Source organism: Variovorax beijingensis (assembly GCF_003951285.1).
Taxonomy (GTDB): Bacteria; Pseudomonadota; Gammaproteobacteria; order Burkholderiales; family Burkholderiaceae_C; genus Variovorax; species Variovorax beijingensis.
The window spans coordinates 54465-110176 of the sequence record NZ_RXFQ01000017.1 but is presented as its reverse complement, the minus strand read 5'-3'; the positions used below and the strand labels follow the sequence as shown (position 1 = coordinate 110176).

The 55712-nt window shown below is 66.9% G+C and carries 54 protein-coding genes and 1 tRNA gene (2 of these 55 cut by a window edge); 23 read left to right on the top strand and 32 right to left on the bottom strand.

From position 1 onward, the window contains the following. On the bottom strand, positions 1-1922 hold the 5' portion of the coding sequence (secA, locus tag EJO66_RS24955; RefSeq protein WP_125966416.1) for a preprotein translocase subunit SecA. Its footprint begins 871 nt before the window's first position; the window shows 1922 of its 2793 coding nt (coding positions 1-1922); its start codon is at positions 1920-1922; the stop codon falls past the left edge of the window. Between the two features lie 195 nt (positions 1923-2117). Here secA and EJO66_RS24950 point away from each other — a divergent pair, with 195 nt between their 5' ends. Beyond that, positions 2118-2426: a hypothetical protein gene (locus tag EJO66_RS24950; protein WP_124960738.1), complete on the top strand. Its 309-nt coding sequence runs from the start codon at positions 2118-2120 to the stop codon at positions 2424-2426. A gap of 31 nt (positions 2427-2457) precedes the next feature. Here the strand turns inward: EJO66_RS24950 and EJO66_RS24945 are convergent, their stop codons facing one another. The 3 genes from EJO66_RS24945 to EJO66_RS24935 all read right to left on the bottom strand — a co-directional run bounded on the left by EJO66_RS24945 (position 2458) and on the right by EJO66_RS24935 (position 7942). Next, positions 2458-3111 (bottom strand): hypothetical protein, encoded by a 654-nt coding sequence (locus EJO66_RS24945; RefSeq protein WP_164547894.1) that lies wholly within the window; start codon positions 3109-3111, stop codon positions 2458-2460. 139 nt (positions 3112-3250) lie between these two features. Further along, on the bottom strand, positions 3251-4294 hold the full coding sequence (locus tag EJO66_RS24940; RefSeq protein WP_125966415.1) for a response regulator transcription factor: 1044 nt from the start codon (positions 4292-4294) through the stop codon (positions 3251-3253). A 12-nt stretch (positions 4295-4306) separates the two neighbouring features. Next, positions 4307-7942, bottom strand: coding sequence for a hybrid sensor histidine kinase/response regulator (locus tag EJO66_RS24935; protein ID WP_125966414.1), 3636 nt, complete (start codon positions 7940-7942; stop codon positions 4307-4309). A 105-nt stretch (positions 7943-8047) separates the two neighbouring features. On the opposite strand from EJO66_RS24935, the gene EJO66_RS24930 reads away from it, so the two are divergent. Genes EJO66_RS24930 through ureC form a run of 4 tightly spaced genes read left to right on the top strand, consistent with a single transcriptional unit; the run spans position 8048 to position 11027 of the window. Continuing rightward, on the top strand, positions 8048-8350 hold the full coding sequence (locus tag EJO66_RS24930) for an urease subunit gamma (RefSeq protein ID WP_015867014.1): 303 nt from the start codon (positions 8048-8050) through the stop codon (positions 8348-8350). A 28-nt stretch (positions 8351-8378) separates the two neighbouring features. After that, positions 8379-8981 carry a HupE/UreJ family protein gene (locus EJO66_RS24925; RefSeq protein ID WP_124960735.1) on the top strand — a complete coding sequence of 201 codons (603 nt, stop codon included), beginning with the start codon at positions 8379-8381 and terminating at the stop codon, positions 8979-8981. 14 nt (positions 8982-8995) lie between these two features. Beyond that, positions 8996-9304 (top strand): urease subunit beta, encoded by a 309-nt coding sequence (locus EJO66_RS24920; RefSeq protein ID WP_124960734.1) that lies wholly within the window; start codon positions 8996-8998, stop codon positions 9302-9304. Between the two features lie 4 nt (positions 9305-9308). Beyond that, on the top strand, positions 9309-11027 hold the full coding sequence (ureC, locus tag EJO66_RS24915) for an urease subunit alpha (protein WP_125966413.1): 1719 nt from the start codon (positions 9309-9311) through the stop codon (positions 11025-11027). 3 nt (positions 11028-11030) lie between these two features. Here the strand turns inward: ureC and EJO66_RS24910 are convergent, their stop codons facing one another. Both EJO66_RS24910 and EJO66_RS24905 read right to left on the bottom strand, forming a co-directional pair. Then, a complete protein-coding gene (locus EJO66_RS24910; RefSeq protein WP_125966412.1) occupies positions 11031-11435 on the bottom strand; it encodes a type II toxin-antitoxin system death-on-curing family toxin in 405 nt (134 codons plus the stop codon). Further along, positions 11432-11659 carry an AbrB/MazE/SpoVT family DNA-binding domain-containing protein gene (locus EJO66_RS24905; RefSeq protein ID WP_125966411.1) on the bottom strand — a complete coding sequence of 76 codons (228 nt, stop codon included), beginning with the start codon at positions 11657-11659 and terminating at the stop codon, positions 11432-11434. Before EJO66_RS24905 ends, EJO66_RS24910 begins: the two co-directional genes overlap by 4 nt. A 71-nt stretch (positions 11660-11730) precedes the next feature. On the opposite strand from EJO66_RS24905, the gene ureE reads away from it, so the two are divergent. The 3 genes from ureE to ureG all read left to right on the top strand — a co-directional run bounded on the left by ureE (position 11731) and on the right by ureG (position 13739). Further along, positions 11731-12333: an urease accessory protein UreE gene (gene ureE / locus EJO66_RS24900; RefSeq protein WP_124960731.1), complete on the top strand. Its 603-nt coding sequence runs from the start codon at positions 11731-11733 to the stop codon at positions 12331-12333. A 65-nt stretch (positions 12334-12398) separates the two neighbouring features. Beyond that, positions 12399-13070 carry an urease accessory protein UreF gene (locus EJO66_RS24895; RefSeq protein ID WP_125966410.1) on the top strand — a complete coding sequence of 224 codons (672 nt, stop codon included), beginning with the start codon at positions 12399-12401 and terminating at the stop codon, positions 13068-13070. Between the two features lie 18 nt (positions 13071-13088). Then, positions 13089-13739 (top strand): urease accessory protein UreG, encoded by a 651-nt coding sequence (gene ureG, locus EJO66_RS24890; protein ID WP_021008924.1) that lies wholly within the window; start codon positions 13089-13091, stop codon positions 13737-13739. 11 nt (positions 13740-13750) lie between these two features. Here the strand turns inward: ureG and EJO66_RS24885 are convergent, their stop codons facing one another. The 3 genes from EJO66_RS24885 to EJO66_RS24870 all read right to left on the bottom strand — a co-directional run bounded on the left by EJO66_RS24885 (position 13751) and on the right by EJO66_RS24870 (position 16581). Beyond that, positions 13751-14263 (bottom strand): hypothetical protein, encoded by a 513-nt coding sequence (locus EJO66_RS24885; RefSeq protein ID WP_223262399.1) that lies wholly within the window; start codon positions 14261-14263, stop codon positions 13751-13753. Between the two features lie 155 nt (positions 14264-14418). Next, positions 14419-15042 carry an ATP-binding protein gene (locus tag EJO66_RS24880; protein ID WP_125966409.1) on the bottom strand — a complete coding sequence of 208 codons (624 nt, stop codon included), beginning with the start codon at positions 15040-15042 and terminating at the stop codon, positions 14419-14421. 381 nt (positions 15043-15423) lie between these two features. Beyond that, a complete protein-coding gene (locus EJO66_RS24870) occupies positions 15424-16581 on the bottom strand; it encodes a porin (protein WP_125966407.1) in 1158 nt (385 codons plus the stop codon). 201 nt (positions 16582-16782) lie between these two features. Between EJO66_RS24870 and EJO66_RS24865 the strand changes: the two genes are divergently transcribed. The 3 genes from EJO66_RS24865 to EJO66_RS24855 all read left to right on the top strand — a co-directional run bounded on the left by EJO66_RS24865 (position 16783) and on the right by EJO66_RS24855 (position 20625). After that, positions 16783-17451: a nuclease-related domain-containing protein gene (locus EJO66_RS24865; RefSeq protein ID WP_125966406.1), complete on the top strand. Its 669-nt coding sequence runs from the start codon at positions 16783-16785 to the stop codon at positions 17449-17451. Positions 17452-17525: 74 nt separating this feature from the next. Then, entirely contained in the window at positions 17526-19928 is a 2403-nt protein-coding gene (gene bamA / locus EJO66_RS24860) for an outer membrane protein assembly factor BamA (protein ID WP_125966405.1), read from the top strand. Positions 19929-19944: 16 nt separating this feature from the next. After that, complete coding sequence (locus EJO66_RS24855; protein WP_125966404.1) at positions 19945-20625, top strand: response regulator; 681 nt, start codon at positions 19945-19947, stop codon at positions 20623-20625. Here EJO66_RS24855 and EJO66_RS24850 read toward each other — a convergent pair. Together EJO66_RS24850 and EJO66_RS24845 are read right to left on the bottom strand one after the other, a co-directional pair. Then, on the bottom strand, positions 20586-20873 hold the full coding sequence (locus tag EJO66_RS24850; RefSeq protein ID WP_240648739.1) for a hypothetical protein: 288 nt from the start codon (positions 20871-20873) through the stop codon (positions 20586-20588). The two genes, EJO66_RS24855 and EJO66_RS24850, sit on opposite strands and share 40 nt — an antisense overlap. 85 nt (positions 20874-20958) lie before the next feature. Continuing rightward, positions 20959-21243, bottom strand: coding sequence for a hypothetical protein (locus EJO66_RS24845; protein ID WP_240648737.1), 285 nt, complete (start codon positions 21241-21243; stop codon positions 20959-20961). Between the two features lie 143 nt (positions 21244-21386). On the opposite strand from EJO66_RS24845, the gene EJO66_RS24840 reads away from it, so the two are divergent. Continuing rightward, positions 21387-22979, top strand: coding sequence for an ATP-binding protein (locus tag EJO66_RS24840; RefSeq protein ID WP_125966401.1), 1593 nt, complete (start codon positions 21387-21389; stop codon positions 22977-22979). Further along, positions 22976-23668 (top strand): response regulator, encoded by a 693-nt coding sequence (locus EJO66_RS24835; RefSeq protein ID WP_125966400.1) that lies wholly within the window; start codon positions 22976-22978, stop codon positions 23666-23668. Before EJO66_RS24840 ends, EJO66_RS24835 begins: the two co-directional genes overlap by 4 nt. On the opposite strand, the gene EJO66_RS24830 is transcribed toward EJO66_RS24835, so the two are convergent. Continuing rightward, positions 23626-24564 (bottom strand): LysR family transcriptional regulator, encoded by a 939-nt coding sequence (locus tag EJO66_RS24830; RefSeq protein ID WP_125966399.1) that lies wholly within the window; start codon positions 24562-24564, stop codon positions 23626-23628. The two genes, EJO66_RS24835 and EJO66_RS24830, sit on opposite strands and share 43 nt — an antisense overlap. Positions 24565-24638: 74 nt before the next feature. Between EJO66_RS24830 and EJO66_RS24825 the strand changes: the two genes are divergently transcribed. The 3 genes from EJO66_RS24825 (at position 24639) to EJO66_RS24815 (ending at position 28377) form a co-directional block, all read left to right on the top strand. After that, the gene (locus EJO66_RS24825) at positions 24639-25511 is read left to right on the top strand and encodes a type 1 glutamine amidotransferase domain-containing protein (protein WP_124960717.1); all 873 of its coding nucleotides are present in this window, start codon (positions 24639-24641) and stop codon (positions 25509-25511) included. A 216-nt stretch (positions 25512-25727) separates the two neighbouring features. Further along, the gene (locus EJO66_RS24820) at positions 25728-26174 is read left to right on the top strand and encodes a universal stress protein (protein WP_124960716.1); all 447 of its coding nucleotides are present in this window, start codon (positions 25728-25730) and stop codon (positions 26172-26174) included. 190 nt (positions 26175-26364) lie between these two features. Further along, entirely contained in the window at positions 26365-28377 is a 2013-nt protein-coding gene (locus tag EJO66_RS24815) for an AsmA family protein (protein ID WP_125966398.1), read from the top strand. A 34-nt stretch (positions 28378-28411) separates the two neighbouring features. On the opposite strand, the gene EJO66_RS24810 is transcribed toward EJO66_RS24815, so the two are convergent. The 4 genes from EJO66_RS24810 to EJO66_RS32650 form a co-directional block, all read right to left on the bottom strand. Next, positions 28412-28669 (bottom strand): general secretion pathway protein GspL, encoded by a 258-nt coding sequence (locus tag EJO66_RS24810; protein WP_124960715.1) that lies wholly within the window; start codon positions 28667-28669, stop codon positions 28412-28414. Between the two features lie 39 nt (positions 28670-28708). Further along, positions 28709-28954 (bottom strand): hypothetical protein, encoded by a 246-nt coding sequence (locus EJO66_RS24805; protein ID WP_124960714.1) that lies wholly within the window; start codon positions 28952-28954, stop codon positions 28709-28711. Beyond that, positions 28947-29354, bottom strand: a complete 408-nt coding sequence (locus EJO66_RS24800; RefSeq protein ID WP_124960713.1) for a hypothetical protein — start codon at positions 29352-29354, stop codon at positions 28947-28949. Before EJO66_RS24800 ends, EJO66_RS24805 begins: the two co-directional genes overlap by 8 nt. A gap of 99 nt (positions 29355-29453) precedes the next feature. Beyond that, positions 29454-29600, bottom strand: a complete 147-nt coding sequence (locus tag EJO66_RS32650; RefSeq protein WP_164547893.1) for a hypothetical protein — start codon at positions 29598-29600, stop codon at positions 29454-29456. A gap of 317 nt (positions 29601-29917) precedes the next feature. Between EJO66_RS32650 and EJO66_RS24795 the strand changes: the two genes are divergently transcribed. Next, positions 29918-30199 (top strand): HU family DNA-binding protein, encoded by a 282-nt coding sequence (locus EJO66_RS24795; RefSeq protein ID WP_015867040.1) that lies wholly within the window; start codon positions 29918-29920, stop codon positions 30197-30199. A 17-nt stretch (positions 30200-30216) separates the two neighbouring features. On the opposite strand, the gene EJO66_RS24790 is transcribed toward EJO66_RS24795, so the two are convergent. The 8 genes from EJO66_RS24790 to EJO66_RS24750 form a co-directional block, all read right to left on the bottom strand. Further along, the gene (locus tag EJO66_RS24790; RefSeq protein WP_125966397.1) at positions 30217-33624 is read right to left on the bottom strand and encodes an efflux transporter outer membrane subunit; all 3408 of its coding nucleotides are present in this window, start codon (positions 33622-33624) and stop codon (positions 30217-30219) included. Continuing rightward, a complete protein-coding gene (locus EJO66_RS24785) occupies positions 33612-34946 on the bottom strand; it encodes a hypothetical protein (RefSeq protein WP_125966396.1) in 1335 nt (444 codons plus the stop codon). The genes EJO66_RS24790 and EJO66_RS24785 overlap by 13 nt, the downstream gene beginning before the upstream one ends. 43 nt (positions 34947-34989) lie before the next feature. Beyond that, complete coding sequence (locus EJO66_RS24780; protein WP_240648728.1) at positions 34990-36228, bottom strand: HlyD family secretion protein; 1239 nt, start codon at positions 36226-36228, stop codon at positions 34990-34992. A gap of 732 nt (positions 36229-36960) precedes the next feature. Beyond that, the gene (locus EJO66_RS24770) at positions 36961-37872 is read right to left on the bottom strand and encodes a class I SAM-dependent methyltransferase (RefSeq protein WP_125966426.1); all 912 of its coding nucleotides are present in this window, start codon (positions 37870-37872) and stop codon (positions 36961-36963) included. A gap of 168 nt (positions 37873-38040) precedes the next feature. Beyond that, on the bottom strand, positions 38041-38799 hold the full coding sequence (locus tag EJO66_RS24765) for an enoyl-CoA hydratase (protein ID WP_125966394.1): 759 nt from the start codon (positions 38797-38799) through the stop codon (positions 38041-38043). Next, positions 38796-39977: a CaiB/BaiF CoA transferase family protein gene (locus EJO66_RS24760; RefSeq protein ID WP_124960706.1), complete on the bottom strand. Its 1182-nt coding sequence runs from the start codon at positions 39975-39977 to the stop codon at positions 38796-38798. The genes EJO66_RS24765 and EJO66_RS24760 overlap by 4 nt, the downstream gene beginning before the upstream one ends. Before the next feature lie 2 nt (positions 39978-39979). Further along, on the bottom strand, positions 39980-40954 hold the full coding sequence (locus EJO66_RS24755; protein ID WP_125966393.1) for a Bug family tripartite tricarboxylate transporter substrate binding protein: 975 nt from the start codon (positions 40952-40954) through the stop codon (positions 39980-39982). Positions 40955-41088: 134 nt separating this feature from the next. Further along, positions 41089-41982, bottom strand: a complete 894-nt coding sequence (locus tag EJO66_RS24750) for a LysR family transcriptional regulator (RefSeq protein ID WP_124960704.1) — start codon at positions 41980-41982, stop codon at positions 41089-41091. 5 nt (positions 41983-41987) lie between these two features. Here EJO66_RS24750 and EJO66_RS24745 point away from each other — a divergent pair, with 5 nt between their 5' ends. Then, entirely contained in the window at positions 41988-42377 is a 390-nt protein-coding gene (locus tag EJO66_RS24745; RefSeq protein WP_125966392.1) for a hypothetical protein, read from the top strand. 737 nt (positions 42378-43114) lie between these two features. Here EJO66_RS24745 and EJO66_RS24740 read toward each other — a convergent pair. After that, on the bottom strand, positions 43115-44035 hold the full coding sequence (locus EJO66_RS24740) for a LysR family transcriptional regulator (protein WP_125966391.1): 921 nt from the start codon (positions 44033-44035) through the stop codon (positions 43115-43117). A gap of 91 nt (positions 44036-44126) precedes the next feature. Here EJO66_RS24740 and EJO66_RS24735 point away from each other — a divergent pair, with 91 nt between their 5' ends. Together EJO66_RS24735 and EJO66_RS24730 are read left to right on the top strand one after the other, a co-directional pair. Continuing rightward, entirely contained in the window at positions 44127-45458 is a 1332-nt protein-coding gene (locus EJO66_RS24735; protein ID WP_124960701.1) for an arylsulfatase, read from the top strand. A gap of 40 nt (positions 45459-45498) precedes the next feature. Next, positions 45499-46464: a tripartite tricarboxylate transporter substrate-binding protein gene (locus EJO66_RS24730; RefSeq protein WP_223262392.1), complete on the top strand. Its 966-nt coding sequence runs from the start codon at positions 45499-45501 to the stop codon at positions 46462-46464. Between the two features lie 186 nt (positions 46465-46650). Here EJO66_RS24730 and EJO66_RS24725 read toward each other — a convergent pair whose 3' ends face one another. Genes EJO66_RS24725 through EJO66_RS24705 form a run of 5 tightly spaced genes read right to left on the bottom strand, consistent with a single transcriptional unit; the run spans position 46651 to position 50742 of the window. After that, positions 46651-47028, bottom strand: coding sequence for a nuclear transport factor 2 family protein (locus tag EJO66_RS24725; protein ID WP_125966390.1), 378 nt, complete (start codon positions 47026-47028; stop codon positions 46651-46653). 4 nt (positions 47029-47032) lie between these two features. After that, positions 47033-47881, bottom strand: coding sequence for a fumarylacetoacetate hydrolase family protein (locus EJO66_RS24720; protein WP_125966389.1), 849 nt, complete (start codon positions 47879-47881; stop codon positions 47033-47035). Between the two features lie 37 nt (positions 47882-47918). Further along, the gene (locus EJO66_RS24715; RefSeq protein ID WP_124960698.1) at positions 47919-48656 is read right to left on the bottom strand and encodes an IclR family transcriptional regulator; all 738 of its coding nucleotides are present in this window, start codon (positions 48654-48656) and stop codon (positions 47919-47921) included. Between the two features lie 33 nt (positions 48657-48689). After that, positions 48690-50195, bottom strand: a complete 1506-nt coding sequence (gene mhpA, locus EJO66_RS24710; protein WP_125966388.1) for a bifunctional 3-(3-hydroxy-phenyl)propionate/3-hydroxycinnamic acid hydroxylase MhpA — start codon at positions 50193-50195, stop codon at positions 48690-48692. Beyond that, positions 50188-50742, bottom strand: coding sequence for a VOC family protein (locus EJO66_RS24705; protein ID WP_125966387.1), 555 nt, complete (start codon positions 50740-50742; stop codon positions 50188-50190). The genes mhpA and EJO66_RS24705 overlap by 8 nt, the downstream gene beginning before the upstream one ends. Before the next feature lie 152 nt (positions 50743-50894). On the opposite strand from EJO66_RS24705, the gene EJO66_RS24700 reads away from it, so the two are divergent. The 3 genes from EJO66_RS24700 to EJO66_RS24685 all read left to right on the top strand — a co-directional run bounded on the left by EJO66_RS24700 (position 50895) and on the right by EJO66_RS24685 (position 54182). After that, positions 50895-51875: a Bug family tripartite tricarboxylate transporter substrate binding protein gene (locus EJO66_RS24700; protein WP_125966386.1), complete on the top strand. Its 981-nt coding sequence runs from the start codon at positions 50895-50897 to the stop codon at positions 51873-51875. A gap of 409 nt (positions 51876-52284) precedes the next feature. After that, positions 52285-53193: a LysR family transcriptional regulator gene (locus EJO66_RS24690; protein WP_124960694.1), complete on the top strand. Its 909-nt coding sequence runs from the start codon at positions 52285-52287 to the stop codon at positions 53191-53193. A 125-nt stretch (positions 53194-53318) separates the two neighbouring features. Continuing rightward, positions 53319-54182, top strand: a complete 864-nt coding sequence (locus EJO66_RS24685; protein ID WP_125966385.1) for an NmrA family NAD(P)-binding protein — start codon at positions 53319-53321, stop codon at positions 54180-54182. A 576-nt stretch (positions 54183-54758) separates the two neighbouring features. On the opposite strand, the gene EJO66_RS24680 is transcribed toward EJO66_RS24685, so the two are convergent. Beyond that, positions 54759-54843 (bottom strand) — tRNA-Ser (locus EJO66_RS24680). Between the two features lie 32 nt (positions 54844-54875). Continuing rightward, positions 54876-55712 carry the 3' portion of a radical SAM family heme chaperone HemW gene (gene hemW / locus EJO66_RS24675; protein ID WP_125966384.1) on the bottom strand. It continues 423 nt past the right edge of the window, so only the last 837 of its 1260 coding nucleotides appear in the window; the start codon falls outside the window, past its right edge — the gene reads right to left on this strand; the stop codon is at positions 54876-54878.

Sequence of the window (55712 nt, the reverse complement as noted above, 5' to 3'; positions counted from 1 at the left end):
GCGCTCTCGATGCTGCGCGTGACGATGCCCGCTTCGATGGCTTCGCCGTCGGGCATCTTGAGGCGGTCCATGATCGCCTTGACGCGGTCGCCCGCGAAGATGCGCATCAGCGGATCGTCCAGGCTCAGGTAGAAGCGCGAGGAGCCCGGGTCGCCCTGGCGGCCCGAACGCCCGCGCAGCTGGTTGTCGATGCGGCGCGACTCATGGCGCTCGGTCGCGATGATGCGCAGGCCGCCCAGCGACTTGACGAATTCGTGGTCCTTGGTCCATTCGGCGCGCACGTGTGCGATGTCGGCCTCTTTGGTGGCTTCGTCGCGGCCTTCGTCGTTCTCGATGGCCTCGATCATCTTCTCGATGTTGCCGCCCAGCACGATGTCGGTACCGCGGCCGGCCATGTTGGTCGCGATGGTGATCATCTTCGTGCGGCCGGCCTGCGCCACGATGTCGGCTTCGCGCGCATGCTGCTTGGCGTTGAGCACCTGGTGCGGCAGGCCCGCCTGCGTGAGCAGGCCGTCGATGATTTCGGAGTTCTCGATCGACGAGGTGCCCACCAGCACCGGCTGGCCGCGCTCGTAGCATTCGCGGATGTCCTGGATGGCCGCCTCGTATTTTTCGCGCGTGGTCTTGTAGACGCGGTCGAGCTGGTCGTCGCGCTTGCTGATGCGGTTCGGCGGAATGATGACCGTCTCGAGGCCGTAGATTTCCTGGAACTCGTAGGCCTCGGTGTCGGCCGTGCCGGTCATGCCGGCCAGCTTGCCGTACAGGCGGAAGTAGTTCTGGAAGGTGATGGAGGCCAGCGTCTGGTTCTCGGCCTGGATCTGCACGCCTTCCTTGGCTTCCACGGCCTGGTGCAGGCCGTCGCTCCAGCGGCGGCCCGTCATCAGGCGGCCGGTGAATTCGTCGACGATGACCACTTCGCCCTGCTGCACCACGTAGTGCTGGTCGCGGTGGTACAGGTGCCGTGCACGCAGCGCGGCGTTCAGGTGGTGCATCAGCGTGATGTTGGCCGGGTCGTAGAGCGACGCGCCTTCGGGCAGCAGCTTGAATTCGCCCAGCAGCTGCTCGGCCTTCTCGTGGCCGTCTTCGGTCAGGAACACCTGGTGGGTCTTCTCGTCGACCGTGAAATCGCCCGGCACCGTGACGCCTTCGCCCGTGCGCGGATCGGCTTCGCCTTCCTGCTTGGTCAAGAGCGGCACCACCTTGTTGATGGCCAGGTAGAGGTCGGTGTGGTCTTCGGCCTGGCCGCTGATGATCAGCGGCGTGCGGGCCTCGTCGATCAGGATGGAGTCCACCTCGTCGACGATGGCGTAGTTCAGCACGCGCTGCACCCGGTCGCCGGGCTCGTACACCATGTTGTCGCGCAGGTAGTCGAAGCCGTACTCGTTGTTGGTGCCGTACGTGATGTCGCTGCCGTAGGCCTGCTGCTTTTCCTCGCGCGGCATCTGCGGCAGGTTGATGCCCACCGTGAGGCCCAGGAAGTTGTACAGGCGGCCCATCCACTGGGCGTCGCGGTTGGCCAGGTAGTCGTTCACCGTGACCACGTGCACGCCCTTGCCCGACAGCGCGTTCAGGTACACCGGCAGCGTGGCGGTGAGGGTCTTGCCCTCGCCGGTGCGCATTTCCGCGATCTTGCCGTTGTGCAGGGCCATGCCGCCGAGCAGCTGCACGTCGAAGTGGCGCATCTTCATGACGCGCTTGGAGCCTTCGCGCACGGTGGCGAATGCTTCGGGCAGCAGGGCGTCGAGGGTTTCGCCCTTGGCGATGCGGTCCTTGAACTCCTGGGTCTTGGCGCGCAGCCCATCGTCGCTGAGCTTCTCGAATTCGGGTTCGAGCGCATTGATGCGCTCCACCGTCTTGCGATACTGCTTGAGGAGCCGGTCGTTGCGACTGCCGAAAATCTGGGTCAGGAAGTTGGTTGCCATTGGCGTGGAGATGGACGGGCACCTGACCAGGCAGGCACTGCGACCGGATTCCCTAAGATATGGTGAAAGCAGTTGGGCGCAACTTCTTCGAATGCAAGCTCCGAAGAAGGCAAGCGGCTCCAGACCGGATCTGCCGGCGCAAGCGTCGGCAAACCGGGCATTTTAGCTGCCCTTGTTCCACCTTCCGGATTACCCATGAATCGCCGCTCCGTCCCCCCCTTCACGCTGCAGCAGGCCGCCGAAGGTTCGCCCACCCTGGCGAGCCTGATCGCTCGTGCGCGCGATGCCGGCGAGCGGCTGCGGGCGGTCGAGGGGCTGATCCCGCCGGCCATGCGCCCCGCCGTGCAGGCCGGCCCAGCCGAAGGCGATGTGTGGTGCCTGCTGGTCAACGGCAGCGCGGCGGCCGCCAAGCTGCGCCAGCTGTCGCCGATGCTGGTCAGCCGGCTGCGCAGCAAGGGGTGGGACGTGAATACCATCCGGATCAAGGTGCAGTCCGGGCGCTGACGGAAGCCAGGGGGCCGGCGCTTGCCACCAGCTACTTCCACCCGAATTCGTGGTTCAGCCCCACGACGAAGCCGCGCACGCCACGGGGCCCCGTCCTGGAGGTGCTCACATCCACGCTGACCAGCGGCGTGAGGCTGAAGCGCCCGCCGACGCGCGAAGTCCACACACCCGATGCGCGGCTGCGCTCCGCAATCAGCGAGACCTTGTCATCGAGCGCCCACTCCGCTGCCAGCCCGCCGCGCGGCGTGCGGGCGCCCGTGCCGGTGGCCCAGTCGGCACCGAGATTGGCATGGACCTGCAGGCTGTCCGCCGGGCGCCATGTGACCGGCAGCACCAGCTGCCCGCCGGCACGGCCGCCACGCCTGAGGTCGAACACGGCGCCAAGCGACAGCGCCGCGCGGAGCGGCGCATCGGCAGCGGGTCCGTAGAAATTCCACTTGAGCTGCGGACCCGCGGTGACCGAGTGCGCGCCCTGCGCCGACAGCCGGTCGGCGTTGAGCCCGAGCTCGACGGGCCCGACGCGGCAGGACGGGCCGATGTGCTGCCCGTTCACCGGCTCGGTGCCGGTGCGGCCCCACCAGGCTTCGTACTGGCACTGGCCCGCATCGAGCGTGCCGGCATCGTCGACGTCGAAATGGCCTGCCGCCCGCGCACCCGCCGCGCTTGCCAGAAGGCAGGCCGCCACCGGCAGCCAGGCGGGTAGCGGCCGTCGAGTCGTTGTTGTTTTGCGTCTGTTCTTTTTCATCGCCCGGCACCCCGAAGTCCCGGCATTCTAGGGAGGGCAAAAGTCACCGCGGCGGCGCGGCGCCCGCGCAGGCAGGCTCTCAGATTTCGAACTGCGGCTGCAGCTCGCGGATGCGCTTGATGGCCACCCCCGCAGCGGCCGTGCGGGTCTCGACGCCGAGCTTCACGTACACCCGCTCCAGGTGCTTCTTGGCGGTGGCGGGGCTGCTGCCCAGGATCTCGCCGATGTCCTTGTTGGTCTTGCCCTTGACCACCCAGTAGAGCACCTCGGCCTCGCGCGCCGTGAGCTTCAGGCTCAAGCTCATGGCCTCGATCACGGCGGTGTCGGAAACCTCGCGCATGACGATCATCCACTCGTCGCCGTCGTCGTCCTGGCCGGTCTGCCGATGCAGGCGCAGGCTGAGGCTCGCGCCTTGGGACGGCCCGGCGGCGCTCGGCGTGGCTCCCACGCTCGGCCGCACGATCGAAAGCGCCGGCGGCTCGATGCCCTGCTGCCTGGCCTCGGGCGCATGGCGCCGCAGCCATTCGAGCACCACGGGCGGCGTCTCGGGCGCGCGGGTGTCGCAGTAGCGCTGCAGCAGCTCGCGCGCGAGCGCCGTCTGCCAGATCAGCCGGCCTTCGGGCAGCCGCACCGTGATGCTCGCGTAGCCGAAGGCGTCGAGCGCATTGCGCGCCTGGCCGGCCTGGCGCGCGTCCTGACGCGCGCGGCGGGCGCCCTGAAGGTGCACGTTCATGCGGGCCAGCACTTCCTTGGGCTTGATCGGCTTGGTGACGTAGTCGACGCCGCCGGCCTCGAGCGCGGCCACCAGGTGCTCGGTTTCGGTGAGGCCGGTCATGAAGACGATCGGGATGTGCGCCGTCGCGGCATTGGCCTTGAGCCGCCGCGCCACCTCGAAGCCGTCGATGCCCGGCATCATCGCGTCGAGCAGCACGATGTCGGGGCGCGCCTGCGCGGCGCGCTGCAGCGCCTGTTCGCCATTGGTGGCAATGAGCACGGTGTAGCCCGACTCGTCGAGCGCATCGTGCAGCACCGCAAGGTTGTCGGGCACGTCGTCGACGATCAGCACCAGGTCGCTGTTGGCGCCCTGTTCGCGCAGCGTTCTGGCAAGCGGTGTGGTTTCCATGGGACTTGTTCTTCAGGCCGCGCTGGCTGCGGCAGCCAGCGCCCGGCTCATGGCCTCGAACTGGAACTGGCGCGCGAGCACGCGCTGCGCCTCGGTCCAGGCCAGGCATTCGGGCTGTTCGGCGTCGATCTCGTCGAGCTGGTTCATGATGCCGCGAAAGTAGCCCAGACTGACCGCTTCGTCGAGTGCGCGCAGCCTCGAAAGCGACGGCGCCTGCATGGCACGCGCCGCGGCGGCGGGCGCCGGCTTCGCGGCGGTGTCGGTCCACCGCAGGCCGAGCCGGCGTTCGAGCCAGTCGAGCAGTTCCGTGTGGCGCACCGGCTTGACGAAGAAATCTTCGGGCGCAATGCCCACGTCGTTCTCCAGGCCCTTGTCGAAGGCATTGGCCGAGACGATGGCCACGCTGGCATCGGCCAGGCCGAGCCTGCGCGCGCGGCGGATCGTCTCCCAGCCATCGATGCCCGGCATCGCGAGGTCGACGAACATCGCGTCGGGCCGGTAGCCGGCCGCGACGAGGTCGAGCGCGTCGTGGCCGCTGGCGGCGCTGCGCAGCTCGAAGCCGAGCGGCGCCAGTACGTGGCCGAGCAGCTCGCGGTCGGCCTCCTCGTTGTCGACCACCAGCAACCGCCGGCGCGGGCCTTCGTAGCCGCGCCGCGCAGGCTGCACCGGCGCCGGCCGGCCCGTGGCGCCGGCCGCCTCGTGCACGCGCGGCAGGAAGAGCCGCACGCAGAAGAGCGACCCTTCCCCGGGCGTGCTGCGCACCTTCATCTCGCCGCCCATCAGGTCGGTCAGCATCTTGGCGATGGTGAGGCCCAGCCCCGCGCCGGGCGTCGCAGCCGCGGCCGCATCGCCGCGCGTGAAGGGCTCGAAGATGCGCTCGATGTCCTCGGCCGTCATGCCGGGGCCGGTGTCCTCGATCTCGACCGAGGCGAATTCGCGCGCGTACGACAGCCGCAGCGTCACCTCGCCCGCGGCCGTGAACTTGATGGCATTGCCCAGCAGGTTGATGAGGATCTGGCACACCCGCTTCTCGTCGGCGCGCACCACCTCGGGCAGGCTGCCGGTGGTCTCGAAGCGGAACCGCAGGCCCTTCTCGGCCGCCTGCAGCTCGAACATGTCGGCCAGCTCGCGCAGGGTGTCGGCAAAGCGCATGGGCCTGGCATGCAGCGTGAGCTTGCCGGCCTCGATGTGGGCAATGGCCAGCGTGCCCTCGATGAGCGACAGCAGATGCTCGCCGCCGCGCTTGATCACCGCCACGGCCTGCTGGCGATGCGGCGGCACGGACTGATCCTCGCCCATCAGCTGCGCGTAGCCCAGGATGCTGTTGAGCGGCGTGCGCAGCTCGTGGCTGATGGCGCTGATGTAGCGGCTCTTGGCCTGGTTGGCCTGGTCGGCAGCGCGGCGCGCCTGCTCGGCCGCGAGCTTGGCCTGCTCGGCGACTTCGCGCGCTTCCTCCGCCGTCTGCTTGGCCGACTGCAATGCGCGGTCGGTGGCGCGGTGCAGCTCGATCTCGCGCATCAGCAGATGGGTCTGGCGGTTCGATTCCTCCTGCGCGACCCTCCGGCTCTGGTGCGCCAGCACCAGCCACCAGGCCACCACGCCCGCAATCACCAGCAGCGCCATGTACGCCTTGAGAAACCCCGAGCGCAACGCCGACTGCTGAACGGCGGCCAGCGCCTCGGCCACCTCGGACTGCGACTGCGAGGCCAGCTGCAGCGCGCTCTCGCCCAATGCGCGCAGCTCCTGCTGGTAGAGCACGCCGAACACCACCGCCAGCACCGGCACGATGATCAGCATCAGCAACAGGAAGTGCCCCAGCCCGGTGTCAAGGTAGCGCCAGCTGAAGCGCGGCAGCAGCCAGCGCAGCACCGATGACCATTGGGCCGAAAGGCTTGCATGCGGCTTGCACAGGTCGCCGCAGCGCGCGTCCAGCGTGCAGCACAGCGAGCAGATCGCGCCCTGGTAGGCCGGGCAGTGGGCCATGTCGGGGCCTTCGTACTCGCGTTCGCAGATCACGCAGTGCTGCACCTTGAGGCGCTGGTAGCTGCCTTCCGCGCCGCCCTCGTCCACGGCGTGCTCGACCCGTGCCCAGCGCACCGCGCGCGGGCCCGCGGCCGGTGCGAAGGCGACCGCGCCATGGCCGGCCGAGCCCCGCGCCAGGTAGTACTTGCCGCCCGTGGCCCAGGCCAGCAGCGGCGAAACCACCAGCGCCGTTCCCAGCGCGATGAGCGCCGAGAAGGCCTGCGCGAGCGGCCCGAACACGCCCAGGTGCGCGGTGATCGACAGCACCGAGGCCAGCGCCATCGCGCCGACACCCACCGGATTGATGTCCCACAGGTGCGCCCGCTTGAACTCGATGCCCGGCGGCGACAGGCCCAGCGGCTTGTTGATGACGAGGTCGGCCACCACCGCCATCATCCAGGCGATGGCGATGTTGGCGAACAGGCCGAGCACGTCGCCCAGCGCCTCGAACACGTTCATCTCCATCAGCATGAACGCGATGAGCGCGTTGAACACCACCCACACCACGCGCCCCGGATGGCTGTGCGCCACGCGCGAGAAGAAATTGCTCCAGGCCAGCGAGCCCGCATAGGCGTTGGTCACGTTGATCTTGAGCTGCGAGATCACCACGAACAGCGCGGTCGCGGCCACGGCCCAGCCGTAGTTCGGAAACACGTACTCGTAGGCCGCGAGGTACATCTGGTTGGGATCGACCGCGCGCTCGACCGGCACCATGTGCGTGATCGCCAGGTAGGCCAGCAGCGCGCCACCCAGCATCTTGAACACGCCCAGCACCACCCACCCCGGCCCGCCGGCCAGCACGCCGGCCCACCAGCGCCGGGCGCCCGCGGCGGTGCGCGCGGGCATGAAGCGCAGGTAGTCGGCCTGCTCCCCCATCTGGGTGATCAAGGCGATGCCGACGGTCAACGCCGCGCCAAACAGGTGCAGGTCGAAGCCCTTGGCGCCCGTCTTCACACCGTTGTAGTGCACGATGCCCGCGAACGCACCAGGATCGCGCACCAGTACAAAGACAAAAGGCACCACCAGCATCACCAGCCACAGCGGCTGGGTCCACAGCTGCAGCCGGCTGATGGCCGATACGCCGTGGGTGACCAGCGGAATCACCACCAGCGCGCACACCAGGTAGCCCCAGACCGGCGGCACGCCGAGCGCGAGCTCGAGCGCATAGGCCATCACCGCCGCCTCGAGCGCGAAGAAGATGAAGGTGAACGAAGCGTAGATCAGCGAGGTGAGCGTGGAGCCGATGTAGCCGAAGCCCGCACCGCGCGTGAGCAGGTCCATGTCGACGCCGTAGCGCGCGGCATACACGCTGATCGGCAGGCCCGCCAGGAAGATGATGAGCCCCGTCGCCACGATGGCCCAGAACGCGTTGGCAAAGCCGTACTGCACCAGCAGCGTGGCGCCGACCGCCTCCAGTATCAGGAACGACGCCGCGCCGAAGGCCGTGTTGGCCACGCGCCATTCGGACCACTTGCGAAAGCGCTGCGGCGTGTAGCGCAGCGCGTAGTCCTCGAGCGTCTCGCTCGCCACCCAGCTGTTGTAGTCGCGCCGCACCTTGACGATGCGCTGGGGCGCGTCGTCGGGGCTGGGGGTGGCGGCGTCGGGGTTCACACCGTTTCGGTGCATCTTTCGTGCCATCCATACGTCTTTTGGCGAACACCGGCACGACTGTTGCAAAGACGAAGCCTGCCCAATAATGGCCGACCTCCACGCCACCCGAAGCCGCCTCCCATGGAACTGACCCCGCGCGAAAAAGACAAGCTGCTGATCTTCACTGCAGCACTGCTGGCCGAACGCCGCAAGGCGCGGGGGCTGAAGCTCAACTACCCCGAGGCCGTCGCGCTGATCTCCGCCGCCGTGATGGAAGGCGCGCGCGACGGAAAGAGCGTCGCGGCACTGATGAGCGAGGGCCGCACCGTACTCACCCGTGCCGACGTGATGGATGGCATCGCCGAGATGATCCCGGACATCCAGGTGGAGGCCACCTTTCCCGACGGCACCAAGCTGGTCACCGTCCACCAACCCATCGTCTGACTCTCACTCCAGAACAAGAAAGCCCGCCATGCGCCACAACGCTTCCAAGACGCTTGCCCTCATTGCCATGCTGCTGCCGCTCGCAGCCAGCGCCCACACGGGCGCCGACGGCGGCATGCACCACGGCTTCGCCACCGGCTTCCTGCACCCGCTGACCGGCGCCGACCACCTCGCTGCCATGGTCGCGGTCGGCCTCTGGAGCGCGCTGGCCGCGCGCCGCGCCTGGCCCGACCTGCTGTGGGCGCCGCTGGCCTTCGCGGGCATGCTGCTCGTGGGTGCGCTGATGGGGCTGGCGGGCGTGCAGCTGCCGGCAGTCGAGCCGATGATCGCGGCCTCGCTGCTGGTGCTGGGCCTGCTGGTGGCCACGCGCATCCACCTGCCGGCCGCAGCGGCCGCGGCGCTGGTCGGCGTGTTCGCCGTCTTCCACGGCGTGGCGCACGGCCACGAGCTCGCGGGCGAACAGGGCGCCGCATTGACGCTGGCCGGCATGGTCGGCGCCACGGTGCTGCTGCACCTGGCGGGCATCGCGCTCGGCTGGTCGCTGCGCCATGCCAATGCCTGGCTGCCGCGCGCGGCGGGCGCGGGCGTGGTGGCGCTCGGAGCCGCGCTGCTTTCGCAGGCCATCGTCTGAAAGGCCCCGCCACCATGATTCCCGGCGAACTCATCACCGACGACGCGGGCGAGCACACGCTCAACCCGGGCCGCCGCACCCTCACGCTGGTGGTGCAGAACACCGCCGACCGGCCGATCCAGGTCGGCTCGCACTACCACTTCGCCGAGACCAACGGCGCGCTCGGCTTCGACCGCGAGGCCGCGCGCGGCATGCGGCTGAACATCGCCTCGGGCGCCGCAGTGCGCTTCGAGCCCGGCCAGCAGCGCACCGTCGAGCTCGTCGACTTTTCGGGCGATCGCATCGTCTACGGCTTTCGCGGCCTCGTTCAAGGGAAGCTTTAAAAAAATGGCCACCATCGGGCGACGCGCCTATGCAGAAATCTTCGGCCCCACCGTGGGCGACCGCGTGCGGCTCGCCGACACCGACCTGCTGATTGAGGTCGAGGCCGACTACACGCTGCGCGCCGGCGGCTACGGCGAAGAAGTGAAGTTCGGCGGCGGCAAGACCATCCGCGACGGCATGGCGCAGTCGCAGCGCACCAGGGCGCAAGGCGCCGTCGACACGGTGCTGACCAACGCGCTGATCCTCGACCACTGGGGCATCGTGAAGGCCGACATCGGCCTGAAGGACGGGCGCATCGCCGCCATCGGCAAGGCCGGCAATCCCGACGTGCAGCCCGGCGTGGACATCGTCATCGGCCCGGGCACCGAGATCATCAGCTGCGAGGGCAACATCGTCACGGCCGGCGGCATCGACAGCCACATCCACTTCATCTGCCCGCAGCAGATCGAGGAGGCGCTCGCCTCCGGCATCACCACCATGCTGGGCGGCGGCACCGGCCCCGCCACCGGCACCTTCGCAACCACCGCCACCCCCGGCCCCTGGCACATCGAACGCATGCTGCAGGCGGCCGATGCGTTCCCGATGAACCTGGGCTTCCTCGGCAAGGGCAATGCGAGCCTTCCCGATGCGCTGCACGAGCAGATCGAAGCCGGCGTGATCGGGCTCAAGCTGCATGAAGACTGGGGCACCACGCCTTCGGCCATCAGCAACTGCCTGGACGTGGCCGACGCCACCGACACGCAGGTGGCGATCCACAGCGACACGCTCAACGAATCGGGCTTCGTCGAGAACACCATCGCGGCCGTGGGCGGCCGCGCGATCTGCGCCTTCCACACCGAAGGTGCGGGCGGCGGACATGCGCCCGACATCCTGCGCGTGGTGGGCGAGGAGAACTTCCTTCCCTCCTCCACCAACCCCACCATGCCCTACACCGTGAACACGCTCGACGAGCACGTCGACATGCTCATGGTGTGCCACCACCTGGACGCCGGCATTGCCGAAGACCTGGCCTTCGCCGAGTCGCGCATCCGAAAGGAAACCATCGCCGCCGAGGACGTGCTGCACGACCTGGGCGCGATCAGCATGTTCAGCTCCGACAGCCAGGCCATGGGCCGCGTCGGCGAAGTGGTGCTGCGCTGCTGGCAGACGGCGCACAAGATGAAGCTGCAGCGCGGCAAGCTTCCCGAAGACAACGAGCGCAACGACAACTTCCGCGCGAAGCGCTACGTGGCCAAGTACACGATCAACCCCGCCATCTCGCACGGCATTGCGCACGAAGTGGGCTCGATCGAAGTCGGCAAGTGGGCCGACATCGTGATCTGGAAGCCCGCCTTCTTCGGCGTGAAGCCCTTCACCCTCATCAAGGGCGGCACCATCGCCATGGCCGCCATGGGCGACCCCAACGCGTCGATTCCCACGCCGCAGCCGGTGCACTACCGGCCGATGTTCGGCAGCTACGGCGGCTCGCTGGCCAGGAGTTCGCTGACCTTCGTCTCGCAGGCAGGACTGGCTTCGGGCATCAAGGAACGCTACGGCCTGGCAAAGCACCTCAGCGCCGTGAAGAACATCCGCAACGTGCGCAAGAAGGACCTGGTCCACAACGGCTACGCGCCGAAGATGGAGATCGATGCGCAGACCTATGCGGTGCGCGCCGACGGGCATCTGCTGACCTGCGATCCGGCGGTGCAGCTGCCGCTGACGCAGCGGTATTTCCTGTTCTGAATGTCAGCTGCTTCGAGGAGCGAGATGAGCGCGGCCCCACTCCGCGAGCGCCTCTTCGTCGAGCTGGCCTGCGGCGAGCTTGAGTGTGGTCAGCACGCAGTCGTGGTCGATCGCGCGAAGCTCGAAACCATTGAGGTCCAGAAAAACTTCCATGGCGACGAAAGCCGTTCTCTTGTTGCCGTCGGTGAATGGATGGTTGCGGGCAATCCCGAAGGCGTAGCTCGCAGCCAGTGCCGCCGCGTCGGGCGATTCGTACAGCGCCCGGTTTTGCGGTCGTCCCATGGCGGAAACGAGCAGTCCCTCGTCGCGTACTCCGGCGGGACCTCCATGCTCGGCCAGCTGTTCTTCGTGGACAGCATGAATCAATTGAAGGCTGAGCCAGACCCAGGCGTCGTTCGCGGCGCTCACTTGGCGAGCTCGCGCAGCACGTTGCGCCGCTTCTTCATGATGCGGCGGGCTGCTTCCATCTGGCGCTCGAACTCCTCGTCATACGGAGTCAGGGTGAACCCTCCGCCTGCGGCTTGCGTCAGGTAAATCGTGTCACCCTTGCCGACATTCATGCTCGCCAGCACTTCCTTGGGCAGGATGATTCCGACCGAGTTGCCGATCTGGGTCAGTTTGAGGGCGGACATGGAAAGCTCCATTCAATCGAAGTTATAACAAGCGTTATATTATTCCGCCTCACTGGGAGTCGCAAGCCACCATGCTCACCGCCAACAAACTCATGCCCCAAGGCCGCGGCCTTGCGCCCGTGCTGCTCAAGCGCGCTGCCACCATCGAACTCGACTGGGACGTGCGCCAGAAAAGCCGCTTCGACGCCACCGATTCGCAGGGCCGGCAGATCGGCGTGTTCCTGCCGCGTGGCACCGCCGTGCGCGGCGGCGACGTGCTGGTGGCCGAAGACGGCTCGCTGATCCGCGTCATCGCGGCGCCGCAGCCGGTGCTGCGCATCGCGCATTGCACGGCCCACGGCACGCCGTTCGACCTGACGCGCGCGGCCTATCACCTGGGCAACCGGCATGTGCCGATCGAGCTCAAGCCCGACCACCTGAAGATCGAGCCCGACCATGTGCTGGCCGACATGCTGCGATCGATGCACCTGATCGTCGTGGCGGCCGAGGAAGCCTTCGAGCCCGAGGGCGGCGCGTATGGGTCGCACGAGCATTCGCATGGCGGCGGCCACGATCATGCGCACGACCATGGCAACAGCAAAGGTCCGAAGCCGCTCGTGCTCGCACCGGAACTGCTCGATGACCACGACCATTCGCACGGTCACGACCACGGCCATCACGGGCACTCTCACTGAAATGAGATCCTGCTTCCCGGTTCGTCGCGAGCACCCCGCAACACAACGCGCGGCGAAAAGCTGACATGCCCGACGCCCATAGCCTCCTGCAGCTCATCTGGCTCGCCTCCCCGGCCCTGCCCGTGGGCGGTTTTTCCTATTCGGAAGGCGTCGAGGCGGCCGTCGAATGGGCCGGCATCGATTCGGAAGCCAAGGCCATCGAGTGGCTCTCCGACCAGTTGCACCTGAGCTTCGCGCGCGGCGACCTCGCGCTCGTGGCGCAGGCCATCCCAGCCTGGCGCGCGGGCGATGCAGCGCGCATCCGCGAACTCAACACCTGGGTGATGACCACCCGCGAATCGGCCGAATTCTTCCTGCAGACCGAGCAGATGGGCCGCTCCTTCGTCGAATGGCTCAAGCTGCACCACGAGGACACAGCTGCCGTTTTTGCCGGCCTGCCCGCGAGCTATCCCGTCGCCTTTGCCTTTGCCGCCAGCCGCACCGGCGCCTCGGTGCACGACGGCTGCCTGGCCTTTGCCTTCGGCTGGGCCGAGAACATGGTGGCCGCGGCAGTCAAGGCCGTGCCGCTCGGCCAGAGCGCGGGCCAGCGCATCCTGGCGCGGCTCGCCAACGAGATCCCCGCCGCCGTCGAGCGCGCAATGCAGCTTGGCGACGACGGGCGCCAGGCCTTTGCGCCCCTCTTGGCCGTGCTGTCGGCACGACATGAAACACAATACTCGCGCCTCTTTCGAAGCTGACCGAACCGGACAACCCCCATGACCTCCGCCCTGCACCACATTCCCCACCGCACCAAGAAACTGCCGCCGCTGCGCGTGGGCATCGGCGGCCCGGTCGGCTCGGGCAAGACCACGCTGCTCGAGATGCTCTGCAAGGCCATGCGCGACAAGTACGACCTCGTCGCCATCACCAACGACATCTACACCAAGGAAGACCAGCGCCTGCTGACCGTGGCCGGCGCCCTGCCCGCCGAGCGCATCATGGGCGTGGAGACCGGCGGCTGCCCCCACACCGCCATCCGCGAAGACGCCTCCATCAACCTCGAGGCCATCGACCGCATGCTCGAGGATTTTCCCGATGCCGACGTGGTGTTCGTCGAATCGGGCGGCGACAACCTCGCGGCCACCTTCAGCCCCGAGCTGTCGGACCTGACGATCTACGTGATCGACGTGGCGGCCGGCGAGAAGATTCCGCGCAAGGGCGGGCCCGGCATCACCAAGAGCGACCTGTTCGTCATCAACAAGACGGATCTTGCGCCCTACGTCGGCGCGAACCTCGACGTGATGGAGCAGGACACGCAGCGCATGCGCCGGCAGCGGCCCTACGTGATGACCAACCTCAAGACCCACACCGGCGTGGCCGAGGTGGTGGCGTTCATCGAGAAACGCGGCATGCTCGACGCGGCCTGAGCCGCTCTCCTTCAGAGCTCGCTGCCATCGCGGACCTGCCGCGCCTTGTAGACCAGCCGCACACTCGCGCGGCGTGCATCGCGCACGTGCTGCAGGTACACGTCGGCGGCTTCGCTCGTCCACGCCGCGTAGGCGGTGCCGGGATCGTTCGACGCCAGTTCGCCGCCGAAAGCCCCGCGCCCCCATCGAAGCAGTTCGGCAAATGCGGCCGCACCGCCGTCGGGCAGGGCCTGCGCGGATGCGAGGAACTCGACGCGCCGCAGCTGCGAATCGGCAAAGAAGAAGATCGGCTCGAACACCAGCCCCGCCATCCAGACCGGCGCCGCCTGCCAGCTGCCGATCAGGCCGCCTGCGAGCCGCTGCGGCCGCTGCACACGCTCGAGCGCAGGCATCGCGGCCTGCAGTTCGCCGGGCGTCATTCCGAGCCGCACGCCGGGCGGCAAGGCCTGCGCATGCAGCGCCCCGGCAGCGAAGACTGCAGCGCCCGCGGCGAATGCGCGGACGAAAGGACCGAAAGAGGGCAAGAGAACAACGGATCGCAGCTTAGACATCGGAACAAGCAATAAACATTGGCGGCCAGGACAGACGGCCGCAAGTATCGCGCGGGGCGAAGGCCGGCGTTCTCGGCGGTATCGAATGACCCGCGTGAACGGCTGGCGCAGCATGCAGAGCCTGGTGCTCAGCCCGCCACCGATGTTGTCTGCCCAGGCAGCGGCAGGCGCAGCGTCAGGCCCAGCGCGCCGCCCGCGTGCGGCGCCGCATAGATGCGCCCGCCGTGGCGGCTGGCAATGCGCTCGCACACGCGTGCACTGGCATGGCCGACGGCCTGCGTCGCCTCGAGGAAGCGCGCCAGCGGCGGGCTCGCGTCGGAGGCGTCGAGATCCCTCCAGTGCACGACGGCCTGGCCGCTTTCCACCCGCGCCGAGACCTGCAGCGTGGCGCCGGGGGACATGACCTCCGTCGCATACCGCGCAACCTTCGAGAGCAGATCCTCCAGCTCGGCCTCGATGCCGAACACAGGCACCACCTCGTGCGGAACCCGGATGTCGAAGCGGATAGGCCAGCCGGATGCGCCTTCGGAACTTTCGAGACTCCGCAGCGACGCAACAAGCGGCCGGAGGTCCTGCATGCTGCTCTCGTGCATCTTCTGCTGCGCCTCGCGCCGGGCCTGTGCGGCCATCTCGCGTGCTTGCGCGCCGGCCTTGAGATTGGAAACGAGCAGGGAGGCGATGAAGGCCAGCACCGCGGCCAGGCCGAGTGCGACGACGATGGCAATGGCCAGGCCCAGATTGCTTGAATACATGGGTCGTGCGCCTTCAACGCCCCTGCGGCGGCCGGAACTCCAGGGCACCGCCGGGGCCGCGTTCGCAAGTACCCGACAAGCTATCGGCGCGCGGGCCCGGAAGCACTGGGCGCGCGCCTTCGGCCTGGCCAGCGCACACATCCCATGCGGCCATCGGCGGCCTTGGCGGCGCTTCGCCGCGAAAACCCGCGTGCCCGCTCCAGCCGGGTGGCGGACCAGGGGGCGGCGGTGGCGCAAGCATGATGCAGCCGGACAAGCCGGCAGCGGCGAGCAGGCCCGCCAAGTGATGATGGATTCTGGTCATTTGAAACTCATGAACAAGTTCACGGGCACATGCGGCGGGGCTGCGCACTGCGCTGCCCCGCCGCACACCGCCTGTCGTCAGAACGAGTGCCGGATGCCGAAGTCGTAGCCCGTGGACGAACGCGGCAGGCCCGTGTAGCTGACGCCGGCGCTGCCGTAGCCCGTGGTGCTCGCGGCGCTCAGGCTGCCGGTGTAGGCCGCATCGTTGCGGTTGTTCACGCGTGCCACCGTCGCGTACAGGGCCGTGCGCTTGGACAGGTTGTGCACATAGCCGATGGCCAGCTTCTGCGCGCGCGGATCTTCGCCCGTGATGCCCACGGCGCCTTCGTCGTAGCGTACGGTGGAGTACGACGCGCGGATCACGCCCGCGCCCACCGGCATGCTGGCGCCGATCAGGTAGCCGTTGTAGCTGTCGTGGCTGTCGCCGGCGGCCAGGTCGAACTTGTTCTTCACGTTCGACAGCTCGCCGAACAGCTTGACGGGACCGAAGTCGTACGACGCACCGAGATTGATGGTCTGCACCTTGCGCGTGAGCGAAGTGGTGTCGGTGGCGATGCTCTGGCCCAGCGCCAGGGCCACGTCCAGCGGACCGTTGGCATAGCCGAAGCGCCCGCCGACGTAGCGGCCGGCGTTGCTGTTGGTCGAGGCCGTGGTGGTGCCGGAATCGGTGTCCGTGTTCTCGTGGAAGCTGTACTGCAGCTGGCCGTAGAAGCCGCCGAGGTTGGGCGGCAGGAAGTAGCCGACCATGTTGCTGGCGCGCGCATAGTTGGCGTTGTTCAGGCCGGTGCTGCCGTTCACGGTGCTGATCACGTTGGTACCCGAGCCGTTGGTGCCGAACGGATCGAAGACGGTGTCGTTCCAGAAGGTGGCGGTGTAGTCGCGGCCCAGGCGCAGCTCGCCGAAGCCGCCCGAGAGGCTCACGGTGGAGCGGCGGTTGAAGGTGTTGATGCCGGTGGCGCCGTCGTCGTTGGTGATCGGCGCTTCGAGCCAGAAGCTGGCGGCCAGCCCGCCGCCCAGGTCTTCCGTGCCCCGGAAGCCGATGCGGCTGGAGTTGTAGCCGGAGTTGGCGAGGCTCCACTTGCTTTGCTTGGAGGCGAGGCCCGTGGTCGCGTCGCGCGAGGTGACCGACTGGTAGGTCACGCCGGCATCGACGACGCCGAACAACGTGACGGACGATTGGGCAGAGGCCAGGCCGGCAGCGGCCAGCGCGGCGAGTGCCGTGAGGGATTTCTTCATTCAGGTTTCTCCGGTTTTCAGCAGCTCTTCATCGAGCGGCTGGACCGATGGTCCTTTTCAAATTTGGAGGAATCTGGTCGACGCGGCCCGCCTTGCATCGACTGTTGTTTGCGCGCACGCCCAAGCCCCTCGCCCCTGCAAGGCCTCGTACCAGAAATCTCCCAAATGGCACGCAATGCTCGGCACCCGAAGGAGTCCGACATGACCATTGCATTGCAGAACACCACCGCGGCCTCGCTGGGTGTGCAGCAGCTCGCCAGCGCATTCAGCCCGGCCTTTTCCCACCTGCGCATTCTTCGCAACCTGATCATCCCGATGCCCGAGGGCAGCGTGGTGCGTACCGCCATGATCGACGCGGTGCTGGTGTGCGAAACCGGCGTCTACCTGTTCGAGATCAAGGCCTGGCGCAATGCCTTCGTCTACCGCAAGAAATCGGCCGAAGCGCCGCCGCGCTGGTTCCTGCGCCTGCAGGGCTGCAGCCGGGCACGCGAGGTGAAGGACCCCGCCTGGCAGGGCGGCCGCAAGACCACGCAGCTGCGAAGCCTGCTGAACGACGAGCTGCGGCTGCAGTATTTCGTGCTGCTGCCCTGCGAGGGTGTCGAGCTCGAAGGCGTGATGCCCGCTGCCGTGATCACGCAGCAGGACCTGCCCTACATTGCGCGCCTGGTGCGCAACAACGGCCGCACCGCGCGCACCTATCCGCTGCTGGATGCCGACGCCATCGACCGCACCGCGCAGCGGCTGCTCGACATCCAGGGCAGCCTCTCGCTCGACGAGCACATGCAGAACTGCCGCGAAAGAAGCGAGCAGATCTACACACGCTGGAACGGCATGGGCGCTGCTGCAGCGGCAGGCATCGGACTGCAGTAGCGGCGCCTGCGGCACGCCCCCGCGGGACGCAGGGCATCCCAGATTTCTCCGACTTTGGCGGGGACCATGCGGCGATGAATCCTTCCAAGCCCGCCTGCGTCCTTGCCGCCATGTTTCTCTCGATCGCCTGCGCGCCAGCCTGGGCCGCCGATCCGTTCACCGTCAGGGACATCCGGCTCGAGGGCCTGCAGCGCGTGGAGCCAGGAACGGTGTTTGCCACGCTCGGCATCAGGGCGGGCGACACCTACAGCGACGACCGCGGCAGCGCAGCCATCCGCTCGCTGTTCGAGCTCGGCCTCTTCAAGGACGTGCGCATCGACATCAACGGCAGCGTGCTGGTGGTGATCGTCGAGGAACGCCCGTCGATTGCCGACGTCGACTTCGTCGGCACCAAGGAGTTCGACAAGGCCGCGCTCCAGAAGGCGCTGCGCAGCGTGGGCCTGGCCGAGGGCCAGCCCTACAACAAGGCGCTGGCCGACCGCGCGGAGCAGGAACTCAAGCGGCAGTACATCAGCCGCAGCCTCTACAGTGCGCAGGTCATCACGACCGTGACGCCGCTGGAGCGCAACCGCGTCAACCTGACCTTCACCGTGACCGAGGGCGAGTCCGCGCGCATCAAGGAAGTGCGCGTGGTCGGCAACCAGGCCTTCGGCGAAAGCACCCTGCTCGACCTGTTCGACCAGGACAGCGGCGGCTGGCTGAGCTGGTACACCAAGTCGAACCAGTATTCGCGCAGCAAGTTCAACGGCGACCTGGGGACGCTGCGCTCCTTCTACATCACGCGCGGCTATCTCGAGTTCCGCATCGATTCCACGCAGGTCGCCATTTCACCGGACCGGGAGACGCTCACGCTCACGATCAACATCACCGAGGGGCAGAAGTTTGCGGTGGCCGGCGTCAAGCTCTCGGGCAACTACCTGGGACGCGAAGACGAGTTCAAGTCGCTCGTGACGATCCGCCCCGGCCAGCCCTACAACGGCGAAGACGTGAACGCCACCACCCGGGCCTTCACCGACTATTTCGGCACCGTCGGCTATGCCTTCGCGCGCGTCAAGGCAGAACCCGAGATCGACCGCGACAACAACCGAGTCACGCTGGTGCTGCGGGCGGAACCCTCGCGGCGCGCCTACGTCCGGCGCCTGAACATCGGGGGCAACGCAAGAACGCGCGACGAAGTCATCCGCCGCGAATTCCGGCAGTACGAGGGCGCCTGGTACGACGGCAACAAGATCAAGCTCTCGCGCGACCGCGTGGACCGCCTCGGCTACTTCACCGACGTGAATATCGAGACCACCGAGGTGCCGGGGTCGCCCGACCTGGTCGACCTGGCGGCCAACGTGACCGAAAAGCCGACCGGTTCGCTGCAGCTCGGCGCGGGCTACTCATCGACCGACAAGGTGTCGCTGAGCTTCGGCATCACGCAGGAGAACGTGTTCGGCACGGGCAACTACTTGGGCCTGCAGGTCAACACGAGCTCGTACAACCGCACCATCTCCCTCACGGCCACCGACCCGTACTTCACGCCGAGCGGCATCTCGCGCACCTTCAACCTGTTCCACACCACCACCCGCCCCTACTACGAGGCGGACGGCAACTACAAGCTCGCGAGCGATGGCGGCTCGGTGCGCTTCGGGCTGCCGCTCGGGGAACTGGACACGGTCTACCTCGGCATCGGCGTGGAGCGCTACAGCTTCACGCCGGGCACCAACGGCGCCTACACGCTGGTCGACGGCTCCTACGTGTACACCGGCACGCCGCAGGCCTACCTCGACTACTTCCAGTGCACGGGCACCGCGCCGAGCGTTGTGTGCGCTTCGAAGAGCAAGGTGGGCATTCCCGCGACCATCGGCTGGGCGCGCGACGACCGCGACAGCGCGCTGGTGCCCACCAAGGGCCGGCTGCAGAGCGCCAACCTCGAGGTGGGCGTGGGCAGCGATCTGCGTTACCTGAAGAGCACCTACCAGTACCAGCAGTACTTCGCGCTGTCCAAGCAGTACACGCTCGCCATCAACGGCCAGCTCGGCTATGCCAAGGCGCTGGGCGGCACCACGTATCCCATCTTCAAGAACTTCTATGCGGGCGGGCTCGGTTCCATACGCGGCTTCGAACAGAACTCGCTCGGGCCGACCGATGCGGTCACGGGCGGTGCGCTCGGCGGCACGCGCAAGGCGATCTTCAACATGGAGTTCAGCACGCCCTTCCCGGGCGCGGGCAACGACCGGTCGCTGCGGCTCTACACCTTCTTCGATGCCGGCAACGTGTTCGCGGAGCGCACCGCGAGCATGACCGACGCGCAGTGGAAGGCACAGAACCGCCTGCGCGCATCGGCGGGCGTGGGCATCAGCTGGATTTCTCCGCTCGGTCCGCTGCGCCTGGCCTATGCGGTGCCGCTCGTGTACCAGAAGCTCGACGAAGCCAACGGCATTGCGGCGGACCGGACGCAGCGCTTCCAGTTCCAGATCGGCACGTCGTTCTGAAGCGGAGCACCCATCCATGAGCCGCATCCTGCTGGCCGAAAAAGGCCGCGAGATGGCCGCCGCGCTGCTCGAAGGGCTGCAGCGCGCCGGCCACGATGTGGAGCACATCGCCGATGGCGCAGCCGCGCTCGACCGCATCCTCAGGTCGCCGCCGGCCCTCACGGTGCTCGACACCGCGCTGCCGCGCATCGGCGGCCTCCGGGTGCTGGAGCAGGTGCGCTCGCACAGCGACCATCCGATCATCGTGCTGACGGCCCGCACGCGCGAAGCCGACCGCCTGCGCGGCCTGGACCTGGGCGCCGACGACTACGTGTGCAAGCCCTTCTCGTCGCGCGAAGTGGTGGCGCGCGTGAACACGGTGCTGCGACGCCATGCGCAGCGCCAGTGCGCCGCCATGGCCTCGCCTTCCGTGGCGTTCGGCGGCAGCTCCCACAGCGTGAGGATCGAGGGGCGGCTGCTCGCGCTCACGGGCCGCGAGCTGAACCTGCTGCAGGCACTCTCGCGCGAGCCGGGTCGGGTGTTTTCGCGCTCGGCGCTGCTCGAGGCCGCGTTTCCGGACGCGCTCGACGTCAATGAGCGCGCGGTCGACGGGCACATCAAGAATCTGCGCAGGAAGCTCGCCGCCGCATCGCCGTCGCACGACTGGATCCGCTCGATCTACGGTGTCGGCTTCGCCTTCGAGGAACGGCCGGCCTGAGACGGCACGCAGGCGGTGTGCGACGGCCGGGCGGCCCGGCTGTCGGTGGCCATGATCGGCGCCAGGGTGGAAAGAGTTGAACTGCCTGCGCTGGCCTTGCCGGCCACGACGCATCCGCCGCTCGCCGCCACCACGATGCCGATCACCAGGCCGCAGCAAGCCAGCAAACCCAGGAGGCGCTGCGAAAGCATGGGCCCGTCGTCTTCCGCAGCTTCGGCGCGGGCGTGCCAGACGGCGCTCAAGTGCACTGGGGCACGGTGGCCCTTGTGCGTGCCTCGCTCTTGAGCGAGAGACCGCGGCATCCGATGGCCTCGGCCTTGCTGCCCTGTGCCGTCATGGTTTCTCTTTTCCTGCCGCGATGCCGGTCCCGGCCGATCGGGTGGCGCGTGCTTCCGCCCAGACGACCAGCAGCGCCCAGACATGGGTCACCGCCCAGAAAAGCGCGGCCAGCAGCAGCAACAGCGTGTCGATGCCCGGGTCGGACCAGAGCTCGGTCCAGGACCATGGCGCCGGCGCGCAGTATGCCGGACTCACCCATGCGAGCGCGGGGGCCACAAGGGCCTGGAAGGTCCTCTTCGTCTTTGGGCGTCGGTGCGTGAACGGGTTCATGGCACGCATCGTGCGATTTGATTGGGGAGAAATGTGGGAGGGACGGCTCTCCCAATTTCCTCCTCGATTCGTGGCCATGATCGGCCGTTTCCCATGACGCCTCCCCGCCCCGAACGCGTGCCGCAGAATGCGGCCATGCCTCCCCCGAGCCCATGCCGCGCCTGACACTTTCCAGGAAGATCTTCCTGGCGCTGGCCGCCTTGCTGATCGTGCTGCTGCTCAGCTTCGCCGGGCTTTCCATCGTGGCGCTGCAGCGCGGCCTAGGCTCCTACGTGGCCGAGATCGAGATCCGGCGCATGGACTGGCTCTCGCAGCTGCTGCTCAAGCACTATGCGGCCAACGGCGACTGGAAGAAGCTGCAGGGCAACGACGACGCCTGGCATCGCCTGCAGATGGGCCGGCTCGCCGCCGTGCTCGACGGCGCGAGCAACGCCGACGAAAGAAAGCTCCCGCCCTGGTACGAGAACCGCGGGCCGGGCGGCGGCGGCAATGGGTCCGAAAGCCGTGGCGAGAACGGATCCCGGCCGCCGCCTCCTCCTCCGCCTTCTGCCCAGCTCGAGCTGCTGCCCAGGCGCTTTGCGCCGCCACCGCCGCTGGGGTTCTTTCCCGATCCGCGCGAAGCCGCCGATTCGATCTTCCAGCGCCTGGGCGTGGTCGATGCGCGCGGCGCGCACGTGGTCGGCGCGAAGGTCGACCCGGAGAATGCCGCGCGCCTGCCGATCCGGCACGGCCGCTCGGTCGTCGGCTACCTGGTGCTCGCGCCGATGCAGGGCCTGGAGAGCGAGGCCGACCGCGCCTTCCTCGCGCGCCAGTCCGGCGTGATCGCCCTTACCGGCCTGTGCGGGCTGGCTTTTGCGCTGATGCTGTCGTGGCTGCTGGCGCGCCGCTGGTTCCGGCCGATCGACGAACTCACGCAGGCCGCGCAGGACGTGGCGCGCGGGCGGCTGTCCACGCGCGTGGCCGTGCATGGCTCGGACGAGCTCGCGCTGCTCGGCAAGACCTTCAACGACATGGCGCAGCGCCTGGACACGGTGGAGGCCTCGCGCCGCGCCTGGCTGGCCGATGCGGCGCACGAGCTGCGCACGCCGCTGGCCGCCATGCGCGCAGAGATCGAGGCCCTGCAGGACGGCGTGCGCAGCTTCGACGAGCGCACCGCACTGCGGCTGCATCGGCAGGTGATTCGGCTCGGCCAGCTGGTGGACGATCTGCGCAGCAGCATGCGCGAGCCGCAGAGCGACCTGCTCGCGACCACCGTGTTCCCGCTCTCGCTGCTGAAGGAAGCGCTCGACCACACGCGCGACCGGTTCGCCGCGCGCGGCATCACGGTGGACCGCAGCGCCATCGACCGCATCTCGGCGCAGGCCCAGCCGATGATCGACGGCGACGCGCACCGGCTGCACCAGGTCTTCATGAACCTGCTGGAGAACACGCTCGCCTACACCGACGCCGGCGGCCGGCTGCGCATCGGCGCCACGGTCGACGGCGCCTGGACGGGCAACAGTCTGACGCTGGATTTCGACGACAGCGCGCCCGGCGTTCCCGAGCCGGAAATGCCGCGCCTGTTCGACCGACTGTTCCGCGGCGAGTCCTCGCGCAGCCGCGAGCTCGGCGGCTCCGGGCTCGGCCTGTCGATCTGCCGCGCGACCATCGAGGCCCATGGCGGCATCATCGACGCCCAGGCTTCGGAACTCGGCGGGCTGCGCGTGACCATCACCCTTCCGCTCTCCAGGGCCGCATCGCCATGACCCGCATCGTCATCGTCGAGGACGAACTCGACATCGCATCGGTGGTTCAGGACTACCTGCGCCATGCCGGCTACGAGACCACGCATTTCGCCGATGGCCAGAGCGCGCTCGACCATCTGATCGCGTCGCCGCCCGAACTCACGCTGCTCGACATCATGCTGCCGCGTCTCGACGGCATCGAGGTGCTGCGCCGCGTGCGGGAGCACACCAGTCATCCGATCATCATGCTCACTGCGCGCATCGAGGAGGTCGACCGCCTGCTCGGGCTGGAGTTGGGCGCCGACGATTACGTCTGCAAGCCCTTCTCCCCGCGCGAACTGGTGGCGCGCGTGCGCGCCGTGCTGCGGCGCACCGAGCCGCCCGCGGAGCGCGGCCAGGCCCGCCATGGCATGTCCGGCCTGGTGCTGGACGACGTGCATTGGCGCGCATCGCTCGAAGGCACGCCGCTCAATCTCACGCGCCGCGAGTTCGGGCTGCTGCAGGTGCTGTCGCGGCACCCGGGCCGCATCTTCTCGCGCGCGCGCCTGCTCGAGCTGGCCTACGACGACACCATGGACGTGACGGAGCGCGCCATCGACAGCCACGTCAAGAACCTGCGGCGCAAGCTCGGCGCCGTCACGCCCTCGCACGACTGGATCCGCTCGGTCTACGGCGTGGGGTTTGCGTGGGAGGCGCCGGGGCCGGGCTGAGCGTTTCCCGCCAGCGAATCGATCAGCGCGCGCGAAGCCGACGAGAGCCGCCGGTGCGGCGCATAGATCACTGAAAACGGCCGCGTGCGCCCGCGCGCCTGCGCCAGCACCTCGACGGCCCGGCCCTGCGCAACAAGGTCGCGTGCGATGAAGTCGTAGGTCTGGCAGATGCCCAAGCCGCCCAGCGCCAGCGAGACCACGCCGAGCACGTCATCCGACACCTGCAGGGCGCCGTGCGGCAGCCAATCCACGTCGCGTCCCTGCTCGCGCAGCAGCCATGGCGACACGCGGCCGGTGCTCGGCATCACGAAGGGCAGGCAGCTGTGGCGTGCGAGCTCGGCGATGCTGCCCGGCGCGCCCGCGCGTTCGATGTAGCCCGGTGCCGCGAGCAGGCACATCGGCGCGTCCTCGAGCTTGCGCGCGACCAGGCCGCTGTCGGGCAGCTGGCCCAGCCGGATCGCGAGGTCGTAGCCCTCGGCCACGAGGTCCACGTTGCGGTTGGTGATGCTCAATTCGACGCGCACCTGCGGATGCTGCGCGGAAAACCGCTGCAGCAGCGCCGGCAGCCGGTGGTGGCCGTAGGTGGTGGGCACGCTCAGGCGCACGCTGCCCACCAGCGCGTCGCCCCGGCCCTGCATCGCGCGCTCGGCATCGTCGATCAGCGCAAAAGCCGCGCGCGATTGCTCCAGGTAGGCCCGCCCCTCTTCGGTGAGGCCCAGGCGCCGCGTCGTGCGGCGCAGCAGCTGCACGCCAAGCCGCGTTTCCAGCCGGGTGATGGCGCGGCTGAGCACCGACGGCGTGGTGGCCAGTGCCACGGCAGCGGCCGTCATGGAGCCCTTCTCGACCACTGTGACGAAGGTTTCCACATCTCCCAGGTGATCGAATCTTCGCCCCATCTTGTCCCCCAAAGAACTAATTTTTTCCCCGAACACCAGTTTATCGCCCGAGCAACCATCAATACAGTCGAATCATGACTTCCACCACCGCATCCCCATCCGTTCTCCCTCTACGCCCCCTCGTCGCCGCTGCGCTGCTCGGCCTTTGCGCACTCGGCGCCCAGGCCGCCAACGTGCTGGTCGTCCTGTCGGACTCCGACCACCTCGACCTGAAGGACGGCAAGGTCTTCGCCACCGGCTTCTACCTGAACGAGTTGATGCAGCCGGTGAAGCTGCTGCTGGACGCCGGCCATCAAGTGACTTTCGCCACGCCGCGGGGAAATGCGCCCACGGTGGATGCGTCATCGGTCGACAAGATGTACTTCGACGGCGACGTGTCCGCCATGGAGCAGCACAAGGCGCTGCTCGACAAGCTGAAGCTCACCTCGCGCACGGACTCGCCGGTGATGAGCCTCTCGCGCGTCGCACAGATCGGCTATGCGCATTTCGATGCGGTCTATGTTCCGGGCGGCCACGCGCCCATGCAGGATCTGCTCACCAGCCCTGAACTGGGCCGGCTGCTCGCCGACTTCCATGCACGCAACAAGACCACGGCGCTCGTATGCCACGGTCCGATCGCCCTGCTCTCGACCTTGTCCGATGCACAAGGCTTCACGACCCGGTTGGCGGCGCGCGGCACGGTCGGGCAGCGCCCCAACTGGATCTATGCGGGCTATCGCATGACCGTGATCAGCAATCAGGAGGAAGAACTGGCCAAGGGGCTGCTCCAGGGTGGCGTGATGAAGTTCTATCCGCAGACCGCGCTGCAGCTGGCCGGCGGCGCCTACAGCAGCAACAAGGTCCCGTTCACTTCGAACGTCGTGAGCGACCGTGAGCTCATTACCGGCCAGAACCCCGCCTCGGCGGTCGGCGTGGCCAAAGAAATGCTCAAGCGCCTCGAGAAATAAACCACACCAACGCCGCGGTGCGCGTCGAGGGCGGCTCCTTCCGCTCGACTCTCTGAATCGGGTGCCGGCCGCGCTGCCAGGGCGCGGCGGCGCGGGCTCCCGCCCCTGGCTCGCGATTAGGGGCGGGAGCCCAGCTTCCTTGCTTGTAGCGCCCATACCCGCGAACTAGACTGAAATGCGAAGGCACCCGCAGTGCCGGGGGCCAAGGAGTCGGCCATGTACAAGCGTATTCTCGTCGCCACCGATGGCTCTTCGCTCTCCGAACAGGCGGTCGCCACCGCCATCGATCTTGCCCTGCTGGCTCAGGCGGAACTGGTGAGCGTCAACGTCGCGCACCTCCAGCCTTATGGCTATTTCGAAGGCTCGATGGTGCTGAACCAGCGCGAGATCGAAGCCTCGCAAGAACAGGCGCAACAGGCCGCCCAGCGCCTGGTCGATGCGGTCAGGAGCGCCGCCATCGCCAGGGGGGTGCGCAGCGCGCAGGCCATCGTCATGAAGTCGAACCAGGTGGCCGAAGCCATCATCGCCACGGCCAAGAACCAGGAGTGCGACCTGATCGTGATGGCCTCGCATGGCCGGCGCAGCCTGGCGCGGCTGCTGATGGGCAGCGAGACGCTGCATGTGCTGACCCACTCGCACATTCCGGTGCTGGTGCTGCGATAGAAGCCTGATCGAAGCGCGCTCGAAGTGAAATTCTTCACGATCGGGCGCCGGCATCGGCCGCCCTCGTGAACGCGCCGCTCCCGGGGCGACTCACTCCCTTGCTGCCGTTCGCAGTTCGCGCAGAGCTGCGGAAGGTACAGTGCCCTGCAATGGCTGCATTGCGCAAGGGCCGTCTCAAGGGAGTGAAAAAATGAAATCATCGATGTTTCCCCGCGCCGTGGGGTGGGGCCTGCTTCTCCTGTCGGTGCTGGTGGCGCTGTGCATCGCGGCCCTCCTGAGCTTCGACTGGAACCGCGCCAGGCCATGGATCAACCAGCGCGTGAGCGAGGCGACCGGCCGCCCCTTCGCGATCCGCGGCGACCTGGTCCTGCAGTGGGCGAGCCCCGAAGCCGAAACAGGTTGGCGCCGCTGGGTGCCGTGGCCGAGGCTGAGCGCACAGGACATCACGCTGGGCAATGCCGACTGGGGCAAGACCGGCCCGCACCTGGCCGAGATCAGGCAGCTGACCTTCTCGCTGAACCCCCTGCCCCTGCTGAACCACACCATCCGCATTCCCACGCTCGAGCTCGCCGGCCCCGTTCTGTCGCTCGAACGCACCGTGGACGGCAAGAACAACTGGACGCTGGCAGCCGCACCCGGCGGCACGGAGCCCTCGAGCTGGAAGCTCGACCTGCAGCGGCTGGTGCTGAGCCAAGGCACGGTGAAGCTTGCCGATGCAACGGCAAGGCTCGATCTCAAGGTCGACATCGACAGCCTGCCCACGGAAAGCGCCGAGGGCTACGGCATCGGCTGGAAGCTCGGCGGCACCTTCCGCCAGACGCCGGTGCAAGGAAGCGGCAAGGCCGGCGCCGTACTCTCGCTGCAGCAGGACACGAAGCCCTATCCCTTGCAGGCCGGCGTGCAGGTAGGTGCAACGCGCATCGACATCGCCGGCACGCTGACCAAGCCCGACGCGCTGGCCGCGCTGGACCTGCGGCTCAAGCTCTCGGGCGCGAGCATGGCACACCTGTACCCGATCACCGGCATCACGCTGCCCAACACGCCCCCGTTCAGCACCGAAGGCCATCTGGTCGGCAAGCTCGACAAGGCCGGGGGGCGCTGGCTGTACGAGAACTTCAAGGGGCGCGTGGGCGCCAGCGACATTGCGGGCACGCTGGAATACGTCTCGCAGCAGCCGCGGCCGCTGCTGCGCGGCCAGGTGCACTCCAACCAGCTGCGGCTGGAAGACCTGGCGCCGCTGATCGGCGCCGATTCGAACGCAAGCAAGGCCAAGCGGGGAGCCGCGGCCGTCCAGCCGGTGGGCAAGGTGCTGCCGGTGGAGAAGTTCGACACCGCAAGCTGGGGCAGCATCGATGCGGACGTCAAGTTTGCCGGCCGCAAGATCTTCCATGCGAAGGACCTGCCCATCGACAGCCTGGTGGCGGATCTTCACCTGAAGGACAGTGTGCTCTCGCTCACGCCGTTGAGCTTTGGCGTGGCGGGCGGTACCCTGGCCGCCACGGTCAAGCTCGACGGCCGGCAGGACCCGATCCGCGCCAACCTGCAGCTCTCGGCGCGCCGGCTCAGGATCAAGGAACTCTTTCCGACGCTGGACACCATGCAGGCCAGCCTGGGCGAAGTCGGCGGCGACGCGGCGCTGTCCGCATCCGGCAACTCCGTCGCGGCCCTGCTGGGCACTTCGAACGGCGAGGTGAAGGCGCTGGTGACCAAGGGCACGATGAGCAAGTTCCTGCTCGAGGCCATGGGGCTGAACATCGGCAGCGTGGTGGCGACCCAGCTGTTCGGCGACAGGCAGGTCCAGCTGAACTGCCTTGCGAGCGACTTCACGGTGACGCAGGGCGTCATGCAGACGCGCTCCTTCGTGCTGGACACGGACGAGTCGGTCGTCAACGTGAGCGGGCTCATCGATCTTTCCAGGGAACAGCTCGCGCTGGAAATCCAGCCGCGGAACAAGGCGCTGCGCGTTCTTTCGCTGCGCTCGCCGCTGTACGTCAAGGGCACGTTCAAGAACCCCGACGTCGGCGTCGACAAGGGCGCCGTGGCGCTCAAGCTGGGTTCGGCGATTGCGCTGGGCGCGGTGGCGCCCGCTGCCGCGCTGCTGCCGCTCTTGAACATGGGCTCGCAGGAGTTCGCGGAATGCGCGCCGCTGGAGGCTGCCGCGCGCCAGAAGCCGAAGGCTGGCAAGCAGCCCAGGGCACGCTAGCAGCGCCGCGGGCCTGCCGCCCGCAAGGCGCTTTCTATTTTGCGAGATTGGCCTGGGCCGCACGCTGCGCCAGGCAGGCCTGCGTTGCGCGATGCGTTGCGAGTCCGAAGCACTGCGCCTCGGCCCGGCGGGCAAGCGCCTCAAGCGATCGGCGTTCCTGCGCCGCCGAAACCTGGAATTCGACCAGCCACTTCATGACCACGGCCATCACGATCAGGAGGGCGACCAGGGCGGCAACCAATGTTCCGCGCCAATCCTGGATGCGGAAGATCGACGGTGCGGGCTTGTTCATCGTTGTCGTTGTCGTTGTCGTTGCGAAGCGGCGGAAGAACTAGCGCGGAAGCTCCGGGAAGAGCCACAGGCTCAAGCCGAGAATGAGGCCCGCCCCGAGCGACACGATGGCCGCCGTCACGAACAGGGCCGCGGCAACGATGTTTGGCACCCGCATCGCCATGGCCAGAAAGGAAACGGTCGCCAGAACGTACAGGAGCACGGGCAGCAAGGCCAGCCAGGCCGGCCGCGCGGGAGGTGGAGCCGGCTCGTCCGGGCTCGGGTCGCCGAGGAACGGGCTAAGCATGGAATCCCTTGCCGTGAAAGACGGCGCGCAATTCGGCATCGCTCGCGGGGGAAAGAATCACCTGCGAACGCCATCCGCCGACAGCCGACCGCGAAAGCGCCTCCTGCGCGTGGGGCAGTTCGGTCGGATGCGCCATGAAGAACACGTGAACGCGCTGGCCGAGCGCGCTCCACACGTCGGCAATGAGCGCCACGACCGGCGCTGCATCCGCGTGCAGTCCAAGAAGAATGGCATCGAAGCGCCGCCCTTCGCGGGCGGCGTTGATCAGGCCATGAAGATGCTCGAAGGAGGCGTGGTCGATGCCGATGGCTTTCAGCGAACTGCCGGTGCACATGCGTTGCAGGGCGTCGGAGTCCACGAGTGCGATCCGGTTCTGGCGGAGCGTGTATGCAGAAGTCATGAGGTGGCGGCTTCGTGTTCCCGGCCCGGATCGAGCGTTCGATTCAGGCAGGCCTGGCGCGCGGCACTGCCGCCCGCGCAGGCTGCACAGGGTCGCGGGTCAGCAGTTGCCCTTCTTGGCTTGTCCAGGCGGGCAGAAGCCGCCCTTGCCCGGCCCTGGCCCCGGGTCCACCACGGGGTACACGCAGGCACTCAGGAGCAGGGTCATCGCAAACGAGAAGATCACAATGGCGGCGGTTTTTTTCATGCGGACTCCTTGGTTGAAATTGTCAGGCGCTGCTTCGGATGAGCGCCGTGGCCGTCAGTGAGGCCACAAGATATGTGAATTACTAACATTTAGACAGGAAATGCTTCACGATCGACTTTGGTTTACGTGAGAAACAGTAACCAGCCCCCCGTTCTGCCCAGTACTTCACGAATGCGTGAAGCGGACATCCGTCACAGGTCCGCAGATTTAGAAGCACATATGCGGGCCCGGGCGGGAATCCGCCCGCCGCATTCGGTCAAACTCGGGGACGACCCTCCGTGGTTTTCACAAATGTTCTATCGAAAGGAATTCCTGTTTTGAACAAGACCGAACTCATCGCCGCCATCGCAGAAGACACCAACCTCAGCAAGGCCGACGCCGGCCGCGCCTTCGACTCGGCGCTCGAACAACTCTCGCGCGCCCTGGTGCGTGGGGAGACCGTGCAGCTGATCGGCTTCGGCACCTTCAGCGTGGCCGACCGTGCCGAGCGCACCGGCCGCAATCCGTCGACCGGCGAGCAGATCACGATCAAGGCGAGCAAGAGCGCGAAATTCGCGGCAGGCAAGGCGTTGAAGGACGCCATCAACCAGGTGGGCTGATCATCCCCGGGGGCGGCTCAGGCCCGTGCGCCCTGCCACCCGCCCCCAATGGCCTTGTAGAGGTTGACCATGTTCACGGCCTCCTTGAGCTGCAGCTCGATCAGCTGCTGCTGCTCGGCATAGAGCTCGCGCTGGGCGTCCTGGCTTGCAAAATAGTCTTCCAGGCCGCTGCGAAAGCGCGTGCGCGCAATGTTCGCCACCTTCTCCAGCGCCTGCACGCGGGCCTGCTGCGCCTCCAGTTGCGGGCGCAGGTGGTCCTCGGCGATCAGGGCGTTGGCGGTTTCGCGGAATGCCATTTGCGCGGCGTGCTCATAGGACGCCATGGCCGCTGCCAGTCGCTCCTCGTTGGCCGTGATGTTGGCCGAGCGGCGGCCCCAGTCGAACAGCGGCAGCGACACCCCCAGCACCCCGGCCCAGCTGCTGTTGCCGCTGCTCAGCAGCGTCGACAGCTCCCGGCTCACGCCGCCCGCGAGCGCCGTGAGCGAAATGGTCGGCAGCATCGCGGCCTTGGCCGCGCCCACGCCCGAATTGGCGGCTTCGACACGCGAATAGGCCGCCAGCAGGTCGGGCCGGCGCTGCAGCAGGCTGGACGGCAGGCCCGCCGCCACTTGCGCGGTGGAGCGCTGCGGCCAGGGCCGGGCGCTGCCCGTGTCGGGCGACACCGGCTGGCCGACGAGCACGTTCAGCCACTGAAGATCCTGCGCGACGCGCATGCGGAATTCTTCCTGCTTCACGCGGGCGTTCTGCAGCAGCGACTGCGCGCGGTAGACGTCCAGCTGCGCCGCACCGCCCACCGCCTTGGCGCGCCCGATCATGTCGGCGTTGGCGGCCAGGCCGGACTCGTTGGCATTGGCCAGCGCGAGCAAGGCGCGGTCGGCGCGCAGCGTGAGGTAGGCATTCGACACCTCTCCCACCAGGTTCATGTGCGCAGCCGCGAAGTCCTTGTTGCCCGCTTCGGCCAGCGAGCCGGTCTGCTGGGTCGCGCTCTGCTGGCGGCCGAAGAAGTCGAGTTCGTACGACGTGACGCCGGCCTGGATGTCGAAACTGCTGGACACCCGGCCGTCGGTCGGCACGTTGCCCAGCGGGCTGAGCGAGCCTTGCGTGGTGGTCTGCGCCCGCTGCGCATGGCCCGACAGCCCGATCTGCGGGAACAGCGAGGCGCGGCTGCCGGCATACACGGCCCGGGCTTCGCGGGCACGCGCGGCATAGGCGCGCAGGTCGCGGTTCTGCGCGAGGGCGGTGGTGATGAGCCCGCGCAGTTCGTCGTCCTGCACAAAGCTGCGCCAGTCGACGGGTTCCGCATTCGGCGCCGTCGTGCCGGCCGGCCATTGCGAGGGCACCGTCAGGTCGGGCTGCTTGAGCGGCGGCGTGAGATTGCATCCGCTCACCACCAGCACCACGCAGGTCGCCAGCACCAGCAGCAGCAGCCGCAGGGCCAGGCGCACGAAGTTCGCGCCGGGAGATCCGAAGCCCGCGCTCGCCAGCAAGGCCGAGGCAGCCTTCCATGGCCGCACCTGGACCGCGACGTGGCTCGGCGGCACGTTGAACACGTGGCTCACCAGTTGCTCGCGCTGGGCCTCGGTGCCGGCGAAGCGCAGCTCGGCGCCCGCGGAGCTCCTGGCGGCCAGGCGGGCCGGGAGCCATCCCACCGGGTCGACGTAGACCTCCAGCGGCTGCCCCACGCGCAGGCGTTTCAGCGGGGCCTTGGCTTCCAGCAGCGCGCCGTCGGCCGCGATGTTGACGAAGCGCGATTCGCCCTCACCCGCCGCGGTGCGCACCCGGGTGCGCGCACGCCAGGGAAAGCGCTCTTCCTGCTCCGGCCGCGGCAGGTCGACGCAGGCCATGAGCGCAGCCAGGCAGAGCAGCAGTGCGATGCCGGTCCACACCAGGTTCAGCTCGTCGCCCGGCGTGAGCGCCTCGCCGCTCAAGGCGACCGACGCGCCGCCGAGCTGCAGCGCCACCAGGAGCCCGCCGAACATGGCAACCAGCTTCCAGTGCACGACCGTCTTCGAGCGGTCGAGCCCCTTGTTCGTCACCTTGAAGGGCCGCCCGAACGGCCGCAGCATGGCGCTGGCCAGCGTGCTGGTGACGGCCATGGCCGCCACCAGCTGGCTCACCTCGCTGAACACGGGCAGGCAGCGCCGCCCGCTGATCCAGTAGCTGTAGGCCCAGAACATCATGAGCGGCGGCAGCCCGAAGGAGGCAAAAGCCTGCGGCGTGGCATGGAACACCGAGACCCCGGCATGCCAGTAGAGCGCGGGCGCCAGCATGACCATCGCCATGAACGGCTTGCCGAGCCAGTGCAGCAGCCCGTGCAGGAAGTGCATCCGCGCCGAGAAGCTGTAGCCCCGGCCGCGCAGCGGGCCGTCGGGCAGCAGCGCGAGCTGCACCGTTCCCAGGCACCAGCGGCTGCGCTGGTTGATGTAGTCGACGATGCTCTCGGCCGACAGGCCGTTCGACAGCCGCTCGCCCAGCCAGCGCGTGATGTGGCCGTGGCGCAGCAGCAGGTAGGTGGTGTGGATGTCTTCGCACACGCTGCCCACCGGAAAGCCGCCCGCGGCGGTGATCAGGTCGCGCCGCACGATGAAGGAGGTGCCCACGCAGAACGCCGAGTCCACGGCGTCCTTGGCCGGCTGCAGCACGTCGAAGAACACGCGCTGCTCGTCCACCCAGCTGTCGGTGGCGCGCAGGTTGTGCTGGATGGGGTCGGCGTTGTAATAGAACTGCGGCGTCTGCACCAGCCCGACCTTGCGGTCCGCGAACAGGCCCAGCATGCGGTAGACGATCTGGCGCTGCGGCGCGAAGTCGGCGTCGAGCACCAGGATGTAGGGCGCATTGGTCACGCCCGCCGACAACCGCAGGCCGTTGTTGAGGTTGCCGGCCTTGGCATGGCTGTTGTCGGGCCGGCGCGCGTAGTGCACGCCCCTGCGTTCGCAATACTCGCGCAGCCAGTCGCGCCGGGTGTCGTCGAGCACCCACACGTTGAGGTTCGGGTAGTCGATGGCTTGCGCGGCGATGATGGTCTTCTCCAGCACCGCCAGCTCTTCGTTGTACGTGCAGATGAAGACGTCCACGGCCGGCACCTGCGCGCCGCGGCCGCGCAGCAGCGCTTCGCCGCGGTCGGCCAGCTGGTGGTTGTCGCGCCGCCGGACCAGCATGTGGATGGACATCAGCGTGTAGACGATGGCCATCAGCTCGAAGCACAGGAACACCCAGGCGAACAGGGTCTCGAAGCCCAGGTCCGAAGGCGGCATGGTCGCAACCACGCGCCAGATGGCATAGCGCATCAGCAGCAGCGCGGTCAGCGCGCCGAACAGCACGCGGTGGGAGGTGCGGTCGATCCGCCCCCACGTCATCAGGAGGAGCGCCAGGCCCGCAACGAGTGCGTTGAGCTGGAACTCCGGTGTGGCGATCAGGTGGGACATGGTGACGTGGCTCCTGTTGCGGCGGTCTTGCCGGTGAAGGGGTTGAACCCCGTGGCGGCCAGCGCGATCCAGGCAGTCGCGCCCAAGTGTGGCCAGCGGTAGTAGAAGAAGTCGGCCCCGGTCGAGTCGGGGCCGATGGCCAGCCCGGTGGAAATGCGGGCACTGGGGGTGGCGTAGTACAGGCCGTTGCCGGCGCGCTGCGACGCCAGCAGCTGCCACAGGGCCTTGGGCGCCGCGCCCTTGCGCGCCACCATCGTGGCGGCCGCCTGGGCGGTGCCCTCGGTCCAGATGCCGTCCGGGCTGCGCGAGAAGCCGTAGCCTTCGCCGAAGCGATGGTGCTTCTCCACCCAGTCGAGCCCCCGCATCCAGGAGCAGGAACCCTCGGGCGCCGCCAGCAGCGGCCACAGCTGTGCATCCAGGCCGGAGCCGTCGGTGGCGATGGTGGCGCCGTCTTCCTTGGTGCCGATGTTGAAGCGCTGCTCCGATGCGTTCCACATGCGGTTGACGAACTCGAGCGCGGTGCGCGCCTGCTGGCGCTCGGCTTCGGCCTGCCCGCCAGCGCGCCTGGCCGCCCAGGCGGCCGCCATTGCGATGTCGATGTTGTGCTCGGTGGATTTCCAGGTCTGGGCGCGCTGCGCGTTGTCCCAGCCGTACCAGCCGCCGTTGTAGCCATCGGGCGCATTCCTGGCGCGGGTGCGCTGCTCGATCCAGCCGAGCAGCCTGCGCGCGCCTGCCAGGTAGGCGGGCGAGGGCTCGGCCTCGTTCAGGTTCAGCAGCAGCAAGGCGGCCCAGGCCACGTTGCCGGTGGCCGTGCTCACCTGGTAGGCGTCGGCGATCCACTGGTTCTTGGCTGCATCCCAGCGCCCCGGCAAGGCGGCCTTTTCCTCGGTCATCGGGCCGGCGCGGTAGGCGTTGCGCACGCGCCCGTCGGCCGCGTTCGGGTCGCGCTCCATCGCGCGCACCACCGCGTCGCCGATGCGCCGGGCCGAGGCTGCGTCGCCGCAGGCCAGCAGCGCGATGCCGGCCAGTGCGTTGTCATAGGTGAAGGCGGCGCCTGCCAGCGCGGGTTCCAGCGGCGTGCCCTGCTTCGGGTCGGCGACGCGGTAGCTGGCGAGAAACAGCGGGCCGGAAGCCACGCCCTTCTGGTCCTGCGCAACCGCGCGCCGCAGCCCCTCGCAGCTTTGCCGTGCGAGCGCTTGCTGCGCGGCGCTGATGGCTTGCGGTCCGGACGGCTGGGCGAAGGCAGCGGACACCGGCAAGGCCAGTGCCATCGATGCGGCAAGGCAGGACGCCAGGGGCCGGGAAAAGGGGAAGACCGACATGGTTCTGTTCCGGTGCGGATGGGTGGTGCATTTGCGCCTGCGCTCAGGACCTGAGGCTGGCCGACACCACCTTGCCGGGCGCGCACATGTTGCTGCCGCCGTCCGGCGCAGCCTCCTGCGGCTCCTTGCCTTCGATGCGGGCCACGGCATAGATGGAGCCCTGCTCGGCATACGGGAACGGCACGCTGTAGGTGCTCTGCAGCGCGTCCGAGGCCACGGGCAGCAATTGCTCCACGCGCGCCGGCACCGGCCTGGCGGATTCAGTGAGCTTCACGTCGAGCACGGAGCCGATGCCCAGCCGCTTGGCCACCCGCGCCGGAAACACCGCCACCACGCCGAGCCGGCTGCAATCGGTCACCCGCACCAGCGAGGCACCCGCCGTGACGTACGCGCCTTCGGGTGCGAGCACGGAATGAACCTGCCCCGCCTGGGACGCCTTGATTTCGTAGAAGGACAGCTTCTCCACCCGGCGGCGCTCCTCTTCCTCGAGGTCCCTGACCTGCTTGAGTTGCTTGAAGATGGCGGCGGCGTCCTGCTGGGCACGGCCGACGCTGTTGCGCAGCGCCTCGCGGCGGCTGGCGAGCGTCTGGAACAGGTTGCTGCCCCCGGTGCCCACGAAGGCCCCCTGCCCGGCGCTCGCCACGGTCTGGGCCTGTCCGGCAAAGGACTGCTCCGCCACCGCGGCATTGGCACGCGCCGTGTTCAGCTGCGCCATGGACGAGTTCATGACCTGCTCGCTGATCGCTCCCTGCTCCAGCAGGGCCTGGTTGGTCCGTACCTTGTTTTCCTGCTCTTCCACCACGCTGTGCGCCACGTCGCGCTGCCGCCGCGCGATCTGCCAGGCCTCCCAGGCCTGCGCCAGCGAGGCCTCGCGGTGCACGCCGGCCTCCTGCCCGACAGACCTCATTTCCTGGTTGTCGGACTTGTACTGGTTGCCCAGCTGGGCCAGCTGGCTTTGCAGCGCGAGGTGCTGCGACCGCAGGGTGGTGAGGATTTCCTGGCTCACGGTCGGGTTGCGCACCGTGGCCACGATGGTGCCGGGCTCCACCTTGTCGCGTGCATGCACCACCATCTGCGACACCACCCCGTTGATCGGCGAAGTGATCAGCGCCACTGGCGCCTGCAAGACGGCGCGGGTGGCCTGCGAAGACAACAGCGGCTGGACCAGCGTTGCGACCATCAGCCACAGCACGAAGGCCAGCAGCGCATAGGCCGCCAGCTTGGGGACGAAGGCGCCCGATTGCCGGCGCCGGCCACCAGCGCCGGGAACGCGGCCGCCCATGGCACCAGCGATGCGCCGCTGGGACTGAGAAAAGAGAACCGAACCCGGTTTTGACACACGCATAGCCACCTCTCGTGAAAACCAAATCGCGCCGCAAGGAGCGGCGCGACATCGAGATTGAAGGACCCGCCCGCAGCGGACGGACGCCGAGCCACGAACTCGCGTCCGCTTGTTGCGGTGCAATATCAAGGTAAGTCCAAACCCCGGTCAGGACTGCTTCGGTACGAAACAAGATGTGCTGAATTCACATTCCGGCAACACCGAAGATCGAGCTAAAGTCCTACATTGGTGTCGGATTGCACGCAATTGACCACAAAAGGTCGCATTAGGCATGCAGGGCGCTGCGAGGGCCGGGTTTCCCTATGGAAGGCTGGGGCGAAGGGGTGCCGCAACCCGGCATGACGGGCACCCCGTCATTTGACCGCGAAGCCGCGGGAATGTGGCTGCGGGGAAGATTCAGTAACGATACCGATCGTGTCCCGGGCAGGTTCAGCCCGCTTCGCCGAGCATCCAGGCGCGCAAGGCAAGCACCATCGGCCCCGAGCCAGGCTTGTGGACCGTGCTGCTTCCCGCTTCGGTGCTGCGGGGCGTAGGCTTTGCGCTCAGCATCTCGGCGCTGATGGTCGCGGGCACCAGCGGCGTGGCCGACCGTGAGCAAGGGCGGGCTCGCGGTGGTGACCGCGGCCATTGCGCCGGGAACGCAGTTGGCAATGCTCTATCCGGGCGTGGGAGTCATCCTGGCGTTCGCTGTTCTGACGCTGCTGGCACAGCCGATACGGGATCGCCGCGACGCCTTGCCACGCACATCAGCGACAGCGCGCTCGTAGGCGACGAGGGCCGCCGGCCGGACAGCACGTTGCCCAGCCGGTATTTCCATTGCGCCGGCCCCACCACGCCGCGCAGCGCATCGGCACCGATCTGGTGGTTGTGCGGGTAGACGCGGACCTCGAAACCCAGCGGTTCCAGCGTCGAATGGAAGAATTCCTTCGTGACCCCGTCGCCCGGCTGGTGATGGACCTCGGTTCGCAGGCCCCACGACTGCTGGCTGCCGGTCTTGTGGAAGCCATGCCCGATCGCGCGATAAATCCACAGCCGCGCATCCCACATCAACCTGGCGAGGCCCTTGTAGTCCCACGCGGTGAGTTGCGGATCATGGTCGGTGACCAGCACGCCATGAGGCTTCACCAGCCGCGCCCCCTCGCGCAGCACCGCGGCCATGTCGTCGCAGTGGTGCAGCGAGGCATTGATGGCGACGATGTCCGCCACCTGCGAACGAAAAGGCGTGTAGGCCGCATCGGCCAGCACCGCCGTGTAGCCCAGCTTGGCCGCCAGTTCCAGCGAGCCGGGGGCCACGTCCACGCCGATCAGGAGGCGCGGCTTGCCACCCAGGGTGGCAAAGATGTTGCCCGGCCCGCAGCCCAGGTCGATGACCACCTTGTCGGTCCAGTCGCCGGCCGCCGCAAGCCACCGGCTCTTGAAATGCGCATCGCGGTGGCAGAAATCCAGGTATTCCTGGGCCCACTGCATGTTTCCAAAATAGGTGGCATTGGCGGTTATGGCGTCGGTTTTGCGCTCGAGCCCCGATTCGAAGTAATTCCCCGAGCGCTTCAAGCTCGCGTCTGGCAATAAGATGTCTCCGATCATTTTGAATCCTTCAAAAATCTGGGCCGGCATTGAGACAAGTTATGCCTAAGAATTACATGACTTTCGATTCAACTGTTAGTATTTTTAATACGTTTACAAGCTGCGTGATTTAAAAACTGACCTATTGGCTACCTTGTTTGGGTGATATCAGGCAGCGATGTTCGCCGTTCATCGGCCAATGAAAGTGGCCACACCATCGCGAAATGCCTGGCTGCCATACACCTCCTCGATCAGGTCGTCGTCATCCAGCCTCTGCTCGACGACGATGCGGCGGATGCTCTCCTTCACGGCCTTGTGCGTGACCGGCGACAGCGCCATGAGCCGCTCCGCCAGCGCATGGGCCGCGGCATCCAGTTCGCCCGGCCTACAGGCCGCATGCACATAGCCGCAGGCCTGTGCTTCCTGTGCCGTCAGGTGGTCGGCCAACAGCAGCATCCGCTTGACGCGCGGCACGCCCAGGGCGGCCTGCAGGCGCGCGATGTTGCGCGACGACAAGGTGTTGGACAGCGTCCTGGCAATCGGCGCGCCGAAGCGCGAGGCGTCGCTGCAGACCCGGAAATCGCAGGCCGTGGCCAGGGCCAGGCCGCCGCCCACGGCCCAGCCGTCGACCACGGCCACGGTGGGTATGGCGATGCGCTCGACCGCATCGATGACGCGCTCCACGAAAGCCTCGTAGGCAATGCCGTCGCGGCCGTCGTGGAAGTCCTTGAAATGGGCGATGTCCGTGCCCGAGATGAAGGACTTGCCGCCCGCCCCCTTGAACAGCACGCTGCGCACCGCGCCATTGCGCACGCACGCGCCGATGTGCTCCAGCAGCGCCTCGTACATCTGCCGCGTCATCGCGTTGTGGCGTTCGGGGCGATGGATCACGATCTCGGCCACGCCCGAGGCATGGACGCCGAGCCGCACGCATTCAGCTGAACTCACAAGGCCTCCGCCGCGCCGGCTGGCATGTTGATCTCGGCCAGGATTTCCTCGTTGTGCTCGCCCAGCAATGGCGGGTGCCGGCGCACCTGCTGCGGCGTACCCAGCAGCTTGACGGGAAAGCCGATGTTCTTGACCTTGCCCTCGATCGGGTGGTCGATCTCCATGCACATGCGGCGGTGCGTGCCGTGCTCGCCCTCGAAGGCCTCCGGATACGACAGGATGGGGCCGGCCGGGATGCCGGCGGCCAGCATGGCGTCGATCCAGTCGGCGCTGTCCCGCTGGCCGAACTCCCGTTCGAGCGCCTCGATCAGCGCCTCGCGGTTCTTCAGGCGCAAAGAGACGCTGGCGTAGTCCGCGTGCTCGACGAGGTCCGGCCGCTGCAGCAGTCCGCACAGCCGGGTCCAGAGCTTCTGGTTGGTCGCACCCATCACGAAATAGCCGTCGCGCGCCTTGACCGCCTGGTAGGGCGCGCTCATCCTGTTGCTGGTGCCCAGCGGTGCCGGCGGCACGCCCGTGCCCCAGTACTCGGACATGTCCCAGACCGAGAAGGCCATGGCCGCGTCGAACAGCGAGGCGTCGATGTGCTGGCCCACGCCCGACTTCTGCGCGCCGATGTAGGCCGCCAGCAGCGCGTAGGTGGCAAACAGTGCGCAGCCGATGTCGGCCACCGGCACGCCGGCCTTGACCGGCTTCTCGCCGGGGTAGCCGGTCACGCTCATCACGCCGGACATCGCCTGCGCCATCAGGTCGAAGCCCGGCCGCTCGGCCCAGGGGCCGCTCTGGCCGAAGCCGGAGATGCTGACGTACACGATCTTCGGATGGATCTTCCTGATCGACTCGTAGTCGATGCCCAGGCGCTGCACCGCGCCGGGGCGGTAGTTCTCGACGATCACGTCGGCGGTCTGGGCCAGCTTGTAGAAGGACGCGCGGTCCTCCTCGGTCTTGAGGTCCAGCGTCAGCGAGCGCTTGTTGCGGTTCATGTTCAGGAAGCCCATGCTGTCCGGCCCCTTCATCTTGAAGCCCATGGCGCCGCGGGTCTGGTCGCCGCCCGGCGGCTCGACCTTGATCACGTCGGCCCCGAGGTCGGCCAGCAGCATGCAGGCGAACGGCCCGGCCATGACCTGGCTCACGTCCAGCACCCGGATGCCCTGCAGCGGCAGTTGTCTTGCGTGGTTCATTTTCAGCCCTCCTCGGTGACCTTGGCGGTGCGCACCACGTCGCCCCATTTCCTGAACTCGGCGGCCATGAAGGCCGCGAACTTGTCGACGGACCCGCCGCCGTCCTCCACGCCATAGCCGTCGAAGCGCGCAACCACATCCGGCAGCGCCAGCACCTTGTTGATGTCGGCATTGATCTGCAGGGCCAGGTCCCTGGACATGTCCCTGGGGCCGACCACGCCATACCAGCTGGACACGTCGAAGCCCTTGAAGCCCTGCTCGTCCATGGTCGGCAGTTCCGGAAAGCCCTTGGCCCGCTGCAGCCGCGTCTGGACGATGCCGGTCATCCGCCCGGCCTTGACCTGCGCCGTAGCCGCCGTCATGGTGTCGAAGCTGTAGTCGATCTGGCCGCCGATCAGGTCCGTCTGCATCGGACCCGACCCCTTGTAGGGCACGTGGATGCTCTTGACCTCGGCGGCCATGTTGAACATCGCGGCCGCCAGGTGCTGCACCGATCCCGTGCCGGAGGAGCCGAAGCTGATCTTCCCCGGGCTCTTCCTGCACTGCTCGACCACATCCTTGACCGAGCCGGTGGAATTCTTCGCGCGGGTCACCAGGATGTGCGGCGTGGCGCCGACCATGGCAATGGGCGCGAAGTCCTTCAGCGGGTCGTAGGTGATGCTCTTGAAGATGTGCGGCGAGATGGCATGCGTGTTGACGTGGGCCATCAGCAGGTTCACGCCCTCGGTGAACCGGGTCCGCGCAAAGAAGTCCGCGGCCAGTGCGCCGGTGGCGCCGGGCTTGTTCTCGACCACCACCGAGCGGTCCCACAGCTGCGAGAGCTGCTGCCCCACGATGCGGGCGAACACGTCGGTGCCGCCGCCGGGTGCCCAGCCCACGTAGATCTTGACGATGCCCTTGGGCAACTCGGTGGCTCCCAGGGCCCAGGGCGCGGCCAGCGCGCCGGCACTGGCCGCAATGAAGTCTCGGCGTTTCATGTATGCGTCCTCTGTCTCTGCTGTCGTGGTAGTGCCGCTACTCTCCCGTAGCGCAGAGGACGTCGCAAGAACGTGAATGGCATGCCTGGCTTCGCAATCCGCGAAGCCGTGGCCGCAGGAGCGGGGCCTTCTTCCTAGGCGCTGCTGCCGATCAGCTGGGCCACCACGTTGCGCAAGGTCTGCTCCTGCGCGTGGCCTTCGACACACGACAGCACATAGGCGCGCTGGTGCCAGTCGCCCAGGATCTCGGCCGAGCCCAGGTCGTCCTCCGGATGGAAGCTGCGCAGTACGTCCGGCGGCATCAGGCCCACGCCCAGGCCATGGCGCACCAGCGCCAGCATGGTGTCGAAGCCGCTGGTCGAGAAGTTGTTCGGGAACGACCGGCCGCGGCTGCGGTAGGCCCCCTGCAAGGCCGACAGGATCGCCGAGCCCTTGCCGAGGCTCACGACCGGCAGGTCCAGGAAGTCGTCGATGCCCACGGGCCCCTCCGCCGCAAACCGGAAATGCCGGCGGCTGTACACGAGCACCAGCCTGTCCTGCCGGTAGTCGAACTTCGGCAGGTCCAGGAATCCGCTCTTCTTCTCGTAGATGCCGACATCGATCACCTTGTCGCGCAGCAGCTGCTGCACGATCTTGCTGTTTTCCTCCAGGATCTTCAGCGTGATCTGCGGGTAGGCGTCACGCAGCCGGGCGATGTCCTTCGCAAGAAATTGGATGATGGCCGCCTTCGGCGCGCCGATGAGGATGCGCCCGTCCTGGCCGCGCCCCAGCACCTGGGCATCGCCCTCGAGCCGGCCGATGAGGTTGTCGATCTGCCGGATGTGCGCCATCAGCCGGCTGCCGGCCTCCGTGATCAACACGCCGTGCGGCACCCGCTTGAACAGCTTGGCGCCCAGTTGCGCCTCCAGGTCGCTCACGCGCTTGGACGCAGCAGCCACCGCCAGATTCAGCTTGTCGGCAGCCCGGGAGATGCTGCCTTCCTCGGCGATGCACAGGACGAGTTGGACGGTGGTGGAGTCGAGCTTCATGGGCGGTGCGGGTCCTTCAACAGGACTACAAGGCGCACGGATGGAATCGGCCGACCGTCACACTCTATGGCCGCGTTGCGGCGGGATGGCTTGGAAAAATCAGCTTTCCAGATCCTTACGATCTTCATTTCTCCATAGCCATAGATGATGCGTACAGTGGCATCAAAGTAATTGACGGGCAACCATCAATGATGGAAGCAGGCTATCAAAATTTCTTTTTGATCAAGACAAATCGCTACGAGAATGCACGTCCTGCCGAGGTAAAGGTCCGCATTCCCTTGGAGCAACCGTCAGGCATGTCACGACAAGAGTTTAATGGGATACGTGCCGCTCGTTTCAACCCCAGGATACCAATCGCCAGGATGGGAAAATCCGCTACCTCTGCATTACTTTAAGGGAGAAGCGATAAGGTGAAAATCAACTGGCTTCTTCCTCTAAACGTGCTTTTGTGGGGCGCATCGATCCCCGCAATGAATTACAGCGCAATGGCCTTAAGCGCACATCGAATCGCCAAAGTACCGGCCGGTTTCATTTTTTGGTTTGTGATTCGCCCGAACCGCGCGCCATCGGAGGCTGACGGGGGCCGGAATCGAGCCGTCCCCATCCCAACGACGACAAGGTGACGACAGCCGCCGCCGACCCATCACTTCGCGCGGAAGACCAGAGAGGCCATCTACGACGGCATCGGACCAGTTGAAGTCCTGCGGCCGAAAGACAGCCCAAAATTTTTTGCATGCCCACTTGAACCTCGAATGGTGTCCCCGGCTTGCACGGTTAGTTATGACCGATATGTACTACCAAATGTGTACAACTTCGCCACGCATCGCGCTCCAAGCCATCAATCACAGAGAGTGAGTTCTCCACCATTGCGGTGGATAAGACGGTGGACAAGCCTGTGCGCATCGCCGGGAGAGCGTTGCCGCGCCTGCGTCGCGGCACTGCGCCTGTAAAAGCGGCACCGCACCCCGGGGGCGTTGTCGCGCAGATATTTTTTGCGCATGGATCATGGACCGGTGGCTGCGGTTGAGGCCTGCCTCAGCTGGCGGAGAGTGCAGCACCCAGCGGGACCATTCCATCGATCGCCGCGCAATCCCTGCAGAGCGCAGCTTGCGGCCTCTTGCGAAAGAGCGCGTCACTTCGCTGAAGGATGCCTCCTGAGGGGCCTGAGCGCGAGAAGGCTATCACGCAGCGTTTCCATCAATGGCGACCATGCGGACCCGGGCCGCGAGAGCAAGATGACTGCGCGAGGAATGCACAGCGCAGCGACCGGCAGCACGGCAAATCGCTCGTCGGTTGCATGCTGCATGAACGAACGCGGCACCAGCGTCACCAGATCGGTGGCGGCGAGCACTGAGAGATTCAACTCGGATGCGAACGGCACCTCCATGACCACGGTCGGCGGCGGCAGGGCGTTGCGGGCGAATATGTCCGTCAATGCGCGATAGGCAGCCGAGTTCGTCGGGCCACTCATCCACCCGAAGTGGGCCACATCCCTGAGCGACACACGCGGCCGTGACGCCAACGGATGCCCTGCTCGCACCAATGGCAGCATTGGGTCGTTGTCGATCTTGGTCCGGTGCCCGTCCAGAGGCTGCCCCTCATAGGCAGGCACGAGGACGAGATCGAGCTCCCCCTCCCGCACCTGCGCCGCCAGCACGTCCGAGCGGTCCACCCGTATTCGAACGCGCAGACCCGGCCGCTGGACCAGCAACGGCCCCAATACGGCAGCCATCCGATTGCCCGCGGTGGTGTCGGTCACCCCAACGCGAAGGAGCCCGGCCTGTCGGGCCCGCATCTCGTCGGCCAGCAGGACAGTGTCGGCATAGGCGGCTTGCAGCTTTCGCATCTCCTCCGCGACCCGGAGCCCGGCGGCCGTCAGCGCCATCCCCCGCACGCTGCGCTCGAAGAGCTGAAGGCCGAACTCATCCTCCACTCGTCGCACCGCCTTGGTCAATGCGGGCTGTGTCACCCCTTCCCCCTCCGCCGCGGACGCCAGCTGGCCCGCCCTGGCGACGGCGAGGAAATACCGGATGTCTCGAATGGCGAGTGACATTCCCGAAGTTTATGGCGTGGACGCACTTGAGGAATGTCATTCTTGCGATGCGAAGCGTAGATTGGTGACTCTGACTACCTAAGCGACCTCGATGCCCGCAAGCGCCTCCCCCAACATCGTCCTCATCCTCGCCGACAACCTCGGATGGGGCGAGCTTGGCTGCTATGGCGGCGGTGCGTTGCGCGGGGCGCCGACCCCGAACATCGACGCTCTCGCCGAACAAGGCCTGTTGCTGCAGAACTTCAACGTAGAAAGCGACTGCGTCCCCACCCGTTCCGCGCTCATGAGCGGACGCCATCCGATCCGAACCGGTTGCCTGCAATCAGTTCCGCCAGGCCTGCCCCAAGGACTGACTCGATGGGAGATCACCCTTGCCCAACGACTGTCGGACAAGGGATATGCCACGGCCCATTTCGGCAAGTGGCATCTCGGCGATGTGCCAGGCCGCTTTCCCTCGGACCGCGGCTTCGACGAGTGGTACGGCATTCCGCGCACGACCGATGAGAGCCAGTTCACCTCGACCGTGGGCTTCGATCCGAATGTGGTCGATCTGCCGTACATCATGGAAGGCAAGGCGGGGGAGCCGTCGCGGCAGGTCAAGGTCTATGACCTGGAGGCTCGCCGCGGCATTGACGCGGATCTGGTGGAACGGTCGATCGACTTCATGCAACGAAGCGCGTCGGCGGGCAAGCCATTCTTCCTCTATCTGCCGCTGGTCCATCTGCACTTCCCGACGCTGCCGCACCCCGACTTCGCTGGCAGGACTGGCGCCGGAGACTTCGCCGACTCGATGGTCGAGATGGACCATCGGGTGGGCCAGGTGGTCGAGGCGCTCGAGGGGATGGGACTCGCAAAAGACACGTTCCTGATCTTCTGCAGCGACAACGGCCCCGAGTTCCGGGCCCCCTACCGCGGCACGGCGGGTCCGTGGACCGGCACTTATCACACCGCCATGGAGGGTAGCCTTCGGGTTCCCTTCATTGCCCGCTGGCCGGACCGCATCGCTGCGGGTCGGATCAGCAACGAGATCGTGCATGTGACCGATCTCTACACCACCCTGCTGCGTGTCGCCGGTGCGGCGCTGCCGGATGATCGGCCCATTGACGGGGTGGATCAGCTGCCTTTCTTCCTGGGGGAGGAGAACAAGTCGGCACGCGAAGGCTTTCCGTTCTACATCAAGAACGAGCTGAGAGCCGTCAAATGGCGCGACTGGAAGTTGCACTTCTTCTGGGAGCCCGCCGTGAACGAAGGCAAGGGCAAGCTCGAATCGCCCTACCTCTTCAACATCACGAGAGATCCGAAGGAAGAGACCGATGTGCTGGTCTACAACACCTGGGTCCTGGGCCCGGTCCTCAAGCTGGTCAAGGCGTTCCAGGACAGCGTGAAACAGCACCCCAACACGCCACCTGGCGAACTCGATTGATCATCAAAAGCCATCATCCCAGCCGCTCGGAGACCTCAACTTGACACACCATTCGAACCTCAGGCGGCGCACGCTGGGCCTTTTTGGTCTGGCCCTGCTCTCCACTGCCACACCACTTTTCGCGCAGGGCACCCAGCCGATCACATGGCTGGTCGGCCAGCCGGCGGGCGGAACCGTCGACGTCGTCACCCGGCTGGTCGCCCGCCAGGTCGAGCAGGCCTTGGGGCAGACGGTGGTTGTCGACAACCGCCCAGGCGCGGCCGGCGCAATCGCCTTGCAGGCCGCAGCGAAGGCCCCGAAAAGCGGTTTCACGCTTGTGACGGTTCCCGGCCCCATCCTCTCGAACGTTCCTGTGCCGCAGATCGGCAAGGAACTGGCGGGAGTCGCTATGCTCGGCAAGGGACCTATGGTGCTGGTGGGCACGATGGCGGCGCCGTTGCCCGGATCGCTCGAGAGCTTGCTTGTGGCCGCCAAACAGGATCCCAAAGCCTTTTCTTTCGCGTCCTCGGGCAATGGCACGAGCCAGCACCTCGCTGGCGAACTGATGAACCAGATGGCGAAAACCCAGATCGTTCACGTCCCCTACAAGGGCGGCAGCCAAGCGGTCACGGATGTCGTGGGTGGCCAAGTGCCCTTGGGGATGCTGGGCATCACCCCTGTGCTGCCGCATGTGAAGTCGGGGAAGCTGCGGGCCTACGGCGTCACCACTGCTGCTCGTTCGCCCATGCTGCCGGACGTTCCTACGCTGAGCGAAGCGGGATTGAAAGGGTTCGATGCTGATCAATGGTTTGTCGTTGCAACGCCCACAGGCGTGCCCCCGGACCGCATTGCAGCGTTGAACGCAGCGATCACGAAGGCCCTGCAAAGCCCAGAAGTCGAGGCTGCCTTCGCGAGCGCGGGAGTGATGGCAACTGCGGCCTCGGCTCAGCAGACAACGGATTTTGTCGCGAAAGACGTGGCGCGATGGCAGGCGCTTGCCAAGAAGGCAAATCTGGTTCTGGACTGAATGTTGAACTCGTGCGCTTCGCAATGCCGGGGGTCCAAATGTTGGCGCCGACCGGGAAACTGAGTCAGTTTTGCGAGTAGTGCCGAAGTAGAAGTGAGCGAGGAGGATCGAGCCGTCACGGCCTGGCCGATGCCTTCGGCTGATCAAGCCCTCAACTGTTATCACTGCCGAGGTTGATCAGGCGGATCAGGCGCAGAAGGCCCCGACTGCCGTACCTTGGTAAGCCGATAGCTGCCATTTACCCGCCCGACGAAGCCAGACTGCAAGATAGGTGGTTTCGATCCGCCTGAACTCGTGGAGGCGTTGCACTTCGGCTCGCATATGCGCTCCAATGAGAACGGCGTCCTCGGTCGCAGTCGCGTGCATGTCCTCGACGGAGAGTGCAAGGTAGGTGATCGCGCGCTCGCGCACTTTTTGCAACAGGCTTTCACGCGTATCGCACACCCCTGTCGAGTGGACATATCGAAGCTCCGGTGCGAGCAGACGCGCCAGCGCGTCAGCATCGCCACTCAGCATCGCGAGCCGGCGCGCTTCCTCGAGCGCCTGCGCCTCGACGGCTGTCATGTGCCTATTCCGCGCGAACGGTGTTGCGCAGGATGCCGATGGCGTCGACCTCGATCTCCACCACGTCGCCAGGCTTCATCCAGACCGGCGGCGTGCGCTTGGCACCCACGCCGCCGGGCGTGCCCGTCACGATCACGTCGCCCGCGGCCAGCGGCATGAAGGCCGAGATGTGTGCGATCTGCCGCGGGATGCTGTGGATCAGCTTGTCGGTGGTGGTGCGCTGCATCTCCTGTCCGTTCAGGCGCGTGACGAGCGTCATCACCTGGTCGTCCGCGATCTCGTCGCGCGTGACCATCCACGGACCGAAACCGCCGGTGCGCCAGAAGTTCTTGCCTGCGGTCCACTGCGGCGTGGCGGTCTGCCAGTCGCGGATGCTGCCGTCGTTGTAGCAGGCGTAGCCGGCAATGTGATTCCATGCATCGGCCTCGGCGATGCGGCGGCCACCCTGGCCAATGACGATGGCGATCTCGCCTTCATAGTCGAGCTTGCTCGACTCGAGCGGCATCACGATGGCATCGCCGTGCGCGACCTGGGATTCGGCGACGCGCAAGAAGAGCGTCGGCTTCTCGGTGATCTCGCACCCCGTTTCCCGCACATGGTCGCCGTAGTTGAGCCCCACGCACACGATCTTGCCGGGGTTCGGGATCACAGGCAGCAGCCGGACCTCGGCCAGCGGCAGGGTCGCTGCAGCCTTGCCCGCGGCAGCGGCCGCTTCGGACAGCAGGTCCGCGGCAATCAGCGCCTTCAGGTCGGGCGCGCGGGCGCCGAAGACCTCGCGCAGGTCGGCGACGCGATCGCCGAACACGGCGCCGTAGCTGTCGATGCCGTTGTACTGGTAGCTGATGAGTTTCATGGTCTGCCTTCGAGAGTGCGTGGTGGGTTGAATTGATCTATGCCAGCCGACCTCCTATGCGCGCGGCGCCTTCGGTGATCAGGTGGACCATCTTGTCGACGTCGACGATGGAGAGGCGCGAGGTGTCGAAGACCAGCGACAGCGCGGCCCACGCGCCGCCGTCGGCCTTGGGAATAGGGGCAGCCACGGCCGCGAGCTGCGGCTCCAGTTCTCCGATGGACACGTAGTGCCCCGCCTTGCGGATCGCGGCGAACTGCTTGCGGAAGTCGCTCCATTCGGCGGGCAGGCCGCTGCGCACCGCTTCGTCGCGGCGCGCATCGAAAATCTTGCGCAGTTGCGCGGGAGGCAGCGCGGCAAGCAGCACCTTGGGCGCCGCGCCCTGGAATGGCGGGCGCGGCCGGCCGCGTCCGTACGCGAGCGTGGCCGGCGTGCCGCCCATCTCCCGGTGCGTGTCGAGCACCTGCGCTCCGAACAGGGCCGAGACCACGCAGTCGAAGCCCGTGGCCGCCACCAGTTCGCGCATCACCGGCATGCCTTCGCGCAGCACCGGGTCCGCCTTGCGGATGTAGTGGTCGAGCAGGATGATGCGCGGCCCCAGCGCATAGTGCGAATCTTCGACGCGCTGCAACAGGCCGGCTTCGAGCAGCAGCCGCACGTAGCGGTAGCCCGTGGGCAGCGACACGTCGAGCGCGGCCGAAATGTCTTCCGCGGTGCGTGTCAGGTGCCTGTCGTCGAAGAGGTCCAGGACCCCGAGCATGCGGCCCAGGCTGGACATGGATTTTTCCGGCACGCGAATTCCTCCGAGATGTCATGGCGCGACAGGGAGGTATTGCGAGATGCGATCCAGATCGAGCCCCGTGCGCGCGACGCCGACGATATATCGGTCAGGCCGCAGTATCACCGCATGGGCCTGGTGCGATTGGAGCCAGTCGCGCAGCGCCGCATCGGGGCGGTCGATCACGATCACGATCGCGCCGGCGCGGCGCCAGCGCTCGGCGGTGGCCGGCGCGGCCGATGCGAGGGCCGGTGCGTGGCCGATGACGGCGCTGCGGCGGCCAAGCAATTCGTCGAGCAGGCGGCCGTCGTCCAGGCGCGGCTGCGGAAAGGGACGCCCCGCCAATGCGCCGGGGCTGGTGTCGAAGGCACCTGCACCGAGCACCTGCGGCGGCAACTCGAAGATCTCGGGCTCGCCGGTGCGGAACTTCGCGTCGCGCTCGTCGGCGAGTGCGGGATCCGTCGTCTGGATGATGTTGCCCAGCCGCACCGCCAGTTCGATCAGCGCACGCACGTGCGGCGCGCGCTCCGACTCGTAGGTGTCGAGCAATGCGGCCGGTGCGCGGCCCTTCAGCACGGCCTCGAGCTTCCAGGCGAGATTGGCGGCGTCGCGAATGCCCGCGCACATGCCCTGTCCGAGGAACGGCGGCGTCTGGTGGCAGGCGTCGCCGGCCAGCAGCAGACGGCTGTCGCGCCAGCCCTCGGCAATCACTGAATGGAAGGTGTAGATGGCGGCGCGCTCGAGCCGCGCCTGGGCGGGCCGCACCCAGGGCGCGACCATTTGCCACAGCGCCGCGGGCTGCACCATGGCCTCGCGGTCGTCGCCGGGCAGCACCATGATTTCCCAGCGGCGCCGCTGGCCGACCACGTTGCAGTAGGTCATCGGGCGGACGGGGTCGCAGTGCTGCACGGTGTGATGCGGCAGCTCGACGTCTTGCTCAAGCACCACGTCGAACACGAGCCAGGGTTGCTTCAGGCCGAGATCGGACATTGCGCTGCCCATGCGCCGGCGCACCGGGGAACGGGCGCCGTCGCAGCCGACGACGTAGCGCGCGCGCATGGTCGAAGCGCGTTCCGCATCGGCCTCGCGCACTTGCAGCGTGGCGCCTTCAGCATCCTGCTCGATGCGCAAGACTTCATTGCGCAAGCGGACGTCGACGTTGGGAAAGCGCGCGAGCCCTTCTCGCAACACTGCTTCCAGTTGCGGCTGGTGAAAGTAGTAGTTGTTCGCGCAGCCATGCGGCCCGAGCGCGGCCGTGCCGCCGCGGATGAGCATGGTCTCGCCGGCAGCGTTGACAAAATGCATGCCTTGCTCGCCAGGCCGGGAAATGGCCAGCGCTTCATCGCGCAGCCCCGCGGCCTGCAGGATCCGCAGCACCTCGCCATCGAAGTGAATCGCGCGCGGCAACGGGAAGATGCCGGCCTCCTTCTCGAGCACGAGCACCGAGAGGCCGGCGGCGCCCAGCAGGTTGGCGAGCGCGGCGCCGGTCGGGCCCAGCCCGACGATGGCCACGTCGTGCAGGGTCGTTGCGTCAGCCACGCTGGTCTTCCTCCATGCGGCGCGCCACGTCGGCCTGCCACTGCGCCCTGCTCATGAACCTGGGAAAGCGCTTGGCGATCGCCTCGGCGCGCGACAGGATCACCTCGTCGGGCTGGGACAGGTCCACCGGTTCGCGCAGCGGCTGCTCGCAGTACCAGGGCGTGTCCATGAACAGCTCCAGCCGGTTGCCTTCGGGATCGCGGCAATACACCGACACCGCATTGCCGTGCGTCACCGCCAGCATGTCGTGCGCGCCCTCTTCCAGCAGCCGGTCGTGGAACCGGCGCAGCGTGCCGATGTCGGGCACCCGGAAGGAAATCTGGTTGACCACGTTGAAGCCCAGGTCCGCTGGGCGACCGGTGGCCAGCACCAGCTGGTGGTGCTCGCGCGGGTCACGGCTCAGGAACACCAGCTGCACCGCACCCAAGTCGCCCGCATCGGTCTGCGTGAAGCGCAAGGCCTGCTTGTAGAAGCGCGCCATCCGCGGGAGGTCGGCCACGTACAGACCGATGTGGCTGAACTGAAGATCCGAGAGGGTGTTGTCCATTGCTTCGATGTCTCTTTGCGAGAAAGTGTTACTTGAAATATGATTAGATTCATTGAAATGATATTGAAATTATCGTATTTTGACAATATCAAGTATTTCACTACCATCCAAGCACGTGCCGACGGCACGCATTCCCAACAGGAGACAAACCCATGAGAGTTCTGAAGATGCCGGTGCGCCGATGGTTCACGCTTGTCGCGATGGCTGCCGCGGCGGCGGGCGCAGCTGCCCAGCCCGACTACCCCGCCAAGGCGGTGCGCATCATTGCCCCGTTCCCCGCCGGCAGCGGCCCCGATGCCAATGCCCGCGAAATCGCCGCGGAGCTCACGAAGATCCTGGGCCAGCCCTTCTTCGTGGAGAACCGGCCGGGGGCGTCGAACATCATCGGCACCGAGGTCGCCGCAAAGGCACCGGCCGACGGCTATTCGCTGTACATCGGCACCACGAGTTCGCTCTCGGTCGTGCCGCACCTGTATGCCAAGCTGCCCTTCAACGCCGAAAAGGACTTCGCACCGGTCAGCCTGCTGGGCGTGCTGAACACCGGCCTGGTCGCCGCGCCCGGTGTTCAGGCGAAGGACGCCCGCGAACTCATCACTGCACTCAAGGCCAAGCCCGACTCGGTCGCGGTCGGGACGGCGGGCATCGGCAGCTACTCGCACCTGTCGGCACTCTGGTTCAACAACGCCGCGGGGGTGAAGACCAGTCTTGTGCCCTACAACAGCAACAGCCCCTACACCGACCTGCTCGCCGGCCAAGTTCAATTGATGTTCGACGGGCTGCCGGCGGCGGCAAGCCACATCCGTGCGGGCAAACTCAAGCTGCTCGCCATCACCGGCAAGGAACGGCATCCGAGCTTTCCCGATGTGCCCACGTTTGCAGAATCAGGACTGCCCGGCTACGCGCCCATCGCGTGGCAGGGCATCCTCGCGCCCGCCGGAACGCCCAAGGACGTGCTGGAGAAACTGAGCGCCGCGATGCAGAAGGCCTGCCAGTCGCCCGAGCTCGCGAAGAAGTGGCGCGACTACGGCGGAGAGTTGCGCTGCAATACGCCCGCCGAGTTCACCGCCTTCATCGATGCGGACCGCGCAATGTGGGGCAAGGTGATTCGGGACGCCAAGGTACGGCTGGATTGAAGGAAACGGGCATGAAGGCCCGGCCCACACTTACCCGAAGCTGCAGCAAAGACGCCAACCCACGATAGCCAAAGGCATGTCAACCAGCGAAAAGACCTTGGAGTTTTGCGGCGGCAACTCATACATGCATGAATACATCCATCGGCAGAATTCCGCCACAACCGGGCCTTCCGGCACCGCCGCCCTGTTGAATATCCTCAGGCCACGGCGATACTCGCATTTGCAGTCAAAGTGCCCTCGGCCGGGCCGCTCGTCGGCAACCTTCGGCAGAGTTTCGACGCAATGACGAAGCTGGCGGTGCCAGCGCACATCTGTGCGTGATTCGCCGCTCGCGTTCACCGAGCGCCGGGGTGGAAACAATGCGCGAGACGCAGCGACTAGCGATTCTCATCAGTCACGCAAGGCACCAATGGCAGGATTCGACGAAAGAATTGTGAACGGCATCAGCGTTCTCGCGGCGATCATCGACAGCGGTACGTTTGCGGCGGCGGCCGACATCCTGCAGATGTCGCAATCGGGCGTCAGCCGTGCCATCGCACGTCTCGAAGGCCGGCTGGGCATTCGCCTGCTCGAGCGCACGACGCGATCGGTCGCCCTCACGGACGAAGGCCGGCGCTTCTATGAGCAGGTGGCGCCGTTGCTCGCCGGGCTCGAGGAAGCAGCGGCATCCGCAGCGCAAGGAACGACCACCATTCGCGGCGTTCTGCGGGTCAACATCGACCCGTATTTTTCACGGTTGATCTTGGGGCCGCGCCTTGGCGCGTTTCTCGAGGCGTACCCGCAATTGAAGCTCGAACTGATCACCCGCGACGAGTTGGGTGACCTTGTTGCCGAAGGCTTCGACTTGGCACTGCGCTTCGGCCATCCGCGGCCGTCGACGCTGATCGGGCGCAAGTTGCTCGACACACGGATGCTGACAGTGGCCTCGCCTGGCTACTTGAAGCGCCATGGACACCCCAAGGATCCACGCGAACTGACGCTGGGCGGTCATGTCTGCATCCTGTTCCGGGACTCTGCAACCGGCCGGCCATTTCCATGGGAATTTCACAAGCGCCGCAAGAAGCTGGTGTTTCACATGGACGGAGCTTTGACTGTCAACGATGCCGGCACGCTCTACAGCGTCTGCCTCGCCGGCCATGGCCTCGCCCAGGTGATGGATCTGGGCGCTGAGCCGATGCTGGCCGATGGACAGCTGGTCAATGTCTTCCCCGATTGGCCCGAAGAGCGGTTTCCGCTGTATGCGTTTCACCCTTCGCGTCAGCATCTGCCAGCGAAGACGCGCGCCTTCCTGGACTTCATCGTCGGTCTTGTGCAGTAGCGCTTGCGCGCGGCATCAATGATCACCAAGCATGAATGAAATGACATTCATGCCATTGAGAAATGGATGGTCGAAGTTCAAACTTCCTGCACCGAGGCAATTTCTGCCGAGAACAAGGAGTTTGGATGTTTGCCATCACGGGAATCACGGGACAGGTAGGCGGCGCCGTTGCACGCGCGCTCATGGAAGCGGGCAAGGATGTACGTGCCGTCGTACGCGACGCCGGCAAGGGCGCCGCATGGAAGCAGCGCGGCTGCGAAGTGGCCATCGCCTCGCTTGACGATGCCGAAGCACTCAAGAGGGCTTTCGCCGGTGCTGAGGGCGTATTCTTCGTCTTGCCGCCGGTGTTCGACCCTTCACCCGGCTTTGCCGAGGCCCGCCGTGTCATCGCGGCGGTGCGTGAGGCGCTCGGGCAGACGCTGCCCGGCAAGCTCGTCTCGCTGTCAACGGTTGGTGCCCAGTCACCACGGCCCAACCTGTTGCAGCAGCACTCATTGCAGGAGACCAGCCTGGGCACACTGCCCTTGCCCGTGACTTTCCTGCGCGCCGCCTGGTTCATGGAAAACGCGGCCTGGGATGTGGAGCCTGCACGCACGACGGGAGTCATTCCGAGCTTCCTATATCCGCTCGACAAGCCGGTGCCCATGGTTGCCACCGCGGATGTCGGACACCTCGCCGCTGAGTTGCTTCAGGAAAGTTGGCAGGGCAAGCGCATTGTTGAACTGGAAGGCGAGTGCTTGACGCCCAACGAGATTGCTCTGGGGTTTGCTCGCGTTCTGGGCCACGACGTACGCATGGAGGCGGTGCCGCGCGCCAATTGGGAGGCGCTTTTCAGAGCACAAGGCATGCGCAACCCCTTGCCGCGCATTCAGATGCTGGACGGTTTCAACGAAGGGTGGATCGAGTTCGAGAACCCGAACAAGGTTCGCAAGGGAACGGTTCCTTTGGACGCTGTGCTGCGGGAACTCGTCGCGCGCCCATTGAGTTGAGCCGTGTAGCCGGCTGCTGAACAGTGTGCTGTGAGCATTCGTACTCGTCGCGACCTATAGAGCCACAAAACTCGTTCCCGGCCGAGAAGCTGTCGGATTGCACCGATCTCTGACCCTGGATTGGAGTGAACCCCATCGATTGGGCCACCAGGGTCATCAGAACCAAGCCGCCTGCTGAGCGAGTTGGGTTTCGAATTCGTTGGGTGGGCGGCAACCGGGCGCCGAGTGCAGCCGCTTGGCGTTGTAGCCCTCTTCGATGAACCGCGGCAGCCGCGTTGCCACGTCTGCGAACGTCCCGTCGCCGGCCAGGCTGTGAGGGATGCATCCCACCGGTGGCCGGCGGCCGGCGGCCTTGAACTGCAGAGCGCAGCCCTGCCGACGCAAGCGGTGTGTCGATGCGCCGCGAGATCGCATAGTGGACGAATGTCCCCCCAAAAAGCCGGTTGGCCGGCCTGTGGCCGCCTCTTCCGAGCGGCCTCCCCGGCCACTCCCGAGGGCCAGCCGGGGTACTGAGAGGCTGGGATTTAAGCCGCCACCCGCGCGGTCCGAAAACCCGCATGGATACTGAGTTGCCGGCGGAGAGTGTGAGATTCGAACTCACGGACGCTTTCACGTCGGCAGTTTTCAAGACTGCTGGTTTAAACCACTCACCCAACTCTCCGGGACCTTCGATTTTATGCTGACGCCGGCCCGTCACTCCTCGGGCAGGAAGAGCGACTGCAGGTCGCTCAGAAAATCCAGCCCGCGCTCGGTGGGCCACACGCGATGCAGGTCGCGCGCAATGAGGCCCTTGCGCTCGGCTTCCTCCAGCCCTTTCTGGATGCTGGTCATTGCCAGCCCGGTGCGCTCGCTGAACTGGGGCAGTGTGAAGCCTTCCTTCAGGCGCAGCGCATTGAGCATGAACTCGAACGGCAGGTCGGCCAGCGCCACTTCGTCGCTTTGCGCCACGGCGGCGCCGGCGCGGGCGCTGTTCATGTACAGGCGCGGCTCGCGAAAGCGCACCTGGCGCACGATGCGGTGCGCGAAGCTCAGCTTGCTGTGCGCGCCGGCGCCAATGCCCAGGTAGTCGCCGAACTGCCAGTAGTTGAGGTTGTGCGCGCAGGTGTGGCCACTGCGCGCATAGGCCGACACCTCGTAGCGCGACATGCCGCTGGCGGCGGTTCGCTCGGTGATGCGGTCGAGCATGGCGTAGGCCAGGTCGTCTTCGGGCAGGGCCGGCGGAAACTTGGCGAACCAGGTGTTGGGCTCGATGGTGAGGTGGTACACCGAAATGTGCGGCGGCGCGAGCGCCAGCGCCTGGGTCAGGTCGGCGTCCAGCCCCTCGAGCGTCTGGCCCGGCAACGCATACATCAGGTCGAGGTTGAAGGTGTCGAATGCGCTCGCGGCTTCTTCCATGGCGGCAATGGCCTGGGCGCGGTCGTGCACGCGGCCCAGCGCCTTCAGGTGCTCGTCGTTGAAGCTCTGCACGCCCACCGAAAGCCGCGTGACGCCCGCACCGCGGTAGGCGCGAAAGCGGTTGCGCTCGAAGGT

What these genes read in the sequence shown, in the direction of transcription:
- EJO66_RS24950 (WP_124960738.1), top strand. Translation starts at nt 2,118, where the DNA reads ATGAATCGCCGCTCCGTCCCCCCCTTCACGCTGCAGCAGGCCGCCGAA.
- EJO66_RS24940 (WP_125966415.1), bottom strand. Translation starts at nt 4,294, where the DNA reads ATGGAAACCACACCGCTTGCCAGAACGCTGCGCGAACAGGGCGCCAAC.
- EJO66_RS24935 (WP_125966414.1), bottom strand. Translation starts at nt 7,942, where the DNA reads ATGCACCGAAACGGTGTGAACCCCGACGCCGCCACCCCCAGCCCCGAC.
- EJO66_RS24930 (WP_015867014.1), top strand. Translation starts at nt 8,048, where the DNA reads ATGGAACTGACCCCGCGCGAAAAAGACAAGCTGCTGATCTTCACTGCA.
- EJO66_RS24925 (WP_124960735.1), top strand. Translation starts at nt 8,379, where the DNA reads ATGCGCCACAACGCTTCCAAGACGCTTGCCCTCATTGCCATGCTGCTG.
- EJO66_RS24920 (WP_124960734.1), top strand. Translation starts at nt 8,996, where the DNA reads ATGATTCCCGGCGAACTCATCACCGACGACGCGGGCGAGCACACGCTC.
- ureC (WP_125966413.1), top strand. Translation starts at nt 9,309, where the DNA reads ATGGCCACCATCGGGCGACGCGCCTATGCAGAAATCTTCGGCCCCACC.
- EJO66_RS24905 (WP_125966411.1), bottom strand. Translation starts at nt 11,659, where the DNA reads ATGTCCGCCCTCAAACTGACCCAGATCGGCAACTCGGTCGGAATCATC.
- ureE (WP_124960731.1), top strand. Translation starts at nt 11,731, where the DNA reads ATGCTCACCGCCAACAAACTCATGCCCCAAGGCCGCGGCCTTGCGCCC.
- EJO66_RS24895 (WP_125966410.1), top strand. Translation starts at nt 12,399, where the DNA reads ATGCCCGACGCCCATAGCCTCCTGCAGCTCATCTGGCTCGCCTCCCCG.
- ureG (WP_021008924.1), top strand. Translation starts at nt 13,089, where the DNA reads ATGACCTCCGCCCTGCACCACATTCCCCACCGCACCAAGAAACTGCCG.
- EJO66_RS24880 (WP_125966409.1), bottom strand. Translation starts at nt 15,042, where the DNA reads ATGTATTCAAGCAATCTGGGCCTGGCCATTGCCATCGTCGTCGCACTC.
- EJO66_RS24870 (WP_125966407.1), bottom strand. Translation starts at nt 16,581, where the DNA reads ATGAAGAAATCCCTCACGGCACTCGCCGCGCTGGCCGCTGCCGGCCTG.
- EJO66_RS24865 (WP_125966406.1), top strand. Translation starts at nt 16,783, where the DNA reads ATGACCATTGCATTGCAGAACACCACCGCGGCCTCGCTGGGTGTGCAG.
- bamA (WP_125966405.1), top strand. Translation starts at nt 17,526, where the DNA reads ATGAATCCTTCCAAGCCCGCCTGCGTCCTTGCCGCCATGTTTCTCTCG.
- EJO66_RS24855 (WP_125966404.1), top strand. Translation starts at nt 19,945, where the DNA reads ATGAGCCGCATCCTGCTGGCCGAAAAAGGCCGCGAGATGGCCGCCGCG.
- EJO66_RS24845 (WP_240648737.1), bottom strand. Translation starts at nt 21,243, where the DNA reads ATGCGTGCCATGAACCCGTTCACGCACCGACGCCCAAAGACGAAGAGG.
- EJO66_RS24840 (WP_125966401.1), top strand. Translation starts at nt 21,387, where the DNA reads ATGCCGCGCCTGACACTTTCCAGGAAGATCTTCCTGGCGCTGGCCGCC.
- EJO66_RS24835 (WP_125966400.1), top strand. Translation starts at nt 22,976, where the DNA reads ATGACCCGCATCGTCATCGTCGAGGACGAACTCGACATCGCATCGGTG.
- EJO66_RS24830 (WP_125966399.1), bottom strand. Translation starts at nt 24,564, where the DNA reads ATGGGGCGAAGATTCGATCACCTGGGAGATGTGGAAACCTTCGTCACA.
- EJO66_RS24825 (WP_124960717.1), top strand. Translation starts at nt 24,639, where the DNA reads ATGACTTCCACCACCGCATCCCCATCCGTTCTCCCTCTACGCCCCCTC.
- EJO66_RS24820 (WP_124960716.1), top strand. Translation starts at nt 25,728, where the DNA reads ATGTACAAGCGTATTCTCGTCGCCACCGATGGCTCTTCGCTCTCCGAA.
- EJO66_RS24815 (WP_125966398.1), top strand. Translation starts at nt 26,365, where the DNA reads ATGAAATCATCGATGTTTCCCCGCGCCGTGGGGTGGGGCCTGCTTCTC.
- EJO66_RS24810 (WP_124960715.1), bottom strand. Translation starts at nt 28,669, where the DNA reads ATGAACAAGCCCGCACCGTCGATCTTCCGCATCCAGGATTGGCGCGGA.
- EJO66_RS24805 (WP_124960714.1), bottom strand. Translation starts at nt 28,954, where the DNA reads ATGCTTAGCCCGTTCCTCGGCGACCCGAGCCCGGACGAGCCGGCTCCA.
- EJO66_RS24800 (WP_124960713.1), bottom strand. Translation starts at nt 29,354, where the DNA reads ATGACTTCTGCATACACGCTCCGCCAGAACCGGATCGCACTCGTGGAC.
- EJO66_RS32650 (WP_164547893.1), bottom strand. Translation starts at nt 29,600, where the DNA reads ATGAAAAAAACCGCCGCCATTGTGATCTTCTCGTTTGCGATGACCCTG.
- EJO66_RS24790 (WP_125966397.1), bottom strand. Translation starts at nt 33,624, where the DNA reads ATGTCCCACCTGATCGCCACACCGGAGTTCCAGCTCAACGCACTCGTT.
- EJO66_RS24785 (WP_125966396.1), bottom strand. Translation starts at nt 34,946, where the DNA reads ATGTCGGTCTTCCCCTTTTCCCGGCCCCTGGCGTCCTGCCTTGCCGCA.
- EJO66_RS24780 (WP_240648728.1), bottom strand. Translation starts at nt 36,228, where the DNA reads ATGGGCGGCCGCGTTCCCGGCGCTGGTGGCCGGCGCCGGCAATCGGGC.
- EJO66_RS24770 (WP_125966426.1), bottom strand. Translation starts at nt 37,872, where the DNA reads ATGATCGGAGACATCTTATTGCCAGACGCGAGCTTGAAGCGCTCGGGG.
- EJO66_RS24760 (WP_124960706.1), bottom strand. Translation starts at nt 39,977, where the DNA reads ATGAACCACGCAAGACAACTGCCGCTGCAGGGCATCCGGGTGCTGGAC.
- EJO66_RS24755 (WP_125966393.1), bottom strand. Translation starts at nt 40,954, where the DNA reads ATGAAACGCCGAGACTTCATTGCGGCCAGTGCCGGCGCGCTGGCCGCG.
- EJO66_RS24750 (WP_124960704.1), bottom strand. Translation starts at nt 41,982, where the DNA reads ATGAAGCTCGACTCCACCACCGTCCAACTCGTCCTGTGCATCGCCGAG.
- EJO66_RS24740 (WP_125966391.1), bottom strand. Translation starts at nt 44,035, where the DNA reads ATGTCACTCGCCATTCGAGACATCCGGTATTTCCTCGCCGTCGCCAGG.
- EJO66_RS24735 (WP_124960701.1), top strand. Translation starts at nt 44,127, where the DNA reads ATGCCCGCAAGCGCCTCCCCCAACATCGTCCTCATCCTCGCCGACAAC.
- EJO66_RS24725 (WP_125966390.1), bottom strand. Translation starts at nt 47,028, where the DNA reads ATGACAGCCGTCGAGGCGCAGGCGCTCGAGGAAGCGCGCCGGCTCGCG.
- EJO66_RS24720 (WP_125966389.1), bottom strand. Translation starts at nt 47,881, where the DNA reads ATGAAACTCATCAGCTACCAGTACAACGGCATCGACAGCTACGGCGCC.
- EJO66_RS24715 (WP_124960698.1), bottom strand. Translation starts at nt 48,656, where the DNA reads ATGTCCAGCCTGGGCCGCATGCTCGGGGTCCTGGACCTCTTCGACGAC.
- EJO66_RS24705 (WP_125966387.1), bottom strand. Translation starts at nt 50,742, where the DNA reads ATGGACAACACCCTCTCGGATCTTCAGTTCAGCCACATCGGTCTGTAC.
- EJO66_RS24700 (WP_125966386.1), top strand. Translation starts at nt 50,895, where the DNA reads ATGAGAGTTCTGAAGATGCCGGTGCGCCGATGGTTCACGCTTGTCGCG.
- EJO66_RS24690 (WP_124960694.1), top strand. Translation starts at nt 52,285, where the DNA reads ATGGCAGGATTCGACGAAAGAATTGTGAACGGCATCAGCGTTCTCGCG.
- EJO66_RS24685 (WP_125966385.1), top strand. Translation starts at nt 53,319, where the DNA reads ATGTTTGCCATCACGGGAATCACGGGACAGGTAGGCGGCGCCGTTGCA.